The 57,671-nt window shown below is 55.8% G+C and carries 51 protein-coding genes and 3 tRNA genes (1 of these 54 running past the window's edge); 22 read left to right on the plus strand and 32 right to left on the minus strand.

Going from position 1 to position 57,671, the window contains the following annotated elements; translation table 11 throughout:
• The 5 genes from AAAX32_RS04115 to rfbA all read right to left on the minus strand — a co-directional run.
• Window positions 1-435: dTDP-4-dehydrorhamnose 3,5-epimerase family protein (locus AAAX32_RS04115; RefSeq protein ID WP_349100080.1), on the minus strand; the 435-nt coding region annotated here is incomplete at its 3' end.
• A gap of 122 nt (window positions 436-557) precedes the next feature.
• Window positions 558-1,577, minus strand: a complete 1,020-nt coding sequence (rfbB, locus tag AAAX32_RS04120; protein ID WP_349100081.1) for a dTDP-glucose 4,6-dehydratase — start codon at window positions 1,575-1,577, stop codon at window positions 558-560.
• A 75-nt stretch (window positions 1,578-1,652) separates the two neighbouring features.
• The gene (locus tag AAAX32_RS04125) at window positions 1,653-2,627 is read right to left on the minus strand and encodes a hypothetical protein (protein WP_349100082.1); all 975 of its coding nucleotides are present in this window, start codon (window positions 2,625-2,627) and stop codon (window positions 1,653-1,655) included.
• Window positions 2,628-2,636: 9 nt separating this feature from the next.
• Complete coding sequence (locus AAAX32_RS04130) at window positions 2,637-3,074, minus strand: DUF4869 domain-containing protein (RefSeq protein WP_349100083.1); 438 nt, start codon at window positions 3,072-3,074, stop codon at window positions 2,637-2,639.
• 95 nt (window positions 3,075-3,169) lie between these two features.
• Window positions 3,170-4,069, minus strand: coding sequence for a glucose-1-phosphate thymidylyltransferase RfbA (gene rfbA / locus AAAX32_RS04135; protein ID WP_349100084.1), 900 nt, complete (start codon window positions 4,067-4,069; stop codon window positions 3,170-3,172).
• Between the two features lie 581 nt (window positions 4,070-4,650).
• Here rfbA and AAAX32_RS04140 point away from each other — a divergent pair.
• Both AAAX32_RS04140 and AAAX32_RS04145 read left to right on the plus strand, forming a co-directional pair.
• A complete protein-coding gene (locus tag AAAX32_RS04140; protein WP_055252554.1) occupies window positions 4,651-5,076 on the plus strand; it encodes a hypothetical protein in 426 nt (141 codons plus the stop codon).
• Window positions 5,077-5,457: 381 nt separating this feature from the next.
• On the plus strand, window positions 5,458-7,929 hold the full coding sequence (locus AAAX32_RS04145) for a glycosyltransferase family 2 protein (protein ID WP_349100085.1): 2,472 nt from the start codon (window positions 5,458-5,460) through the stop codon (window positions 7,927-7,929).
• Between the two features lie 1,146 nt (window positions 7,930-9,075).
• Here the strand turns inward: AAAX32_RS04145 and AAAX32_RS04150 are convergent.
• The 7 genes from AAAX32_RS04150 to AAAX32_RS04180 form a co-directional block, all read right to left on the minus strand.
• Window positions 9,076-9,573 carry a hypothetical protein gene (locus AAAX32_RS04150; RefSeq protein ID WP_217107900.1) on the minus strand — a complete coding sequence of 166 codons (498 nt, stop codon included), beginning with the start codon at window positions 9,571-9,573 and terminating at the stop codon, window positions 9,076-9,078.
• A gap of 295 nt (window positions 9,574-9,868) precedes the next feature.
• A complete protein-coding gene (locus AAAX32_RS04155; protein WP_217107901.1) occupies window positions 9,869-10,567 on the minus strand; it encodes a hypothetical protein in 699 nt (232 codons plus the stop codon).
• 565 nt (window positions 10,568-11,132) lie between these two features.
• Window positions 11,133-13,190 carry a DUF2142 domain-containing protein gene (locus AAAX32_RS04160; protein ID WP_349100086.1) on the minus strand — a complete coding sequence of 686 codons (2,058 nt, stop codon included), beginning with the start codon at window positions 13,188-13,190 and terminating at the stop codon, window positions 11,133-11,135.
• A gap of 187 nt (window positions 13,191-13,377) precedes the next feature.
• Window positions 13,378-13,665, minus strand: a complete 288-nt coding sequence (locus tag AAAX32_RS04165; RefSeq protein ID WP_161189911.1) for a DUF2304 domain-containing protein — start codon at window positions 13,663-13,665, stop codon at window positions 13,378-13,380.
• Window positions 13,666-13,709: 44 nt separating this feature from the next.
• Window positions 13,710-14,030, minus strand: coding sequence for a DUF2304 domain-containing protein (locus AAAX32_RS04170; protein WP_117770621.1), 321 nt, complete (start codon window positions 14,028-14,030; stop codon window positions 13,710-13,712).
• A gap of 7 nt (window positions 14,031-14,037) precedes the next feature.
• Window positions 14,038-14,730: a glycosyltransferase family 2 protein gene (locus AAAX32_RS04175; RefSeq protein ID WP_204987082.1), complete on the minus strand. Its 693-nt coding sequence runs from the start codon at window positions 14,728-14,730 to the stop codon at window positions 14,038-14,040.
• A gap of 39 nt (window positions 14,731-14,769) precedes the next feature.
• The gene (locus AAAX32_RS04180) at window positions 14,770-15,606 is read right to left on the minus strand and encodes a glycosyltransferase family A protein (RefSeq protein ID WP_226790627.1); all 837 of its coding nucleotides are present in this window, start codon (window positions 15,604-15,606) and stop codon (window positions 14,770-14,772) included.
• Window positions 15,607-15,692: 86 nt separating this feature from the next.
• Here AAAX32_RS04180 and AAAX32_RS04185 point away from each other — a divergent pair, with 86 nt between their 5' ends.
• Both AAAX32_RS04185 and AAAX32_RS04190 read left to right on the plus strand, forming a co-directional pair.
• Window positions 15,693-16,919 carry a hypothetical protein gene (locus AAAX32_RS04185; RefSeq protein WP_226802962.1) on the plus strand — a complete coding sequence of 409 codons (1,227 nt, stop codon included), beginning with the start codon at window positions 15,693-15,695 and terminating at the stop codon, window positions 16,917-16,919.
• A 290-nt stretch (window positions 16,920-17,209) separates the two neighbouring features.
• Window positions 17,210-18,199 carry a glycosyltransferase family 8 protein gene (locus AAAX32_RS04190; protein WP_217107904.1) on the plus strand — a complete coding sequence of 330 codons (990 nt, stop codon included), beginning with the start codon at window positions 17,210-17,212 and terminating at the stop codon, window positions 18,197-18,199.
• A 554-nt stretch (window positions 18,200-18,753) separates the two neighbouring features.
• Here AAAX32_RS04190 and AAAX32_RS04195 read toward each other — a convergent pair.
• The 4 genes from AAAX32_RS04195 to AAAX32_RS04210 form a co-directional block, all read right to left on the minus strand.
• On the minus strand, window positions 18,754-21,570 hold the full coding sequence (locus AAAX32_RS04195; RefSeq protein WP_349100087.1) for an N-acetylmuramoyl-L-alanine amidase: 2,817 nt from the start codon (window positions 21,568-21,570) through the stop codon (window positions 18,754-18,756).
• 207 nt (window positions 21,571-21,777) lie between these two features.
• Window positions 21,778-22,881, minus strand: coding sequence for a hypothetical protein (locus AAAX32_RS04200; protein ID WP_055252476.1), 1,104 nt, complete (start codon window positions 22,879-22,881; stop codon window positions 21,778-21,780).
• Window positions 22,882-23,021: 140 nt separating this feature from the next.
• The gene (locus AAAX32_RS04205) at window positions 23,022-23,144 is read right to left on the minus strand and encodes a hypothetical protein (protein WP_255413388.1); all 123 of its coding nucleotides are present in this window, start codon (window positions 23,142-23,144) and stop codon (window positions 23,022-23,024) included.
• A gap of 49 nt (window positions 23,145-23,193) precedes the next feature.
• Window positions 23,194-23,889 (minus strand): DDE-type integrase/transposase/recombinase, encoded by a 696-nt coding sequence (locus tag AAAX32_RS04210; protein ID WP_118270799.1) that lies wholly within the window; start codon window positions 23,887-23,889, stop codon window positions 23,194-23,196.
• Between AAAX32_RS04210 and AAAX32_RS04215 the strand changes: the two genes are divergently transcribed.
• The 4 genes from AAAX32_RS04215 to AAAX32_RS04230 all read left to right on the plus strand — a co-directional run bounded on the left by AAAX32_RS04215 (window position 23,837) and on the right by AAAX32_RS04230 (window position 27,810).
• Window positions 23,837-24,064: a phage holin gene (locus tag AAAX32_RS04215; RefSeq protein WP_217107906.1), complete on the plus strand. Its 228-nt coding sequence runs from the start codon at window positions 23,837-23,839 to the stop codon at window positions 24,062-24,064. The genes AAAX32_RS04210 and AAAX32_RS04215 overlap by 53 nt on opposite strands.
• Before the next feature lie 162 nt (window positions 24,065-24,226).
• Window positions 24,227-24,718 (plus strand): hypothetical protein, encoded by a 492-nt coding sequence (locus AAAX32_RS04220; protein WP_226790515.1) that lies wholly within the window; start codon window positions 24,227-24,229, stop codon window positions 24,716-24,718.
• A complete protein-coding gene (locus AAAX32_RS04225) occupies window positions 24,711-25,985 on the plus strand; it encodes an SIR2 family protein (RefSeq protein ID WP_158571031.1) in 1,275 nt (424 codons plus the stop codon). Before AAAX32_RS04220 ends, AAAX32_RS04225 begins: the two co-directional genes overlap by 8 nt.
• A gap of 43 nt (window positions 25,986-26,028) precedes the next feature.
• Window positions 26,029-27,810, plus strand: coding sequence for an ATP-binding protein (locus AAAX32_RS04230; protein WP_226790516.1), 1,782 nt, complete (start codon window positions 26,029-26,031; stop codon window positions 27,808-27,810).
• Between the two features lie 389 nt (window positions 27,811-28,199).
• Here AAAX32_RS04230 and AAAX32_RS04235 read toward each other — a convergent pair whose 3' ends face one another.
• Window positions 28,200-28,496, minus strand: coding sequence for a hypothetical protein (locus AAAX32_RS04235; RefSeq protein ID WP_055252705.1), 297 nt, complete (start codon window positions 28,494-28,496; stop codon window positions 28,200-28,202).
• Between the two features lie 433 nt (window positions 28,497-28,929).
• Here AAAX32_RS04235 and rhuM point away from each other — a divergent pair, with 433 nt between their 5' ends.
• The 3 genes from rhuM to AAAX32_RS04250 all read left to right on the plus strand — a co-directional run bounded on the left by rhuM (window position 28,930) and on the right by AAAX32_RS04250 (window position 31,251).
• Window positions 28,930-29,874 (plus strand): RhuM family protein, encoded by a 945-nt coding sequence (gene rhuM / locus AAAX32_RS04240; RefSeq protein WP_217107908.1) that lies wholly within the window; start codon window positions 28,930-28,932, stop codon window positions 29,872-29,874.
• Between the two features lie 184 nt (window positions 29,875-30,058).
• On the plus strand, window positions 30,059-30,601 hold the full coding sequence (locus AAAX32_RS04245; RefSeq protein WP_349100088.1) for a hypothetical protein: 543 nt from the start codon (window positions 30,059-30,061) through the stop codon (window positions 30,599-30,601).
• Entirely contained in the window at window positions 30,601-31,251 is a 651-nt protein-coding gene (locus AAAX32_RS04250; protein WP_055252274.1) for a nucleotidyl transferase AbiEii/AbiGii toxin family protein, read from the plus strand. Before AAAX32_RS04245 ends, AAAX32_RS04250 begins: the two co-directional genes overlap by 1 nt.
• Before the next feature lie 23 nt (window positions 31,252-31,274).
• On the opposite strand, the gene AAAX32_RS04255 is transcribed toward AAAX32_RS04250, so the two are convergent.
• The 6 genes from AAAX32_RS04255 to AAAX32_RS04280 form a co-directional block, all read right to left on the minus strand.
• Window positions 31,275-31,841 (minus strand): hypothetical protein, encoded by a 567-nt coding sequence (locus AAAX32_RS04255; RefSeq protein WP_217107909.1) that lies wholly within the window; start codon window positions 31,839-31,841, stop codon window positions 31,275-31,277.
• Window positions 31,842-32,032: 191 nt separating this feature from the next.
• Window positions 32,033-34,519, minus strand: a complete 2,487-nt coding sequence (locus tag AAAX32_RS04260) for a glycosyltransferase family 2 protein (protein ID WP_226802741.1) — start codon at window positions 34,517-34,519, stop codon at window positions 32,033-32,035.
• Window positions 34,520-35,587 (minus strand): glycosyltransferase, encoded by a 1,068-nt coding sequence (locus AAAX32_RS04265; RefSeq protein ID WP_349100089.1) that lies wholly within the window; start codon window positions 35,585-35,587, stop codon window positions 34,520-34,522.
• Window positions 35,588-35,599: 12 nt separating this feature from the next.
• The gene (locus AAAX32_RS04270; RefSeq protein WP_226802739.1) at window positions 35,600-36,718 is read right to left on the minus strand and encodes a glycosyltransferase family 2 protein; all 1,119 of its coding nucleotides are present in this window, start codon (window positions 36,716-36,718) and stop codon (window positions 35,600-35,602) included.
• Window positions 36,719-36,792: 74 nt separating this feature from the next.
• On the minus strand, window positions 36,793-37,833 hold the full coding sequence (locus AAAX32_RS04275; RefSeq protein ID WP_217107912.1) for a glycosyltransferase: 1,041 nt from the start codon (window positions 37,831-37,833) through the stop codon (window positions 36,793-36,795).
• 6 nt (window positions 37,834-37,839) lie between these two features.
• Window positions 37,840-38,943 (minus strand): glycosyltransferase, encoded by a 1,104-nt coding sequence (locus tag AAAX32_RS04280; protein ID WP_349100090.1) that lies wholly within the window; start codon window positions 38,941-38,943, stop codon window positions 37,840-37,842.
• 256 nt (window positions 38,944-39,199) lie between these two features.
• On the opposite strand from AAAX32_RS04280, the gene AAAX32_RS04285 reads away from it, so the two are divergent.
• A complete protein-coding gene (locus AAAX32_RS04285) occupies window positions 39,200-40,222 on the plus strand; it encodes a glycosyltransferase (protein ID WP_226802737.1) in 1,023 nt (340 codons plus the stop codon).
• A 17-nt stretch (window positions 40,223-40,239) separates the two neighbouring features.
• Here AAAX32_RS04285 and AAAX32_RS04290 read toward each other — a convergent pair whose 3' ends face one another.
• The 5 genes from AAAX32_RS04290 to AAAX32_RS04310 all read right to left on the minus strand — a co-directional run bounded on the left by AAAX32_RS04290 (window position 40,240) and on the right by AAAX32_RS04310 (window position 45,318).
• Complete coding sequence (locus AAAX32_RS04290; protein WP_349100091.1) at window positions 40,240-42,036, minus strand: AAA family ATPase; 1,797 nt, start codon at window positions 42,034-42,036, stop codon at window positions 40,240-40,242.
• Window positions 42,037-42,238: 202 nt separating this feature from the next.
• Entirely contained in the window at window positions 42,239-44,056 is a 1,818-nt protein-coding gene (locus tag AAAX32_RS04295; RefSeq protein ID WP_349100092.1) for a hypothetical protein, read from the minus strand.
• Window positions 44,057-44,184: 128 nt separating this feature from the next.
• Window positions 44,185-44,604 (minus strand): HI0074 family nucleotidyltransferase substrate-binding subunit, encoded by a 420-nt coding sequence (locus AAAX32_RS04300; protein ID WP_138375172.1) that lies wholly within the window; start codon window positions 44,602-44,604, stop codon window positions 44,185-44,187.
• Window positions 44,591-44,878, minus strand: coding sequence for a nucleotidyltransferase domain-containing protein (locus tag AAAX32_RS04305; protein WP_271746573.1), 288 nt, complete (start codon window positions 44,876-44,878; stop codon window positions 44,591-44,593). Before AAAX32_RS04305 ends, AAAX32_RS04300 begins: the two co-directional genes overlap by 14 nt.
• A gap of 8 nt (window positions 44,879-44,886) precedes the next feature.
• Window positions 44,887-45,318: an Rrf2 family transcriptional regulator gene (locus AAAX32_RS04310; protein WP_055310594.1), complete on the minus strand. Its 432-nt coding sequence runs from the start codon at window positions 45,316-45,318 to the stop codon at window positions 44,887-44,889.
• 224 nt (window positions 45,319-45,542) lie between these two features.
• Here AAAX32_RS04310 and sufC point away from each other — a divergent pair, with 224 nt between their 5' ends.
• The 5 genes from sufC to sufU are packed head-to-tail and all read left to right on the plus strand — an operon-like array spanning window position 45,543 to window position 50,788.
• Entirely contained in the window at window positions 45,543-46,343 is an 801-nt protein-coding gene (sufC, locus tag AAAX32_RS04315; RefSeq protein WP_349100093.1) for a Fe-S cluster assembly ATPase SufC, read from the plus strand.
• A gap of 12 nt (window positions 46,344-46,355) precedes the next feature.
• Window positions 46,356-47,768, plus strand: coding sequence for a Fe-S cluster assembly protein SufB (sufB, locus tag AAAX32_RS04320; protein ID WP_022094821.1), 1,413 nt, complete (start codon window positions 46,356-46,358; stop codon window positions 47,766-47,768).
• Window positions 47,768-49,039, plus strand: a complete 1,272-nt coding sequence (locus tag AAAX32_RS04325) for a SufD family Fe-S cluster assembly protein (protein WP_343000587.1) — start codon at window positions 47,768-47,770, stop codon at window positions 49,037-49,039. Before sufB ends, AAAX32_RS04325 begins: the two co-directional genes overlap by 1 nt.
• Window positions 49,036-50,361, plus strand: coding sequence for a SufS family cysteine desulfurase (locus AAAX32_RS04330; protein ID WP_230318691.1), 1,326 nt, complete (start codon window positions 49,036-49,038; stop codon window positions 50,359-50,361). The genes AAAX32_RS04325 and AAAX32_RS04330 overlap by 4 nt, the downstream gene beginning before the upstream one ends.
• Window positions 50,354-50,788, plus strand: coding sequence for a Fe-S cluster assembly sulfur transfer protein SufU (gene sufU / locus AAAX32_RS04335; RefSeq protein ID WP_055286548.1), 435 nt, complete (start codon window positions 50,354-50,356; stop codon window positions 50,786-50,788). Before AAAX32_RS04330 ends, sufU begins: the two co-directional genes overlap by 8 nt.
• 65 nt (window positions 50,789-50,853) lie before the next feature.
• Here sufU and AAAX32_RS04340 read toward each other — a convergent pair whose 3' ends face one another.
• Window positions 50,854-51,663 carry a transposase gene (locus AAAX32_RS04340; RefSeq protein WP_349100094.1) on the minus strand — a complete coding sequence of 270 codons (810 nt, stop codon included), beginning with the start codon at window positions 51,661-51,663 and terminating at the stop codon, window positions 50,854-50,856.
• A gap of 403 nt (window positions 51,664-52,066) precedes the next feature.
• On the opposite strand from AAAX32_RS04340, the gene AAAX32_RS04345 reads away from it, so the two are divergent.
• The 4 genes from AAAX32_RS04345 (at window position 52,067) to dinD (ending at window position 56,629) form a co-directional block, all read left to right on the plus strand.
• Window positions 52,067-52,801, plus strand: coding sequence for a nitrogen-fixing protein NifU (locus AAAX32_RS04345; protein ID WP_006235554.1), 735 nt, complete (start codon window positions 52,067-52,069; stop codon window positions 52,799-52,801).
• Between the two features lie 18 nt (window positions 52,802-52,819).
• A complete protein-coding gene (locus tag AAAX32_RS04350) occupies window positions 52,820-53,824 on the plus strand; it encodes a GGGtGRT protein (RefSeq protein ID WP_006235553.1) in 1,005 nt (334 codons plus the stop codon).
• A gap of 256 nt (window positions 53,825-54,080) precedes the next feature.
• Window positions 54,081-55,607, plus strand: a complete 1,527-nt coding sequence (locus tag AAAX32_RS04355; RefSeq protein ID WP_349100095.1) for an FAD-binding protein — start codon at window positions 54,081-54,083, stop codon at window positions 55,605-55,607.
• A gap of 161 nt (window positions 55,608-55,768) precedes the next feature.
• A complete protein-coding gene (gene dinD / locus AAAX32_RS04360) occupies window positions 55,769-56,629 on the plus strand; it encodes a DNA damage-inducible protein D (RefSeq protein ID WP_138112793.1) in 861 nt (286 codons plus the stop codon).
• 260 nt (window positions 56,630-56,889) lie between these two features.
• Here the strand turns inward: dinD and AAAX32_RS04365 are convergent.
• The 3 genes from AAAX32_RS04365 to AAAX32_RS04375 all read right to left on the minus strand — a co-directional run bounded on the left by AAAX32_RS04365 (window position 56,890) and on the right by AAAX32_RS04375 (window position 57,183).
• Window positions 56,890-56,965: transfer RNA gene (locus AAAX32_RS04365), tRNA-Lys, on the minus strand.
• A 43-nt stretch (window positions 56,966-57,008) separates the two neighbouring features.
• Window positions 57,009-57,084 (minus strand) — tRNA-Lys (locus AAAX32_RS04370).
• A 22-nt stretch (window positions 57,085-57,106) separates the two neighbouring features.
• Window positions 57,107-57,183 (minus strand) — tRNA-His (locus AAAX32_RS04375).
• Between the two features lie 166 nt (window positions 57,184-57,349).
• Here AAAX32_RS04375 and AAAX32_RS04380 point away from each other — a divergent pair.
• Window positions 57,350-57,671, plus strand: partial view of an aminotransferase class I/II-fold pyridoxal phosphate-dependent enzyme gene (locus AAAX32_RS04380; protein WP_349100096.1) — the beginning only. 860 nt of this gene lie beyond the right edge of the window; 322 of the gene's 1,182 nt are visible here — the first part of the coding sequence; it begins with the start codon at window positions 57,350-57,352; its stop codon lies beyond the right edge, outside the window.

The raw sequence follows: 57,671 nt of genomic DNA on the forward strand, positions 1-57,671 counted from the left end.
CTCCAGCGACCAGTGGGCGTCCACCAGGTAGGTGTAGGCGGTGCCGTCCTCCAGGGCCTGGAAGGAGTTGCCCACGCCGCGCGGGACGTAGATGGCCCTGGACGGGTCGAGCGTGCAGGTGAACACCTTCCCGTAGGTCTCGCTGCCCTCGCGCAGGTCCACCCAGGCGCCGAAGACGCTGCCGCGCGCCACGGAGATGAACTTGTCCCAGGGCTCGGCGTGGATGCCGCGGGTGACGCCGCGGCTGTCGTTGTAGGAGATGTTGTTCTGGACGACCCTGAGGTCGGGGATGCCCAGGGCGGTCATCTTGGCGCGCTGCCAGTTCTCCTTGAACCAGCCGCGCGAGTCGCCGTGGACGGCGAGGTCGACGACCTTGAGGCCCTCGATGCCGGTCTCGGCGACGGAGAGGTCCTTCTCGAATGCGATGTCTGCCATGTGGGAAAAGCTCCTATCGAAGAGGTTGTATAACCGGGGGCGCCCGCGCGGGGACGCAGGATCATCCCCATGCCCTGCATCCCCGCGCGGGCGCCCCGCGGTGCGGTTCGCCGGGGTCCGGCCTACTGCCCCTGGGCGCGGTAGCGCGCCTCGGTGGCCTCCTTGGCCGGGCGCCACCAGGACTCGTTGGCGACGTACCAGTCGATGGTGGCCCTGAGCCCCCCGGCGAAGTCGGTGTGGGCCGGCCTCCAGCCCAGCTCGCGCCGGAGCTTCGTGCTGTCGATGGCGTAGCGGCGGTCGTGTCCGGGGCGGTCTGCGACCCAGTCGAAGTCCTCGGGGTCGCGTCCCATCGCCTCCAGGATCATGCGCAGCACGGTGATGTTGTTCCTCTCCCCGTCGGCTCCGATGAGGTAGGTCTCCCCCATGCGGCCCTTGGTGAGGATGTCCCAGACGGCGCTGGAGTGGTCCTCGGTGTGGATCCAGTCGCGGACGTTCTCGCCGCGGCCGTAGAGCTTGGGGCGGACGCCGTCGATTATGTTCGTGATCTGCCTGGGGATGAACTTCTCCACGTGCTGGTAGGGGCCGTAGTTGTTGGAGCAGTTGGAGATCGTGGTGTGCAGGCCGTAGGTGCGGGTCCACGCTCGGACGAGCATGTCGGAGGAAGCCTTGGTCGAGCTGTACGGAGAGGACGGCTTATAGGGCGTCTCCTCAGTGAACTTGGCGGGGTCGTCGAGCGCCAGGTCGCCGTAGACCTCGTCGGTGGAGACGTGATGGTAGCGGACGCCGTACTTGCGGACGGCCTCCAGGAGGCGGAAGGTGCCCTCGACGTTGGTGCGCAGGAAGGGCTCGGGGTCGGCGATGGAGTTGTCGTTGTGGGACTCGGCGGCGTAGTGCACGATGGCGTCGTGGCCCGGGACGATGCGGTCCAGGAGCTCCGCGTCGCAGATGTCGCCCACGACGAGCTCCACGCGGTCGGAGGGCAGGCCCGCGATGTTCTCGGGGTTGCCGGCGTAGGTCAGCTTGTCCAGGACGGTGACGTGCACCTCGGGGTGGTTGTTGACCACGTAGTGCACGAAGTTGCTGCCGATGAAGCCGCAGCCGCCCGTGACGATGATATTCTTGGGTTCGAAAATCTCAGACATGAAAATCCAATCTGAAGCATGTACAGCTTCTTTAGTATGCCGCAGGAAGTGACGCCGCGACGCTATTCAACAAAACTATCGGACATTTCGGCATGCGATAAGAGCCATAACCTTCGCAGAATTACCTCCTGTACAAAACGCCTCCGGAATGCAGTCTTTGTCGTACCGGAAGACCGAATTCCCAGTTTTATCGCGTAAGTACTTATAGAAGAAGTCTTCCCAGCTTTTAAACTTCTCACTGTTTACAAAGGCTTCTGGGGTTTCCAAAACCGCCTTAACATCTAACCCTGAAATTACGCCAGAGCTCAGCAGAAGCCACTCGAATGACTCGGGAAGACAAACCGTAACAGTATCGCGATGAATGTCTTGCAGCTTAAGGACGCGGTCCGCATAGCACCCAAATGCCGCTCCGTCCGCGACAACAAACACGCGATCGTCGAAATGCTGATCCAACCAGCCCAAAATCGCGCTGTTCGTCATGGCCGAAGCACAGGTAAGCTCACTATCAGCGAAATGCCGTTCAAAGAACTGGAAACCAGACTTACTGTCCTCGCATAGAAGGATAGAAAAGTCCTGTTTTGGCGCCGACCGGGAAATAGCATAACGATGATTCCCGCGATCTTGATAAACAGGGACGAAAGAATGGTATTTTCCGCTCGTCTTAATCTTGTAAATCTCATCCACGCTATACGGAAGATTGGGGAAATCAGCCCTTGAGATCAGCACGAAATAATTCGAGGAATACAGTACATGATGAGCAAACTCATCAGAATGGATCTCTTTTAAGCCCTCATCGACAAATACAATCGAGTCATGAACGGACGAAAGCTGGTTTCGCCAATCATAATCGGTCAAAGCGACACAGGGACAATCACATTGCAAGGAAACACCCGACTGCTCGCCCGTTCGCATGTAGTCTGCGACCATGTCAAACAGTGTCGTCTTACCCGTGCCGCTATCGCCACGCACAATAGTGATGTTCCGCTTGATGGTAAATGTGTACTTAGTTCCCCTACGGCGGGAAATCTTAACGAGATGCGAACCGTTCATAAGCAGTACCTACAGATACGGAATCGACTCGTGAATCAATTCGGCCATGTTGTGAACGATTCGGCCGCTATTCACGACTTTAATTTTAAAATCCTCGCGACCAAAGTCCATCACATGATAGAGATTCACAACGAGCTTGCGGCCTTTCGCCATGTCGAGAATCCACTTGGCACAGTTGTCACCACAGGTAGAAGCGTTAAAAATATGCTTACGATCAAATCTCATAAGCAGCAGCGTTTTCACGCCACCAGAAAGCTGGAGTGGGGAGATGGATCCAAGCACAGGGCTTTCGATGACGTTTTCGGAGACAACAACCGATCGATCGACATCTTTAATTATCGAGACTGCATAGGGATCCGTAATCCAAGAAGACCGGTAAGAGTTTTTGAAATATGTCGCTGTGTTGTAAATCGCTTCTGGCATATCGCCAAAGTAGACGCTTAACACATCCACTCCCAATCATATTGTCTTTATGGTCAACGTAATCATAACGAAAGGGGCCACCAGATAAACGGTGGCCCCTAAAAGAAAACAAGCTGGCGCTAGTACTCGCGCGGGCTGTTGACGATCTCGCCGGCGGCGACCTTCTTCAGGTGCTGGCCGTAGACCGACTTGCCGTAGGCCTTCGCGGCCTCCTCAAGCTCGGCGGTCGTGATCCAGCCGTTCTCCCAGGCGATCTCCTCGGGCACGGACACGGGCAGGTCCTGGGAGTGCTCCACGGCGCGGACGAACTCAGCGGCCTCGTGCAGGCTCTCCATGGTGCCGGTGTCCAGCCACGCGTAGCCGCGGCCGAGGGTGACCACGGAAAGCGTCCCCTCCTCCAGGTACATCCGGTTGAGGTCGGTGATCTCCAGCTCGCCTCGGGCGGAGGGCTCGACCCTATGCGCCTTGGCGGCCACGTCGCCCGGGTAGAAGTACAGGCCGGTGACGGCGTAGGAGCTCTTGGGTTCGGCGGGCTTCTCCTCGATGGAGACGGCCCTGCCCTCCCCGTCGAACTCCACGACGCCGAAGCGCTCGGGGTCGTCCACGTGGTAGCCGAAGACCGTGGCGCGGCCCGACTCGGCGTTCTGGACGGCGCGCGTCAGGTGGCGCGACAGGCCGTTGCCGTAGAAGATGTTGTCGCCGAGCACCAGCGCGCACGGCTCGCCGGCGATGAAGTCCTCGCCGATGGTGAAGGCCTGCGCAAGGCCGTCCGGCGAGGGCTGCTCGGTGTAGGACAGGTTCACGCCGTAGCGCGAGCCGTCCCCGAGCAGGCGCTCGAAGTTGGGGAGGTCCGTCGGGGTGGAGATGACCAGGATGTCCCGGATGCCCGCCAGCATGAGGGTGCTAAGCGGGTAGTAGATCATGGGCTTGTCGTAGACCGGCAGCAGCTGCTTGCTGGTGACGAGCGTGAGCGGGTACAGGCGCGTGCCCGAGCCACCCGCGAGGATGATGCCTTTCATAGGTTGGACCTCCAGAGTTGGGCGTACACAGATGATATAAGTATACGCGAGGCCGAACCTAGGTTGCAGAGCTGCACAAAAGAAGGACGGAGAGAGCCAAGCATGCAGCCTCTTTGGTTCACGTCCTTACGGACCACAAGACTCCAACCATTGGACCATATTTGGTCCAATGCGCTGTTCAGTTAGCCATTGACACAAACACGCACTACAGGGTCGCGGACGAGCTGGATGAGGCGGTGGGCACATAACGGCGTGCGAGGTGACGGAGCGCCTCTACATCCACTCGTACCAAAACCTAGGAGACGGGGAGGTTGCTGGGGTCATTGAGCGAAGGGACGCCCTCTCGTCTCGAGGGACAGACCCCGAGGAGATATGGGCGAACTCGTTTGCCGCCGCGCTCCTCATGCCGGCACAGGTCGTAGCGAAACTCTGGGCGGGCAATTGTAGCATCGGTGAGATGACGGACATACTCGACGTATCCGTAACCGCCGTGGGCCATAGGGTGGAAAACCTTGGGCTGCGATAGCGCAGACCAGCGCGGAAGCAGGTCACCAAAAGGGACACAAGAGGCAATCGACCTCATGGGTTCGGCACAAAGGAGAGCAAACGTCTTCCCCATCGAAAGCGCCCATTTAGACGAGGTCAGGGTCGAATGCTCGAGCGAGGAGCGGGAACGGCGAGCCAAGGCGGCCCAGGCCGAGAGCGTGGTCAAGAGGATGGAGGCGGAGAACGACCTTCGGTCCGAACTCGGAAAGGCCGCGCTCAAGTGCGTCAAGTGGCAGCTGGTCGCATGCAACACCCTCGTCGTCGCGTACACCGCCCGTCTCATGTGGCTGCAGCGCGAAATCCCTACCGAGGTGATAATTTCCTGGATGGGCGCGACGACCGCCGAGATCATCGGAATACTCTGGGTGATAGCGAGGAGCCTGTTTCCGTTCCAGGACGAACACAGGTCCGCAGACCTGGAAAAGAGTGGCGGCGGCCGAATCGGCCACCCCAGGAGATAAGGGTCGCCCCAATGGCGGTTCTTTCTTTACGGAGGGGGCCGGGGGATTCGAACCCCCGGGCCTAGGACACACCTCGCACGTCACGTCAATCCGTTCGTTGGGCGCAGCCCCCGCCTAGGACCCTTGCAGCCCCTCCAACAAACAAGACAACTTTCATAATAACCCCCTTGAAGTCAATGGACCCGAAATGAGCAACGACTAGGAAGCAGAGCGCCACGAGGACCATAACCTGAACCACAACAGCGACAGAAAGCGTGATGTACGTAGATGTCCTTTTCGATGTTAACACAGCGGAACGGAGCGTCTGACGAACTCATAGCGACACATCTAAGAATGCCAGAAATCACGGAACTCCTCTCTGCATTTATAGCGAGACATGAAGTGAATAAGTACAATGAGCAGTGTCCAACAAACGAAAGGCAAACCATGCGAGTCGTAACAACCGGAGTATGCAGAGGAAACTGGAAAATCTACCAGCAACTTAAAATCGAAGGCGTCCATGAAGCCTCCAGCGTAACAGCTCAAGCAACTACGGACGATAATCGCCGTTTGCCTTTATCCCTTCTAAATTTCAGGGACAATAGCGACGAACCGAACTCGTACGTTCTTGTAATCCCTGATCCCGATGTTCGCACCATCATAATTGAATTAAATGAAATTGATTCAGACGGTCGCACTCTGAGCAGCGACTCTATTTCACTCAATTGCAAGAACATAAAATGGGAGTCTCGTCTTAACTACAAAATAAAACCCGAAATGTGCAGCAAACTTAGAAACTATGATGACGTTTCAGAGTTTGACATGGCAACGATTGATTTTTGGCAGTGTATTGAGGATTCAAACGAATATATCCTTAGGTGTACGGTAAGAACTCCGTACCGTAGCGACTCACAAATCAAGGTTCGCTGCCTCGATCGATCCCTCAACGAAGTCAATTTGACTACCGTCGATTTCGGCTCAAATGTAACAAGCGTTGGATTCGCTGCTGGGAAAAAACAGCTTGAAACGCAGCTCTCAGTCCGAATGCCAAAAGCGTTCGATCGTTACTACTTTATTATTGACGATCAAAATCATCCTTCATTCAGCTCATTCGACTGTCTCACACCCGATAAACTTGGCTTACTTCTAGAAGAAACTAACTTCCTTTTTACCCATGCACAGTTTGATCCTGAATACCCCGAATGGTTCACGGAGCATAAGGCAACCATTGGAGCATTGGAAAAGCAGAGAAAAATAGCCTTTACCAGCGCTCCGAAGTTCAGCATTATTGTCCCTCTTTACAACACGCCTATTCCGTTTTTTAACGATATGGCGGAATCCGTTAAGGGCCAGTCTTATGCAAACTGGGAGCTCATCCTAGTTGATGCAAGTCCAGACAATCAGGAACTAAAGGCTCGCGTTGAGCATGAGGTAGCCCGCGACAACAGAATTAAATCAATTACCCTTGCCGAGAATAAGGGCATTTCCGAAAACACAAATGCCGGAGTAGCTGCTGCTTCGGGCGATTTCGTCAGCTTCTTTGACCATGACGACATCCTTGAACCGGATTTGTTGTTCTCGTATGCCGAGGCAATTGAAAACAATGATAACGTTGATCTTCTTTATTGCGATGAAGACAAACTCATGCCCGATGGAAAGCTGGCACAGCCGTTCTTTAAACCGGATTTCAATATCGATTTACTCAGAAATAATAACTATATATGCCACATGCTTACCATCCGTAAGTCCCTTCTTGACACTCTAGAACCGAATACGAAAGAGTTCGATGGAGCCCAGGATCATAATTTGACTCTCCGGGCCGTTGAAAAGGCAAGGAATGTCCACCATGTTGCAAAAGTTCTATATCACTGGCGCCTAAGCGAAACATCAACCGCGGCTAATGCCGACAGCAAGCCGTATGCCACTATCGCAGGAATCAAAGCAGTTCAGAATCATTTGGACAGGCTTGGACTCAATGCAAAGGTCGAACAGGCACGTCGTCCCTTTACATATAAAGTAACCTATGCCGCGCCAGATTCCCATCCGCTCGTTTCGATCATCATTCCAACCAAAGATTACGCTAATATCCTCGATAACTGCATTACGTCAATTGTCGAGAAATCCACATACGACAATTACGAGCTTGTGATAATCGAAAATAACAGCACGGAAAATGCGACGTTCGAGTATTACGATAAGTTACAAGCCAAATACCCTGATATCGTTCGCCTTGTTACCTGGGAGCACGAATTTAACTTTTCCAAGCTCATGAACTTTGGAGTGGCCCGTGCCAAGGGAAATTATCTCTTGCTGCTGAATAACGACACCGAAGTGATTACGCCCAATTGGATTGAAACTATGCTTGGCATCTGCGCACGCGAGGATGTTGGCGCAGTTGGTGCAAAACTCTACTATCCCGACAACACCATTCAACACGCTGGCCTATGCGTCACGGGCGGCGTGGCAGGACATCTCTGCCAAAGCATGCCAAAAGACAACTGGGGCTATTTTGCACTCAACGATGCGCAGCAAGATTTCAGCGCCGTCACGGCGGCTTGCATCATGACCAAACGAAGCGAATACGAAAAAGTCGGAGGTTTCACCGAAGAGCTTCAAGTCGCATTTAATGATGTTGACTTTTGCCTAAAGCTTCGCGAGATTAACGATCTGATTGTATACACGCCCGAAGTCGAGCTGTATCATTACGAGTCAATTTCTAGAGGCGTTGAAAACAACACGGACAAGCAGATTCGCTTCCACAAAGAGGTCGCGTACATGAATTATCGCTGGGCAAACTACTATGTCGAAGGCGATCCATACATGAACCCGAATTTCACCGTGGGAGAACCTGGAAATCGCTATTACCACTTGTGAGATCCAAATGCAACCTCACAATAGGTATTAGCAATATCATTGCACTATAGATAAGGGGATGGGACCTCCATTCCCCCGTCCCCTTATTACGGCGACTTAATTTTGAGTTACTGATTCCTTTTTCTGTATTTAGAGAAAGAAATCTCATAGACCATTTCATTGGGGGTTGGCAAGAGGACTATTATGTAAGAAGACTCCAGCAAGCAGTTAAAGCTAATCTGAACCTCGCAACGCTAAAGTCACTGCCAGTTCCTGTTTTGAAGAATGGGAGAAGACTAGAATACGAGCGGAAGGTTATTCCATTGGAGAATGCCATGGAGAGCTACGCCGCCGAAAGCAGAACGCTAGCGAATTTGCGTGACACCTTACTTCCCAAGCTGATGTCGGGCGAGATTGATGTGTCGGGGCTTTAGATCGATTAGCATTAGTCGGGTCGGGTTAGGAATGCGGTTTTGAAGATTGCAGATATTTTATCCAATCACATTGTTCCTTTCGAGACGGAGGACATGAAGCTCAAAAGCCTCTTTAGCTTCTTTTTGCATCTTGCACCAACGATCAGCAGTTCGAGTGCGGGTGATATCCCGAAGGCTGGACTTGCTCGGACTTTGGCAAGCTTTCTTCGTGAAACGAGAATTCAGAATGACTCATTCCGATTCTATACGTCCGGAAGCATTAACAAAAAGCAACTCGAGCGTTATTCCCTATCCAGTTCTTCGACGGTGTCACGGAAAAGCAAGTGTTTCATCTGCAGCAGAAAATCTGCTGACGAATGCAAATGAGCTGTTTGCTAAGACATTTGCGCAATTCAATTGCCCACAGCAACGTGTATCTATTGAATAACAACCGAAAGTATATTCTCTTCGACGACTTCAATACCAAGCAGAATCGTTCAGCGAGAATATTGCTTTCGCAAGGTGATTTAAAAGTTTTGAAGAAATATTTACGCTGAATAATCGGTCTAGAAGTAGGTGGCGTAAATGGACGATGTGGTTATAACGGCAATTGCGACAGCGGGTTCTCAACTCGCCACTCTCGCTGCAAAAGGAACAGCTATTCAAATCGACGCTGACGTCCTACGAGAAGCTTCAGAGTGAAATATGGAGCCTTTATGGAGCCATCGATATTCCCTTGCTTGACCTCGGCGAGCTAAACCCGATGACCAACCCGTCGCAGATTATCAGCAACGGGTTGAGAAAAAGTAGACCGCAAGACAGGACCGTGCCGATGCGCTCGCCGGAGTGGTAGATTTACAGCGTCGACTCGCCGACCCTGAGGTCGACCTTGCGGCCCGCAGAACCTGGTGTACCCCATCGCCGCCTTGTGCTCGCGGGCGCACTGGACTTTGTACTCGTCGTGCAGCAGTCGCAGGTTGACCCCGACCTTGGCCATTTCCGTATGGACGTACGACCAGTCGAGCTCCTCGAACACGCTCTCGCGCACGTTCCTTTCCGGGTGGAACAGGCTGTAGACCTGCTCTTCGCCCAGGTCCTTGACCTGGATCCACGTGATTCCCCGCTCGTCTGCGATGTCGAACACCTGGAAGACGCTGCCCATGGACATATGCCTGGTCTTGGCGATCGACCTCCTCGCCATGCCCTGGTCGCGGAGCTCCATGATGAGCTTCACCTTTATCATCCTTGCCATGTGGTTTCTCCTTCCGTCGATCGGTTGCATGGCAAGCAGATTCTACGGAAGGGACAAAGAGACACGGAAACGGCGGAACGGGTGATACGGAGGCAGCGAATCCGTGAAATGATAGGCGATACGGAAAACGCGAAACGGGTGCTATCCAGAGCGCGCAATACTCAATTTGACCACAAGAAAGCGATAAGCGACCCTTTGACTGAGGTATGCGCGGATGCAATCCGGATGAACCTGAGCCAAAAACAAACGACCGCTAACCGCAATAACCAGAAGAACCGCAACTAAGTTAAAATCATTAACTTGCGGATTCAAATGGCCTGCGCGCAGATTGTATGCCGCTTTTCAGAGATGAATAATTCCAACGGTATGCAAAATAGCTCTCGTAGGCGATTCTTTGAGATTTCCACCATTCGTCGTACTCTTCCCATTTCGTTTGCTTTATTAGATCAGATAGCTTGCCGTACGCATCGTGAAGAAAATGCTTCGAGAATCTTATGCCTGACTTATGGTGAAACACTGCAGGATGTGTAATAACTTGCTCGTAAGAATACTGCGTTGTGTTGTTTCGTGATTCTTTTGGATCGAAATAATCAACGAACTGAGGGACTTCTCTGCAGTCATCGAGAATATGGAGCAAATCACCATGGCAAATCTTGTTTCGAATATGCTCACAGTAAGCATCCCACCACTTTTTTGTATCGCCTGATAAAAGCCCTTTACCTTTTGCACAATTGATGACTGGCCTCAAGGTTTGTTTTCCGAACATCTCATCGTGGTCTTCTCGAATTGATGGCACATCTTCAAGATTCGAAACGACCATTCTTAAAGCAAATTCAAGAAGAACAGACGTGCTAATGATTGCAGCTTGGTAGTTTCCGCATAAATGAGAATTACACGCCTCGAACCATAGGTTATTGAGGGAGGGCTGGCGGCAAATCTGAGCCGTTGCTATTAACGCTTTGTGCGAACATGCCAGCTGCATTCCCTTTTTCAATATACCAAACCTCTATCATGGGCAAACCTTTACATGTGATGGAAGAATAGGAGTTTAACGGCACGGACTCGGAACCTATTAAGCATTAGGTACAAGATAATATATCGCGCAGCTGATAAATCAGGCAAATCTCGTTATCCCGCGCCTGTACGACCTGGCGCAGGCGAGTGCCCGGTCCTCTACAGCGACCGGGGCGCCCGCTACCGCTGGCCCGACTTGATCGAGATATGCGGGCGGCACGGCGTCTCCCGCACGATGTCGAGGAAGGCAAGGACGCCGGACACGCGCGGATGGAGGGGTTCTTTGGCACGCTTAAGCAGGAGTTCTTCCATACAGGGACTGGTCGGGCGTGAGGGTAGAGCGGTTCATGGAAAAGCTGGACGCGTGGTTGGTCGACTATAACGAGTAGCAGATCAAACTCTCGCTCTTCTGGAAGAGCCCGAGCCAGTACAGAAAGGCGCTAGGCCTGGCAGCCTAACGCCCCAAGATTCCTACCGCACCCCCGTTGCTTGACCCCTATCTTTTTTAGACACTGAAAAATGAACTGTAATAAGAAACGGTATCGCTACCGACCAATCACACAACACAGGCACGCAAAGAAAGACATCAGAATCATGACTACAGGAGGAATGACGGAAGAAAAATTAAACCGCTGCGACACGCAATCGATTCGGGCCCGAGGTGCACACAAAGAAATGAACGCCGGAACAAGTACCGGTATCAAATATCTCGGTTGTACACCTGCTACCGAAGTGTCACCAACGGGCGTGTAACCGACATAAAGCGCCATGCACACCAAAGAGACACTTGCGACAACAAGCGCAAGGATCCACATACGGAGGGCAGGGGTTACAGGGTTTTTAGAGGAATCACCTTCGACATTAAAGGCGCTCGTATAAATACAGAGAAAGGGCAGAGTGGAAAGAAATGGGAGCGATACAACAACATTGCCCATATATGCATACGAAAGAGAGTAGTCATTCGATGAAGCGGGCGCGAGCAGATTGACCATAAAACCGAATAATGTACCGAGGAATTCCATCGGATTATTCAGAATGTAGCGTATTTGTCCTATTCCACTGACCCCCTCGCCTCCCCTCACATCTCCCGCCTGCACAGCGGGGGAAAACAGCATCGGTAAGGTAAAGCTACACACCATTAGGATGCCGAACAAAATCACCAAAGCCACATATAACTTCCGTTGCTTCGAATTCCTAAATTTCGAAGCAGGCATGAACAGCATCATTCCAATTAACGGAAAATAAACAGCTTTTGCAGACAAGCCCAAAAAGAAACACGCTGTAATTGCGAAAACGCTTAATGGCGCCAGCCTCTCATCAGGCTTCGACAACTCCCTTAGAACCAAAGCAACTGCAAGCAATAAGAAGCTAGTCACCCACGGATCATAGGAATAGTTCGATGCAAGATAGACAGCATAAGGAAGTAGGGCAACCGTCGCAATCAAAGATTTCCATTTCGGAATATAGAGGATTGCAACGGCGGTCACGACAACATAAGAGAAAAGGTTGAACAGCCTTCCCAAGGCAAAGCCCGTAAGTAATGGAAGGGACAACAACCTCCCCAACCAAAGACCGAGAGCGCAAGGAATATAGGAAATGGTCGAAATGTTCCTCAACGATTCACCGGTCACCGCAGCTACAAAACCAGGGGAACTATAAACTTCCCCTGAAGCCAACTGGGACAAATGGAGGTCATTCAGATCCATCTCCGCGTCATGCACCTCATCAAACTGAAGACTGTTATTTTCCACCCATGGAACCGCAACTAATTCAATTTCAGACCCGGTGAAGACAGGATCTCCCATATAGGACAGGCCCAGAGAACGAGCGTAATGGATCTGATCGTCCGGAGAAACAGCAGTGAGGTTCGGTAAAGCTGAAATCAAAAAACAACCTAGTGAAAGCGCGGCGATGGAGAAGGAGACTACGGTCTTGTATAGACCCGGTTTCACAATAAACCAAGGAGCGACACCTAGAATAATCACAATGCAGAGGTGAACAGTACGCACAAATGATGCTCCAAGAAACGGCATCAGTACAGTGGACGCAACCGCCAACAGACCATTTACGGATAGAACGACTATGCACAAAACAACGATGCCCAGAACAGGGTTTGCAGCAAAAAATGCACGCGCCCTTCCCTTGTTGGCCAACGCGGCCTTTTTCACAGCTAGCAAGATAAAGGAGCTGCTGATAAATATAGCAAAGAAAAAGAGTACTATTTCTTTTTTACTCCAATCCATTATAGATAGCACGGACCTCTCTGGCGTACCCACCACGGTTCCGGCTTCAAGTAATATAGAAAAAAGAGCCGAGAATGCACAGACACTCAAGGCAAGACGAGGAGAAGCCTTTCCGAACAGGGTGCTTCGCTCGGAGGCAAGATAAAACCAAGCAAGAACCGCTAAACAAGCAAATAACGCAAGCTCCATGCACCAATAAAAGATTGCCGCCGTGACGTCATAGCGAACAAACAGCACTGCACCCGAGATAGCAAGCAGTACAAAGCACACAAGCGGAAGCGCGCTCAACCGATACCCATCGGAACATCTCCGTATTTGCGTCTTAGCCATATGAGCATGGCCGTGAACAATCGGAATCATCAAATCGTCTCCTGTCTGAATCTACACTATGACCGTACGGTGAACATCAAAGAACACGACGGCGGAACCGTTAGCGATACCATTTTTCAACAAGGCGGTCATCCCTCCCGCAACCCAAGCCGAACACCGTCTATTGTCTGTCCGCTCAGCAGTCTCTTACTATTTCTTTCTCGATAATCGCAAGCCGCTAAGTCAGATCCTTTATGCTTGCTGCTTGCTTCGTCACGATTACGCTAAGCATCAGCGAAAACGCAAGGAGAAGAAACAGATCAAGGAAGAACACGAAGTTAGTGTTCAACACGAAACCAAACAATTCGCCAATTGCTCCAATGGAACCAGGGAAAATAGCAGCGATGAGGATTATCACCGACAAGGACAGCCAGAAAAAGGAAAAGCGTAAGGGCAACTTGCCCTTGGATACGAGACAGATCGCGCAAACGAAGAACACAATCGCAACAAAGTGAGGAAGAGACACAGTCTCTCCTTTCGAGGGGCGAACGAATAATAGATATGACAAATTTAACGAAGCGCTTGCTCCTCAACAAGTTGATTAATCCTCCTGCGCAGCTTCGAGATGCTCACCGTGTTACTGAACTCTCGATACAGGAGCAATACAATCACGTAGAGGAACACGAAGTTTGCCGGGCTTTCAAATCCCAAAAGTGAAGACAGCCAAAAGGCAACTTGTGGGAAAGCAGCCAGCACAACGAAACTGAAGGCGAAGAAAAGCCAGAACACAGAATCCAGCACTTCAATCTGCGCCTTCCTTAGCTTCCTGATGACAAAATACAAAACCAAAAGAGCCCCGAGCAGGAGGACGGCCCTAAGCACAATAGACATTATTCAATCACCTAAACCACTGAACGAAGAGAATGGAGATGCAAGCGCGAGCCATATAGGCAATCGATTTAGGGATGTTCAAATAGCTCTCCCCTGCCTGCCTCTCACGCATCTCAACCTGAACTTCACGAACCTTAGCACCCTTCTTAATCAGGTACGAAATAGACTCGGGCTCTGGGTTCAAAGAGTCGTCGTTTGCAAAAAGCTCGATCATCTTCCTGTTAAACATACGCATGCCAGAAGTCGGATCTGCAACTCGCTTGCCGGTAGTGAGCTTGATCGCAACCGTAATGATGCGCGAGCCGAGCATGCGTGCAGAAACCTCTTTACACTTGTTTACAAAGCGCGAGCCGATAACGATGTCGGCGTCCTCGGCGATCGCAAGGTCGAGCATCTTGGACATATACTCCGGGCAATGTTGGCCGTCTGCATCAAACTGCAAAGCATAGTCATACCCATTGCGCAGCGCGTACTTCATCCCCGTCTGGAATCCAACTGTAAGACCAGAATTGACCGGAAGAGTGACATGATTGAAGCCACGGTCGAGACAAATTTGCTCAGTTGCATCCTTGGAACCGTCGTTTACCACGAGATAATCGATATCGGGCACAACAGAAACAAGCTCGTCAACTGTTCTCTCTAGAGATTCTTCCTCGTTATACGCTGGCACAATTACCAACACTTTTTTACTATTCAACATCCGCCAATCTCTCATAGACAACTCAACAAGAACTCGCCGCTACAATTGGTTGCTCTCCTGACCTCGGCGATAGAATTTAAACAACAGCTTCGCAATAAAAGAAGGCCAAAACCGCTCGAGCATCGCGAGGTCCTCCTTTTCTCGCGTGTCATCCTTAATTAAGGCAGATGTCTCAGATTCTTGATGAATACGGTGGTGCATCATCACCTTGGAATCATAGTAAAAAGCACCAGGCAGCTTTGAAAAGCGCTCCCATGCCGCCCAATCGAGATTCGAGCGGAATTCTGCAATAAACGGAGGCCTAGGCAACTTGCTCATATTCAACGTTACGGACGGGCAACAAATTGCAGATCCGCAAGACAGAATTCTCCTACGCATCCATCTGGACGTAGCAAATCTTCCGTCCCTAACGGGAGTAAGCATCAGGCGTTTGATTCGAAGTAGCTGGTTATCGTCAACCTTGGCACCATTCCTCAACTCACCATAGTTGGTAAAGAAGATGAGCAGATTGTCCATCTTATTCGCAGCAGTTAGAAGATGAGCCGCGTACTCAGGCTCATAGGTATCGTCCTGGTGCGCAACGGTGACAAGAGAAGTGTCAGCGCAACTTACTGCGTAATTCCAATCATCAGCGATCCCAGGATTTCCATCCCGAACGTACAACTTAACGGAGTATCGCTTAGCAAGCTCACGCGTTGCATCGCACGGAGTCGAAGTGGCAATCAACACGTTGGTCTTTACAGTCTGCGCAAGCAAGGATTGAAGGCACTCTTCAAGAAAGGGGCTCTCTTTGTACGCGCAGAGCACAAAGGTATGGTCAGAGGGACCAAATGTCATGAATCGCTCCCGTTTAATCGTATAGGCATGCCTGTTCATTATACGTTCACCTTTGCACTCGTTGAAAAGGGCACTAAAATTACTAAGGTCTTTCGAACGAACGCTTCGCACGAGAAGGGAGCTGCATGCCCAACGTCCCCGTACCCTTGAGCACGAAAAAGAACACGCTCTGGAACGCCGCTGGTTGCATTTTTTACCTTGGATGCCAGTGGCTTACAACCGTCCTGGTCGTTGTTCTGTCGACCGACTACAGCAATTCCGGAGCGCTTGCATTTGCCATGTCCGTTGGCAGCATGTTTGCCTCCGTCAGCCTATATAAAATGAGGACCTACCAGGTTTCCGACATTTCCTGCGAGCATTCCGCAAATGACTATATTGGCTTTCGCTTAGTATCGATTTTATTCAGCTTGATCATGAGCTGCATCTACGTCGCTGCGATCAGCGACAACGTTTCCTTCCTGATCGCCACTTTTGTATTCCTCGTTTTTAAAATCGATGAGACCTTTGTCGACGTGCTCTACGGAGTCGACCAAAAGGGACAGCGCATGGACTACATCGGCAAATCCCAGTTCATGCGCGGAGTGCTATCCCTCGTCGGCTTCGTCGCCCCACTCGTAACGATCAACTCGCTGCCCGCTGCGATCATCGGTATGGCGTTTTGCTGCATGCTCGTGACCCTCTTCTACGATCTCCCCCACGCAAGACGATTTGGGGATATCAAGCCCAGCTTCGCTCACGAACATCTTGTCGAACTCGGAAAAGCATGTCTTATGCCGACAATCGCCAATTTCTTAGCAACGTCCATCGTTTCTATTGTCCGTCAACGCTACGGCGTTCTTGCCGGACAAGAACTCCTAGGAATTTACGCCAGCATCGCGACTCCCGCAGTTCTTATACAGGCAGGCGCGACGTATCTCTACAGTCCGCTTATTGGCACCCTAGCACACTCTTTGCAAAATGGAGGCGCAACAGCTTTCAAGAAGAGCTTCTTCAAGGTATTCGGCTTGCTCTTTGCATGCATGGCAATAGTTACGATTGGATTCTCATTCGTTGGTGGCCCCCTGCTCGAACTCGTTTACGGAAGCAAGATCGAGCCCTACCTGTGGATATTCCCATATGTTCTTGGAGCCACAACGTCAATCGCCATCCTGCTCTACGTAAACGACTCCCTCCTCATCATGCGCGACGGGATCACCCAAATTATCATCAACGCTCTTTCATTCGCCGTTATCGTCCTTGCGGCGGATTACCTTATTACCGCCTTCGGCATGAACGGCATCAACGTGGCCATTATTGCCGCATGCGTTCCCGCGGCGGTTGCGGGTACCATCAGGATTGCCACGAGCAAATAGGCTTCGCCATCCGCCCCTCCCAGCATACCGCAAGCCGCTCCCGTAGACACACAGGCGCTTCACTCGAAACGCACCTAAACGCTGGAAGCATTTGATTACATTGGAGACGCCGCACACGTATGCCTTCGGGAGTGGTAGCGTGAAGTGCGCGAGTGGGTTGACGTTGGCCTGACTGTGACGACGCAGGTTTGTTGTGTTCGGAGTTTGGTGGGTGGTCCTCCGAGTCCGTGGTGACTATATTCCCTTTCTTTGTTAGAATCATGGCTTGTTGATAATGCTTTGGAGAACAGATGAATCTTCTATATACGGTCAATGAGGCATTTGTGCCGCAGCTTGCAGCTTCAGTCGCTTCTGTTTGTGAGAACTCGTCTCCCGATGACGCAATTCACTTTTTCGTATTCTGCGACAAGGTGTCACAGACGTCGAAAGAGACGCTGCGTTCTTTTTTGAATAAGTATTGTGTCGAGATCGATTTTATTGATATCGATGGTTTCATGGAAGCTGGCTGCATTGACTTTGATACGCAGGGTTGGAATGAGATCGTACTCTCTAGGCTGCTGTTGGCAAGGTTTTTGGCCAGCGATATTCAACGCGTTCTCTATCTTGACGCAGACACAATGGTCAGGGGGAGCCTCAAGGAGCTCTGGGACGCTCCGCTGAACGAGCACGGCTGCATAATTGGTGCATGTCCTGAGCCAACTGTATCGTCGAAACGCATGAAGGCCCTTGGACATGGAGGAAAGCCGTACTTTAATGCTGGAGTCCTTTTGATTGACCTTGAATCCTGGCGTAGAAATGAGATTGAAAAGCAGCTACTAGAGTGTCTGAAAGAGCGGGGAGCCGAGCTTTTTGCGAACGATCAGGATGCGATAAATCTTGTCCTTGATGAGCGAATCATGCCTCTTCCAGTAAAGTATAATTATTGCAACTCTTTCTATTATTATCCGCTTTCGATGCTGAAGCGGGTCTCCCCTTGGTTCGATCCCGACCCACGCCGGTATTCTGAGTGGGTAAGCAACCCCGTTATCGTGCATTTCCTTGGTGAGGACCGTCCTTGGAGATTGGGCAATACGCATAGGTATTCAAATGAGTATCTCCAAAACCTCTCTTTGACTCCATGGAAGGGACAAGGCATGGAAGATGGCTGGCATTTCTACTATGCTGCTTGGTCTCTTTTCAATATGCTGACCGGTCCTTTCCCAATGCTTAGATACCGCCTTATTACAAATATGATTCCCTCTGTTATGAGATTACGTGCAAGAGGTAAGAGGAATCGCTGATGGCGGGATATTTGGGCCGCACTTCTGGGCCGCACTTCTGAGCCAGCTCTTGTTAAGAAAGAGTTGTCAATTAAACAGAATATGGTTTAATATTCAAGGTGCAAATTCGTAGATTCGCGTCACATATAGTTGGGAACAAATGTTCAGGGCAAGCCACGGTTGATGTATACTAAAGTGGAACACGGAGTGCATCCGGTATTGCCCTTCACCGTTTATCTTTTTGTTGCGCTTTCGCGCCATACGACAGCCGTCTCGACAGGGAAGGCTGTCGTTATATTACAAGCCTAGAGCCCGCTACTTACTCAGGATGGCTTCTGTCTATCTCATACGTTTTGTTTACTATTATTTTCAGCCGATAATTCTGATCCCAAAGTATTCTGTGCTTATATTTATTTGGTCATTGCTGTAATCTTTAGCGATATCAGCACTTCTTGACATCTCCTATGAAAGACTGTCAGAAATTCTCAACAATATAAGATTACATATATAGCCGAAAAACTAGAGCCGATATGCAACTAGATTTGCATATCGGCTCTAGAACGTCTGTAGACCCATTACATGCACAAAACGTCAAGGACAATTGCATTTAAGCCTTCGCCGTAACCTTTACCGGGAACGGCCCAACGTCCATTTAGGTCCGTTGTCTTGGGAGCACACCCACGGGAAACAAGATTAAAGCGTGGGTCAATACACGGATTATTCAAAGGTTCAGTTGTTGCGTACGCTTTTAAATGCTGCGCTTGAACTCTAAGCCCTTCTCTAACGGAAGAAAAAGTATATCCGGGATTTCCAGGACCGGTGGCTCCAACGCCTCCAAAATTGCACTGATTTGCCTGGACCAAATTTCCAAATCTTAAATAGCCCGTCTCTTTCATGACTTGAGCATATAAAACTTCAGGACATACTCCCTCAAATGAGGCTTCTTCGTAAAGAATCTTACAAAACTCATCAATAGATGCGCTGCCTTTGCTTTTATACACGCTTGTTGGATAAGTTTGCCTCCCAACAGTCCTGCTGTAATGAGCGGCAGCATCCTCGTAAGAAGTGAAAGGCGGGGACATTATATAGCCCTCAAATCCAGTCATGCTCGAACCATTACGATGCTCTTTCATCCCATATTCGAGATAGTGGAGATAATACCCTTTTAAATTACTTCCGTAAGCCTTCCTAAGATCGAGATATCTCGTTTTATAACTATAAACGTCGAACGCCTCGGAGCCGCGGCGGCCCTCCGACATGCCGTAGTTGATGAAGTGCCGCAGGACGGCTGAGTCGTCGACCACAGTCACGCCGCCGTAGGTCGACTTAGTGAAGGCCTTCTCGACGTCGCGGTTGCGGGAGAGGTAGAACTCGGGGTCGTAGACGGGAGCGTAGTCCACGCCGCCTGCCTTGGTTGCGGCGCCCTTGAGCTTCGAGCAGCCGGTGGCGTGGCGCCCCTCCTTCTTGCCGTACATAAGGTAGTGCGAGTAGTAGCTGGCGAGGTCGGTGCCAAAGGCGGCGCGGAGATCGGGGTACTCATTGTAGTAGCTCTGCACGTCGAACGCCTCGGAGCCGCGGCGGCCCTCCGACATGCCGTAGTTGATGAAGTGCCGCAGGACGGCTGAGTCGTCGACCACAGTCACGCCGCCGTAGGTCGACTTAGTGAAGGCCTTCTCGACGTCGCGGTTGCGGGAGAGGTAGAACTCGGGGTCGTAGACGGGAGCGTAGTCCACGCCGCCTGCCTTGGTTGCGGCGCCCTTGAGCTTCGAGCAGCCGGTGGCGTGGCGCCCCTCCTTCTTGCCGTACATAAGGTAGTGCGAGTAGTAGCTGGCGAGGTCGGTGCCAAAGGCGGCGCGGAGATCGGGGTACTCATTGTAGTAGCTCTGCACGTCGAACGCCTCGGAGCCGCGGCGGCCCTCCGACATGCCGTAGTTGATGAAGTGATCCAGGGCCTTATCTTTGCTTCCGTTTGCCCATTCGTTAACATCTGGATACTTATTGAGATAGTAGTCGGCATCGAAAACAGACGAATAATCAAGCCAAGAGGATTTGGGGAACTGCGCGATGATGGCATCCGCATCAGCTTCTCCAAGACGTTTGCACCCGGCATCACTAAAGTACTTGTTCGCATCGCCCCAATTGGAGATAAATCCGTGTTCAATCAAAATACCGGGGATTCCAGCTTCACGAGCACAACGAATAACGGCGAATTCGTCGCCTACCTGCATCTGAAAGACACCACGGTTTGTAAGTCCGAGAGCAACAAGATTGTTCTGAACCTTCTGGGCCAGTTCGTACGAAACCTGGGTATAGTCAGCCCCGTTCACGGTAGGCGAATATACCTCGGCACCATGAGCTGCGGACGAACCCGAATTGATATGGAAACTGATATAGGCCTGAGCGCCCTGTTTGACGCAACGCTGAACGCGGTAAAGGAAGTCGTTGTTTCCGTAACTGCCCGACTGCTCACGAGCGAGAATTACCTTAAATCCGTAATTCTCAAGCTTGGTCTTACACGCGCTAACAATCTTCCAAGTTAAGTCGGCTTCGCTCTTCCCATTGCCCTGAGCGCCAGAATCGGATCCACCGTGACCGGCATCAAGTGCAATCACACGAACGTTTTTACGAGCTGAACGGGAATCGATGCTATAAGCCGCAATGCCGTCATCATCTTCAGAACCGGAAAGCGCCTCTTCAATAGAGAAAGCCTCGACAGGATTGCCGTTCTCATCGGCATAGTAGACCGACATATCATCGGAATTGTCAACGCGATCAGATGAAGAAGACGAACTGACTACGTCAAAGCTGTAATCCTCAGACGAGAGGTCCACTGAATAGACTGCGTTCGAATCCTTCACCTGATACGTAATACCGGTTAAAAAATACCGCGCTACCAACAAATCTTGTCCGAATGTAAAGCCCGCAGCATTCCCAGAGAAAGCCGAAGCTTCAACGGAGCGCTCTTCGCCAAAATTGCTGACGAATGATAGGGACGCAGAGGTCAAAACATCAGAATCAGATGCAGTTGCGAACGCCGCCTCTTGCATAGCACCCAAAGAAAGAGAGGGCTGCGCAATGTACAAGTATTGGAAAGAGGCATCGACAGAAGAGGAATCGGGAGATTGGGCCGGCTGAGCGGCCGATTCGACTTCCGAATTACAAGAGTCGGCTTCGGCGGTCTCCTCAGTATCCTCACAAGAGTCGGCTTCGGCGGTCTTCTCAGTATCCTCGGAAACGAAATCCGAAAGTGAAGAGGAGCTAGAGGTCTCGGCTTCATTATTTGAGAGCGAGGAAAACTCAAGTGCATAGGCCGACGAAACGGGAGCAAGGAAGGAAGAGGAAACCAGAACAGCGGTAACCAAATTAGCAACTGTGCAACGAACCTTTTTCATATATGCACTCCCAATAAATTACGTAAATCTAAATAGTAGACTTTAACCAAAACAAAATAGAGCTCAAGCAATTCTAACTGAATTACTTGACCTACTGTTAACCCAATTTCGCCCTTACACCATTATCGGAACCGAGCTGAGGAAGGCAGCGTAGGAGAAACGCGATTACGAATTTGTGCACAGCTTGGGACTTGGCCCAACAATGGCCTACCTTGGCAAAGAGACCCCTGCAATCTTGTCCCACAAAACATCAAACACCCTACCCGGATGCTTGAACAGCGCCCGATACAGAACCTGTCGAATCGCCTCGACGCAGGACGCCACAACATACACGCCGGTCACTACAAGCATTACGGACAGCAGCCCCCACGCTGGGTGGCAGTGGGAGAACACAAGCAAGTTCTTCCACAGCAGCTCCTGCATGTACGCGCTGTCCGTGGCAAGGTACACGCCAAACGACAACGTGGCCAAGTAATTGACAGCAGGCCAATGCGCAGGTTGAGCATTAAAGACAAACAAGCACACCGGAAGTGCGATCGCAAGCGACAAAAGGCTTCCAGGATTAGTCACCACCGATCCGTACACGCTGGAAGCGAAAGCGCTCAAAAGGAGCACGTCCTTTTGAGCCACAAAGTAGCAAACGTACACAGCAACGTACGAAAGAACGGGCAGCACCAAAACCCTCGGACCCGCCCCACCGCAATAATGCCACTTAAACCAACATGTCACGCACGCGATCACGACCGTCTGACCCGTCAGGGAGGAAACAAAGCCACCAATTGTCGAATACGGCACAACGGGCAAGACCCCATATAGCACGACCAGTAGCATACAGAGCTCGCCCAGCCGCCGGCTCGTCAACGCACGCAACCCGTCGAACAGATAGGGTGCCACAAGAATCAGCAGAATATACACCGTAGGAAACCACCACAGCGAGGCGAGCGGAGCAAAGACGGCAGCCATCAGCTCTCCAGCTTGCAGCCCATCCCCCGCATTAAACACGCCAAAGTACAGGACGAGCGGCACACTGTAAAAGAGCATCTGCCCCAGCAGGGTCCAAGCCCTTCGCAGCTGACCCTTAAGTGTCAGTTGCGCGTCGGCCAGATACCACACCGTAATGATAAAAAACACGGCAACGGCAATACGCCCCGAAGGGTACAACACGCCGTGCAGTACCATGCGTGCAACGGTCCCGGGGAAAACGGAAATAGGCTCAGCATTATGAATCACGAAATGATGAGCCACTATGAACCACATCGAGATGATGCGCAGAAGCTCAACCTTTGAATTGCGCCCTTTTGAACGTCCCAAACTCTCCCCCATCAACCGTGCAACTTTTATGAGTCGCTAACGTATCCCGCATACCAACAATTTAGCCAATTACACCTGGAGGGCAAGTTGTGTCACGAAAAGTGGTGTAAGCCCCTCCAGGGCCGTTGTCGGCCGATATCCTACGCGACCTTACCGAGCTTGTCCATGAAGGCGGCCTTCAGCGCGGCAACGGTGGCGCCCCCGACGCGCTTGTGGCGGCACCACTCCGCGACGTTGCGCTCCAGGTGGACTGCTTCTGTCAAGGGCTAAACTGAACACCGGGGACTGCAGTGGAAACCCCGGACTGTGTTCCTACGCTACAGGACCTAGGCTTCTTCGGAACTGCATCGGGCTCATATAGCCCAGGTCGCTCTTGCGGCGCTTGTCGCGGTACCAGAACAGATAGGCGTCCGGCATCTCCATGAACTCCCCCATGCCAGCATCGTCCCAGCCCCTTCCGTGGAAGGACTCCACCTTCAGCCTGCCGAAGAAGCCCTCCGCCCTTGAATTGTCGGGTGAGCACCCCTTCCTCGTCATCGAGCGCACGATGCCGTGCCCATCGCAGATGGCGATCCAACCGGGCCACCGGTAATGGCTGCCGCGGTCGGAGTGCACCCAGTGGTGCTCACCATACGCAAGCTGCGAGCAGGCCCGCAGGAGCGATGAGTTGGCAAGCACCGCGTTCGGGGGCGTGCCGATGGACCAGCCGACGGGCATTCCGTTGAAGCAATTGATCGCCGGCGAGAGGTGCACTTGCCGGCGGGGATGCGGAATTCCGTGATGCCTGTGACCCACAGCCCGTTTGGCTGGCCGCGAAGCGGTGTCTGCCCCTCTCGTCCAGGCAGGTGTTCCCAGGCGCCACGTAGACCTCGCCCACGTACGGGCTGTACCTGCGCCTCCTCCGCGGCGCGCAGGCGACCAGCCCCTTTGAATTGCCCATGGAAGGAGAAGACCTATGGGCATCAACTGGAGGGTCCGCACGAAGCCGCTGGCGTTCTGGCTGGGCATCGCGGGCGCGGCGGCGACACCGGTGCTCGCGTACCTGGGACTCGGCTACGAGGCCATTCCACGCGCATGGGCGGCCCGCGGCGCGACCGACCCAGCTCGGCACCCGGAGCGAACGCAAGTTCGGCGCGGGCGGCCCCCGACGGGCGAGCACGTGGCAGTGGTTGCTCCGCTGTAATGGGCATAATAATGAACGGTTGGCCTGCGTCCCGTGGCGGTTGCTGCAAAGGCTCCGCTTGGGAACAGATGCAATATTGCGTCCGCACCTTCTGTTAGAATTGTTCACTAGTGTTTTATGCTGCGGTTTTCTGATCCGCCGGCATGGGCTAAGGGGTGTTTTTTGGCTGTACAGGGTAAATCAAAGGAGCGCGTTCAGGACGTTGGCGAGGTCTTCACCAACGAGTGCGAGGTGAACGCCATGCTTGACATGGTGAAATCCGAGACGGAGCGCATCGACTCCCGGTTCCTGGAGCCGCCGTACGACAACGGCAACTTCCTCGCTGAGGTGCTGCGACGCAAGCTTTCCGTGGTGGCCTCGCGCTACCGCAAGAGCGCGACCGACTGCATACACGGTGCCGTCGCGGCGAGAAAGGCTGGCGCAGAGAAGCCGAAAACCGCGGCCGACAGCGGCGCGGCCGGCGTCGAACAAGGCCCAGTTGAACGCACTGGGAGCCGGGTGCAAGGTGCGCCACAAGGCATGGGGCGCCGGCACCGTGACGAGGATAGACGGCGGCTCGATCTACGTGAGCATCGGGGGCAAGGAGCGGATGTTTCAGTTCCCGGGCGCGTTCGAGCAGGAGTTCTTGAGTTTATTGGGAGCATGCATGTCTGACAACGCAATAAACATACCGGGCAACGTGTCCTCCGATATGCAGAAAGAATCCTCCAAACCCCTTTTTACCTTGCAGAGGGGTGCAACAAGGCGTGAGGTAAACGCGGTAGAAGCCAGACATTTTGTTCAAGGCATTCTTTCCAGGTCGATTAACCTAGCCACGCTTATCGGCTCTGGCGCATCTACTCCGGCCATTCCCCTGATGGGTGAAACCTTCAGGAACTTGCGAGCGGACCTCAAGCTCAACGATCCCGATCTATCTATCCTTCTGGAAAGTCGGATAACTAAAATTGCCTGTCGAGATAACGAAGACCCTGCGAAGTACTCGAACATAGAGAACCTCCTCTCGTGGCTGAGTCAGCGCATCGAGGGCTCTCTAGATAGCGCCGATGACGACAAGAGGGTTTCCGATGCAGTTCGCAAGGCCTTTCTCGAGTCCGTCGACATCAAATACAGCGCGGAGCACTCCGACGTCCTTGATAGCTATCGTAAGTTTGTTCAGGGACTTGGCGTATCGCGACAGATCCTTGCGCGCGGTGGTCAAGCTGCCTTCGACGTCGTTAATCTCTTCACAACAAACTACGACCTATTTCATGAGATGGCCCTTGAATCGAGCGGCTACGCCTATGTGGACGGGTTCTCGAACGGGCTGATACCCACATTCAACCCGCGGGAATACCATCGCAGGCCGATTGACCTCGACGAGAGATTCAGGGATCACTACGAACCGGTGAACCCCTTCTTTCGCCTTTACAAGATGCACGGGTCCATCAACTGGAGGATTTATGACGGAAACGTCGTAAGGGTCCCCAGGTTTCCCGACATCACCGACGAGTACCAAGGCGACAGACAACTTATCGCCCCGATGACTTCCAAATACGCCTTGACCCAGGGCTCCCCCTATAGCGATATGTTCCGCGAGTTCGTAAATGCCCTCGCCGTCCCCAACACAGTCCTTCTGACTTGTGGATTCAGCTTCGCGGACTCTCACATATCAAACCTTATCAGCCAGGCTCTTGCGAGGCCCGATTTCACGCTCCTCGCCTTTATCGGCAACCCGGCAGAAGCAGATGTCGGTTCCCCTACACGTGTGTTCTACGATAAGGCAGGTGGCGCGAACACCTATTTCGTATATCCAAGTGAAAGGGAACTGGACCGCAAGCGCCCGCTATACTTCTCGGAATTTGCTGACTTTATCGGGCCCGAGATCACCTTCGGAGACGATGTGGCATCTGGATCTTTGGGGCTTGGTGACAAGAATGACTAATGAGGTTCCCAATCCGGGTTGGCTCATCGGCACCATCTGCTATATGGATCAGGAGAAGATAAGACTACGCGCATCACGTTCCGACTTTTCAGACCGGATGCTCGATGGCGAGCCAAGGCATCTAAACGGGCTCAATCAATATCTCTTTTCCTATCTCTCTATCTCGACAAAGATCATTTTTCGCGTGACTTCCGTAGAAGAGGCCGAGAGGCCGTATTCCGACCAGCCTTCGTCGAGGTTTAGCACGAGCTATATCTTCACCGCCGTCCCCATTGGAGAGATTGAAGGATCTTCCTACGTGCCCGGCGTAGTAGACCTCCCCATGGTCGGCTCCAATGTCTATGCCTGCGATGAATCAATCCTCAAGAGGGTCTTTTGCGTGCGGGAAGGAGTCGAGATTGGGTCCCTCGCTGGGTACGATTCAGTAAGACCCACTTTTGATATCGATTCCCTGTTCTCTGGTCATCTCGCTATTCTCGGTAATACCGGCTCGGGAAAGTCCTCAACCGCGCGGCTCCTGCTTGATAGGGCGGCATCGCTCTTAGATGCCGAGGACGCGCTCGATGCAGAGCCCCGATTCTTCGTCTTCGATCTGCACGGCGATTATGACTTTCTCACGCGCGGCGGTTACGGCTGCACGAGACGAATCGGCGCTGATGAGTACCACCTCGCGCCCGGAGAGTTGTCGATGGATGACTGGTCAGCTATTCTCGACCCCTCGCGACGCATCCAGAAACCTCTGTTTGAGAGGGCCGTGAGATACTCCCACCTCAACGAGGAGGGCAAGAAGAAGCTATTTGCTGCCTTTGCATATACCGCAATTCGGGACACGAGCATCGATAGCCACGCAGCGAGGAAGTTTCAGGTCTCAAAGTATTACCAGCCGATTGAGGGAGAACTTAACAAGATTCTCGAACGCGAGTCCGGACCCTTCTCTCGCCCTCAGACCGCTCATAACCTGTTAGTGTCTTTCAACCTGGAATACGGAAACATATCGAAAGATGTCGTCGAAGGGCTTGAGTCCCTTTTGAAGGAGTTCATCGAGGACGAATACATGTCCGATGGACTTCCCAATATCGAACGCATCTTATGTGAGTACGAAAAACCTAAAAGCGAGGTCTCAATCTCTGACGTCGTTGATGCGCTTGACTTCGTGTTCGACGAAGAAGAAGTGCGGGGCAACCGTCAGATAAGGTCGTATTCAGAGGGGCTGGTTACTCAGCTTAGAAACCTTAGGGAAAGGTATTCGCAAGACCTCTTCTCACTTGAGCGGGGCGAGTCAATTGCTGCCCTCTTAAACAAGGGGCATGGCATTCTTGTGCTAGACGTATCTCAGATAATCGACGAGTCAGGATTGAAGTTGTTTTCCCACTACGTTGCGCGCACCCTCTTTCAGGCTAGCCTAGATGCAGGAAGAGGCTCCTCGACACCCATCTATCTCATTTTTGACGAGGCGCATCGCTATATCAGGGATGCAGACCTGACAGACGACTCAGTGTTCAATCGAATTGCACGGGAGGGCCGTAAGTTTGGCATTTACCTTACCGCCATCAGCCAAATCCCCAGTGAGCTTTCCCGCGTCGTGCTCTCTCAGACGGGAACCTTCATAATCCACCGCATTCAGAACTCTTACGACCTCGATTACGTTCGCCGCAATATCCCTTCCATATCAAATGGCCAGGTCATGCGCCTTCCCGCATTCGCCCCGGGAACCGCGACCGCGCTGGGAAGCTCCATTACGGTGCCCCTTGAACTACAGATAGACGATGACTTTGCCGACGAGACGCCAACGATCCGGATGATGAAGAGCAATCGGATTCGATAAAGCTATTTGTGGCCGGCCCGGAGAATGCCCGCAACGGAGACGTTGTGGGCATTTCCTTTTGCCCGCTCGGGGCATGGGAGTCATACGTGGGTGAGTAGGATGGTAAGCCGCAGGAGCAGGCGCCGCAGGTAGAGGCGGTGTCGAACTACTGCGAGCTTCTCAACCGGCGGGACGCGCGCTACGCCTAGCAACAAGCCAGAACAAGCACAGTAATTTTCAGCGCACCATACACGCACTCGCTGCTAAGGTTCGGCCCCAGCCACGGATCACCCGTCAAGAAGAACTCCAGCCAGTGCTGCATAAACAGTGCCTGCTCGCGCTTCCAACGGCGCAGCTTTTCCTCGCTGGCCTCTTCCCTGCTGCGCGAAGTGAACTCGTAGTGGTGCAGCTCAGCATAAGGTGTAAAGATGGTGCGGTAGCCCCCATACGCGCAGGCAAAAATCCGCATCGTTAAAACCGACGGCAAACTTCTCGTCGCAGCCTTCAACCCGTTCATAAACGTCGCGACGGACCATCTGGCAGGCGCCCGTAACGGCGCTGAAGTTGCCCGGGTGCACGGCACGGGCAAGATATCCCTCGCGCTTTGCCGAAAAGTCCCAGTTGGCATGGGCAAGGGCGCCGCGCACGCCGACCACAATGCCAGCTAGCTGAACCAGATGGCCAGCAAAGTAGAGCTTGGCACCCACTAAAGCCCATTACTTGCTCAGGATGACCAGGAAGGTCAAGAGAAGTAGGAGAAGGATAATCCTATCCATCTGACTACCCCCTGCCTTGTAGAACCGCGGCCCGGAATACAGCTGGCTTCGGAGAACAAGGTAGAGGACGACACACCGCCGCGTCCAGCTAAAATTTAAACAGAAATACGTACGCATGTTCGCGTTTCGTGGTACACTGTATCTACCAGAATAAGACAGAGTGAAAGTCGCTTCGGAGGCCCCCAATGGTACGAAGCGCCGGCGCCGCGGATCCCCGCTGCCCCGACCCTGGCTTAGCCGGCGCACGCGACGCCGACTGACCGGCGGGATGCCGGTTGAAGCTACGCAATACCGGCATGTTGAAACCACTCGTCCTCCGGCGTGCGGATCATAGCATGTCGACTAAACCGAAGGGGCATACATCATGGACAATTCCAACGCAAGCCAGCAGATCGCTTTGTACGAGGACCCCGACCACGCAGTCCACCTTGACGTGCGCGTCGACGGCGATACGGTCTGGCTAACCCAGCAGCAGATGGCGACGTTGTTCGGGCGCGGAGTGCCGACTATCTCCAAGCACATTCATTCCGCAGCAAAGGAAGAGCTTGCCGGAATTCGAACTATTTCATTTTTTGAAATAGTTCGCTTAGAGGGAACAAGAACGGTCAAACGTCAGGTCGAGCACTACAACCTCGACATGATCATCTCGGTTGGCTACCGCGTGAAGTCTCAGCAGGGCGTGTACTTCCGCCGGTGGGCAAATGGCGTGCTCAAGCAGCATCTACTCCAGGGATACTCCATCAACCAAAAGAGACTCGAGGCGCTCGGAACGGTCTTCAAGGTCCTCGAGAGGTCGAGTACTCCGGAACTCTCCGGTGCGGCAGAAATTCTACAGAAGTACCTTCCGAGCCTGACTCTGCTCGATGAATACGACACGGGAAGGATGAAGGCGCCCCAGGGCAACGAGCCCAACTGGGAGCTCGGTTACACCGAAGCCCTCGAAGTCGTCCGCAGTCTACCGTTCTACTCGTCGTCCACCCTGTTCGGACGAGAGCGGGACAACCAGTTCGCCGGAATCATCAGCGCCCTCTATCAGGGCTTTGGCGACCAAGACCTATATCCCTCCGTTCAAGCAAAGGCCGCCAACCTTCTCTACCTCGTAGTGAAGGACCATCCATTCTTGGATGGCAACAAGCGCTCTGCAGCGGCGCTCTTCATTCACTTCCTCGACAAGAACGGGATACTGCGCAACGGCGAAAGACTCCACGTGGAGGGCAACGCGCTCGCGGCCATGACGCTCATGATTGCCCTCTCTGACCCAAGCGAGAAGGACTCCATGGTTACGCTGGTGGAGAATTTCATCGCGTAGCGCCTTCGCCCGAGCACCAGAATCGACGTTCCTTCATATAGCAGATGCAAACGAGGAAAGGGCCATCAAAGTAAGGCACCGTCATGGCGAGGGAGGTGCCGCAATGAGTCGTTCCATGAAAAGCCATATAAGCCTACAATTGTCATCAGATGTAGGCTTATATGGCTTTCGAGGGGAGGTCGGCATGGTGATCACCTACCGGGAGGCGCTGGCTGAACTCGGGAGCAGGTACCGCGTTCGCAAGGCGGTGTCGGAAGGGACGCTCCACCCCGTCGGCCGAGGGATGTACTCGACCAACCGGGACGAGGACGCCCTCGCCGTGATCGCGAAGCGCTACCCCGGGGGCATCCTGACCGGGCAGACCGCGCTCTACGCCCACGGGCTCGTGACCGCGCCCCCCGAACGGATCGACCTGGCCACGAAGCGCGGTGGGACCAAGATACGCGACGCCGCCGTGCGCCAGCACTTCATCCCGGAGGGATGGCTGGGCGTCGGGAGGTCGACCGTCTCGGTGGACGGGACCGAGCTTGCCGCTTACGACCCCGAGCGCATGCTCCTCGAGCTCATGCGCTCGCGCAACAAGCTGCCCTACGACCTCTACCGGGAGGCCGTCGCCTCGTTCCGCAGGCGGTCGGAGCGGCTGGACATATACAGGCTGCAGGACTACGCGGAGGCAATCCCGCACGGCGAGGCACACCTCGAGCGCGCCATGGAGGAGGTATTCTGATGGACCTGAACGAGATGAGGGCGCGCTACGAGCGCGAGGAGGGCTACTCCTGCCTCAACGCGACCGCGCGCGTCTGCCAGGACGTGATCCTCTCAAAGCTGGCGGCATCCGGCATGCGCGACCGAGTGACGGTCAAGGGAGGGGTCCTGATGTGCGCGCTGTCGGGGAGCGGGCGCCGCGCAACCCAGGACATAGACCTCGACTTCGTGCGGTACCCGATGACCGACGCCTCCATTCGCTCCTTTGTGTCCGCCCTCTCGAACCTCGGCGACGGCGTAACCGTCCGCATCGCCGGCGAGATAGAGGAGCTGTCGCAGCAGGACTACAAGGGCAGGCGCGTCAACCTCAAGGTCAGCGACGGGCGCAGCACGTTCGACACGAAGCTCGACCTGGGGGTCCACGCGAGCGCTGCGATGGAGCAGGACGAGCTGTGGTTCGACGTGGCACACCGGCAGGAGGGCGTCTGCCTGCTTGCGAACTCGAAAGAGCAGGTGTTCGCCGAGAAGCTCAAGTCCCTGCTGCGCCACGGCATCCGAACGGCCCCGGAAACTCGTTTCATGGAGCGTTTCATGGAAAATCCCCCCAATCTAGCAACGGTTCAGAGTCTACTAGATTGGGGGGACGCGAGCCAAGTCGACAAGGGCAGTTAACCGGCGGCTATTCATGCCTCGATTTAGAACCGCTCGAGAATCTCCGCGGCGTTCTCTCGCAGATAGATATCTAGGTCCGGCACGGCAAACTGCACGTAGCCCCTCTGCGGAGCTTGAATAACCTCTCTTTGAAGCAGCTTAGCCCTAATAGAGCTGACCTCATTGGTCTTTTTACCCATGCGTTTAGCAATCTCAGATGATTTGGACTGCTGCTTATCCTCGCACATGGCCAAAAGGTATTTGATATCGTTGAGTCCAAGTCCAGAAATCGCGGGCTCGTGAACAACATCGTGAAAACGAGCCTCTGCCAGCGCAATGCCTTCGGTGACGTCGCCCTCGCTCACAATGGCACTTTTGGCACGATGCAAGTTGGCGCGTTGCCAAATGGAGTAACCGACCAGTTGCACCAGATAGGCATAGCCCTTAGTGGCCTTAGCGGCTCTCGACAGAAGATTGTCCTCTATGGTCAAACCAGTCGCGACAAAGCTATCGCCCATAGAGAGCGCTACCTCCACCTGGTTGATAGGTGCCAGATCTTCGGGGAGGGCATGACGCAAGAACGTAAGCGCCTTGCCGTTAATAAGATCCATAACGCCGGCGGGTAAGCCGGCAAAGGCAAGTGCGATATCTACTTATATCGGATAATATCGAGTTATATAAGCCTGTATAAACTTATCGCGAAAGTATCGAGCTTTCGTAATTTATCTTAGCAAGTAGTCCAACGTTGCTTTATTCCAAGCTCATATCGTAAGTAAGTTGAGGACTTCCTAAAATCCATTTTCTAAAGCGAGAAATACTCGCTTTCAGCGGATAAGTTCGGCCCCAACCACGGATCGCCCGTCAAGAAGAACTCCGGCCAGCGCTGAATAAACAGTGCTTGCTCGCGCTTCCAGCGGCGCAGCTTTTCCTCGTTGGCCTCTTCCCTGCCGCGCGAGGTGAACTCGTAGTGGTACAGCTCTGCATAGGGCGTAAAGATGGTGCGGTAGCCGGCCTCCCACACGCGCAGGCAAAAGTCAGCGTCGTTAAAACCGACGGCGAATTCCTCGTTGTAGCCGCCGACCCGCTCAAATACGTCGCGTCGGACCATCTGGCAGGCACCCGTTACGGCGCTGAAGTTACCGGGGCGCACAGCGCGGGCAAGATAGCCCTCGCGCTTTGCCGAGAAGTCCTGGCTGGCATGGGCAAGTGCGCCACGCACGCCAACCAAAATGCCGGCATGTTGCACCAGATGATCGGCAAAGTAGAGTTTGGCGCCCACCACGCCCGCATCGGGACGCTGCAGATAGCCCATCATCTCTTCGATAAAGTCCGGGCTTATGACCTCGGTATCGTTGTTCAGCAACAGAAGGTAATCACCCTTGGCATGCTCCACGCCAAAGTTAATGATCTGGGAGTAATTGAACTCACCCGGCCAATACGCAACGCGCGCGATGCCCTTGCCTTCGGATGCTGCAGCCACGCGCTCTGGCAGGGTTTCGTAATACGCAAACGTCTCCGGGGCTTCGCTGTTGTTCTCCACCAAGACGATCTCGTAGTTGGCATACGTGGCCTTCAGGGCGATCGACATCACACAGGCATCGAGCGTCTCAACGTGGTCCTTGGTGGGAATCACAATGCTCACCAGCGGCGCAGACTCCGGCAGCGCATAGCGCATGCGGTAGACAAACGGCGTCTCGGTCTCCTCGGCCGTTCCGTGAATGCCCAGCGCGTCAAAGTGACGCTGAAGCGCAAGGCGCCCGGCTTCAATAGCATACGGCTTGCTATCGGCAGAGCCATCGGCGGTCGATCCCGGATGAACGCGCCAGTGATACAGCACGTGCGCGACATGCTCAAACCGCGCGCCCGCCGCAAGGCAGCGAAGCGTAAGGTCGTAATCTTGGGCGCCCGCGACGTCTTCCGGCGACATGCCAATACGGTCGATGAGCGCCTTCTCCACCATCAGGAAATGCGTCACGCAGTTATGGCTATAGAGCAGGTCAACGTTGAGTTTGGTCTTAAAGACCGGCTGGCCCCACTCCCCCGTTTTCTGGAACATGTCCTCGTCGCAGAACAGGACCTGGGGACGCTCGTCCTCGGCAGCCTTGTTCAGCGCGGCAACATAGCGGAATAACGCGTCCGGTTCCAGAATGTCGTCATGGTCCAAGAACGCGATGTAGTCGCCCGTCGCTTGCTCAATACCAGCGTTGGTGTTGACCACAATGCCGCCGTTGCCGGGCAGCTCAATGCGACGGATGCGCTCGTCATTGGCATCCGCCGCAATGTCGGCCACCGCATCCCATTCAGGCGAGGCATCCATAAGGAGCAGCTCCCAGTTGTCATAGCTCTGGGCTAGCACCGATTCCAGCAGCTCGCGCAGGTAGACCCGATCAGTCTTGTAGCACGGCACCACAATGCTCACGAGCGGCCTATAGGCAAAGGTCGCCGAAGCGACACGCTGGCACGCCAGATCGCCCGGCTTTGCGCGATGCTGTTCAAACCAACGTCGATAAGCCGCGTCGTCTGCACGCGCGTCTTTCATGCGGTTCCAGCTGTCGTCGACCATGCCGTTGTACAGGCGGCCATCCATAGCGCAAAAACCACTCTGAATCTGCTCCGTGGGATCGCTCACAATCGCGACAAAATCTCGTATATCCTGGGGCATCTCAACACTCAGATACGTTTTATTGACGCGGCATCCGTCCTGCTGCGGCACATCGACCTGCGACTCAAACACATGCACGGTGGCATCGATCGCATTCATATGCGTATCGAAGATCTGGATCTCAGGGGCGCACTGAGGATCTCCCGCCCACGTAACCTCATAGCGCCACACCGCGCCGGCGTCTGCCGGCAAATAGCGAATGGCATCGATCTCGTAGAGGCCGCAGTGTTCGCCACGCTGCGCATCGCGGATAAGCGCACACAGCGCAGGCTTTGCTTTGTAGTTAATCTTGGATTCCAACTTGGCCACGCGGCTATCGAGGCGAATGGAGCCCAACCTTTGGCCACCGGATGCAAAAACGACATCCATCGACGAGCCATCCAAAAACGGAAGCACCAAGACGGCGAGCTCGCGCTCGTAATCGGAAACGGAAGGGCAAAGCGCCAGCACACGGCCACGATCGACCGGGAGCACCAGCGACGGCACACAAGAACCGCTCGTCGTCGCATGGACAAACGCTTGAGAACCCTCCCGCTCGATAAGCGCGGCGACATCCTGACCGGCAAAACGAAGCAGCACAAACAGACGGCCCTGACTGCGGCAAAGTGCCAAACGCTTGATACTCATCTACACTTCTCGCTTTCCCAGGGCGTTCGCTGCCATGCGTTTGCAGGCACCCAGGCGCCCAAACCTCAAGACGTCGTAATCGAACATGAGCTTTTTGCACCCACGGGCATTGGGGGCCTTGCTGGTAAGCGCCGCACGCACCATAGCAGCAACAGAAGAAGCGCATTGTGCGAGCGCAGCATCGCTGCCCACGGCAGAACCGGCAAGCGCCGTGGCAACGGCAGCAAACACCTTGCCGCAGTCCGAACCCAGCAACCTGAGCGCATCGTACAGCACCAGATCGCATAGGAAGTACGCCAGGTCATCGGCATGCAGGACATCGAGACCGTCGCGCTGCCAGTCAGCCAGCACCGCAGAGTAAATCTTCACGTGCTCCAGCAGACGTGTCTCGTCGTCGTAGCGCATGGTGTCCATAAGCGAGCCCTTGCGCGCCACGCGGTAGTCATACAGCTTGTTCGAGATAAGCGCGGTCTTACGCGAACGACCGTACACGGCGAAATCGAAGACCTGGTCCTCGCCATACTTAACGGTTTCATCGAACACGATCCCGTTGCCCAGCAAAAACTCACGCCCACAGGCGGTGCGCCATGCAAAGGGGCGAGATGCTTCCCTAAACAGCAGTTCAGAGCTATAGCCTTTAAACGACACATCGCGCGGACTCAGCACATAGTTAAGCCACGGATACCCCGCCTCCAGCGGATACGGATTCGCGCCAAAGGTCAAAACGTCGCAGTCCTCGCGCTCAAATGCATCGACGATCACACGGCATGCATCGGGCGTAAATCGGTCGTCGGAATCCAAAAACGCGACGATAGACGCCGTGGACGCGGCGATGCCTGCATTACGTGCACTCGACAGGCCGCCATTGGGCTTATCGACCAGCGTGAAGCGCGCGTCCTTTTCGCAATAGGCGGCCGCAATATCGCGCGAGCCATCCGGCGAGCCATCGTTGACCAGCACGCCCTCCCAATCGGGCATGTCCTGCGCAAGCAGGGAGTCCAGGCACCAGGCCAGGCACTCCTCCACTTTATAGATGGGAACGACAACGGAAATCTTGGGGTTAGCCATAGTCACTCGCTCCTACTGTGCGGCCGGAACGTCATCGGGGTGCGGGTTGTCGCCGTAGGTGCGCTGATACGTCAGCACGCGCCAGACCAGCGACAGGCCGCCAATCTTAAAGTAATGCTTAAACGTATTGAGCTTGCCCGGCTTCTTAAAGTCAAAGCGCGAATCGATATAGGCGCGGGGCGACTTGACCATCAGACGCAAGTCGGTCTCGCCACGCGGATCAAACAGCGACAGGTCAAAGCGACCGGCATCCCAATCGGCCTTGAGCTCGGACGAGGCTTTCTTCCAAAACTTCTCGCGCAGTTCATCGACCAGACGCTCATCATTCCAACGGTACGTATCGACCTTCATGCGCATTAAAATGCCCTGGAGCTGAGCCTTGAGCTCGGGACGCTCGCCCAAAAAGCGCTGCATCTCGGCATATTCATCGCACACGCAAAACACCTTGTTGGGCGAATTAACGGAGCTCTTCTCATTATCCTGGCGATAGCACAAAATTGGGTCAGTAATAAACGCGGCACGCTCGGCGCAAGCCCAAACCTTAAAGTTAAAGCCTGCGTCCTGATACGAGGCGCCCGGCGTGGGAAGGAACCGAATCTGATTGTCGTTGAGGAACTCGCGCCGATAGATAGCCGACCAAATGGAAGGTTTGCGGTAGAAGATGCCCGGACGATCGACGGGGCGATACGCGGCGCCCGTCATATGCTCGTCGATGATCCCAAACAGCTCACGGCGCTCGCTGGGCGTGGACCAATACAGGTAAAAGTCGCCCTTTACCACATCGGCATGCTCAGCATCGGCCTTGGCGACCAGCTTTTGGAGCGAATCCTCAAACATAAAGTCGTCGGACTCAAGGATGCCCACGTACTCACCGCGCGCCATCTCCAGGCCGCGGTTCATCGAGTCGCCGTAGCCGCTGTTGGCTTTGTCGATCATCTTTACACGGGAATCGCGCTCCATGTACTCGCGGATGATATCTGGCGAACTATCGGTGGAGCCGTCGTTGATACAGATAATCTCGATGTCTTTGAGCGTCTGCGCCACGGCGGAATCAAGGCACTCGCGCAGGTAGCGTTCGACATTGCAGATGGGGACAAGCAGCGAAACTTTAGGGGTATCAGAGTTCTGCAAGAGAACCTCCTGTTGAATAGCGTGTAACAGGGTTATTTTAGCAGCCGAGTTGCGGCGGGCGGCAGCGCTTGGAATTAGATAAAGTGCTCCAAGCAGGCTTTGAGACCGCGAGTCGAAAGATAGAACAGCGTGGCGTCTGCCATCGTAACGCCCGAGGTCGCCGCAACGAGCTTGCGGGCAACACGGCGAACGGCGCCCTTAGCAGGCACATCCGCCCACGCCGTTCCCAAAAACGTCGTGAGGTCCATGTTGACGCGAGCCGCCACGCGATGGAAGTCATCGGCATCCAAGCGCGCCAGGTCGAACACAGTTAGGTCCAAAAACCAAGTTATCAGCTCGCCGGGGCACAGGTCTAAAAGACCGTAGGCCGCCCAGTCCTCCAAGACCTCCTCGAGCATCCTCATGTGGGCGTCAAGCTTTTTAGCGCGAGCCTCGACACTGTTGAACTCGTGCGTCGCCGATTCGCTCTCCATCACGTAGTGGTAGAACTTGTCCGGCATGACGACGGTCTTGCGGGCAAGCGCATAAGCCGCAAATTGGAAGACGACGTCCTCGCCCAAAGCCAAACCGGGGGCGAAGCGAATGCCTTCGCGATTGAGCAGCTCGCGCGAAAAAGCCGCACGGCAGGCATATGGCTGCGCATTCGAATGGAACAGCAGCTGAGGATCGCGGGCGCCGAAGGTACCAGCTTTGGGGCTCATGAGTTGCTGGACGCGTTTGGGGGCAGCATCGGCAGGTTCACAGACGCCGCCAAAAACGGCGGCCTCGGCATCTGATGACTCCATGGCATGCAGCACGCGCTCGACCGTCTGGGCATCGATGTAATCGTCGGCGTCCACAAAAAAGACGGTCTCGCCCTCGGCGACATCGATACCGGCATTTCGAGCACACGAGACACCCGCGTTTTCCTGGTCAATCACCAGCACGCGATCGTCGGCCTGCGCGATCTGGCGCAACACGTTCAACGAATCATCAGTCGAACCGTCGTTGACGCAGACAACCTGAATCGAGCGCTCGGACTGGGCCAACAGCGAATCGAGGCATCGCTGAATGGAGCGCGACGAATTGTAGACGGGAACGACAATGGTCGCTTTGGGAATCAAAGTCTCTTCCATGTCGACCTACCCCCTCAGCGATTCGATGAGGAAGGCAGCAACCACGCCTGGACCTCCAACCGAGGCGTAATACTTAGCACGCCCCAAGGCACCATCCGTCGCAAAACTCGGATGCTCGTCAACCCAGCCCTCAGGATCTTTGAGGATGACAGCGAGATTTGCGCGCTTCCACGGCTTGAGGTCGTCAAGCGAAAAGTCCCCGGCGTCCAAGGCCGCTTGGAACTCCTTGGCCATCTGAACCAGGAACTCCTTATAGAACTTAGGCGCCAGGCGCACGTAGTTCCACATGTACGAATCGTACTTAATGAGCTGATTGAACTTGAGCATGCGCAAGACGTCATCACTTGCGTGGTCGCGGGCATAATCCTCTCGAATCCAACGCTCAATCTCGGCATACTCGGTATTGACGCAAAAGACCTTAGCCGAAGAATTGACCGAGGAATTCTCGTTGTCCTGGCGATACGACAACACGGCATCATGCAGGTAAATAGCCTTATCGGCGCACGCGATCACCTTAAAGGCGAATGACGTGTCCTGAAAGGATGCTCCCGGAGTCGGCAGGAACGTAATGCCGTTGCGCTCAAGAAAATCGCGACGGTACACGGCCGACCAAATCGACGGCTTTTGCTTAAAGAACTGCGTCGTATCGCTCGGGTGCACCGGCTTGCCACAGTCCTTGACTTTAAACATCTCGTGCAGCGAACGGCGCTCCTCGGGCTTAGACCAGTAGAAATCAAAGTTCGCCTTCGCAAAGTCGGCATTATTGCTATCGGCAGCCGAGACAAGCATTTCGAGTGCGTCGGGCGCCATAAAGTCATCGGACTCCAAGATGCCAACGTACTTGCCACGCGCCATCTCCAGGCCGTGGTTCATCGAGTCGCCGTAGCCGCTGTTGGCCTTGTCAATCATCTTGACGCGCCCATCGCGCTCCATATACTCGCGGATAATCGCCGGCGAGTTGTCGGTCGACCCGTCGTTAATGCAGATGATCTCAATATCCTTGAGCGTCTGCGCCAGGGCGGAATCGAGGCACTCGCGCAGGTAGCGCTGAACATTGTAAATGGGAATAAGCAGCGACAGAACAGGGCTGCCAGAGGCGTTAGTAGACAAATGTGCTCCTTAGGAAATACCTGTCATTTCATGGTATCAAAGGGTCAGCGCGCCAGCGGGCGTTTATATAATCTATGGAGCCTCTTGCGGGCAAAGCAGCCCCACGTCATGCGGCGGGCCCATGGCAGGTTCCTGCGTTTTATTCAAAGCTTGCCGCTAAGGTGCGCCGAGCCTTTACAATAGGACAGTCCCAAGGACGTATTCGATAGCTTCCGCGCAGCACTCGCCCGCCGCGCGTGAAAGGATATATTGCCCCATGCCTTCAACCCTCCCCGCTCCCATCGACAAGCTTGCCATCGTCGTCGTTACGTACAAGCGCCAGGAACTCCTGGCCAACTTGTTCGACTCCATGACCGAGCTCACGGCAACGCCCTGGCGCATCGTGATTGTCGATAACGAGAATTCACGCAAGACCGAGGCCATGTGCACCGCATTCAACGAGCGCCTGGCCAACCTGTGGGGCATCGACACCGAGCAACCTGACGCGCAGGGCGGCACCGACCGCGTTATCTACGCGCCGCAGCTTGAAAACGGTGGCGGCGCGGGCGGCTTCTCCGCCGGCACCAAGTGCGCCTACGACCTGGGCGCCCAGTGGTTCTGGGTGATGGACGACGACGTGCTCGTCATCCCCGAAGGCATCGAGCGTCTTGCCAAGTGGACCGACCGCTACGATGTCATCCAGGGTTCGCGCCTGGACTTTGACGGCGGCGCCTTCTTTTGGCAATACCAACTCATCCTTTCGCTCGGCATTCCCAACCCAGTCGCCAAGTGGGACTTGGGTCCAGAGGGTTATCGCGCCATGAACCAGCTGTGCTTTGAGGGCGGCATGTTCTCGCGCCGCGTGGTCGACAAGATTGGCCTGCCCGACGCGCGCTTCTTTATCTACGGCGACGATGCCTGCTACGGCTACGTAGCCAGCCAGCACTTCCCCGCCGCCGTGGTCGCCGACGTGGTGCTCAAGCGCGCCCGCGCCGTCTCCAACTGGGATATCGCCGGCAAGCGCCAGCTCAACTCCACGAGCGACACCAACCGCTACTACATCATGCGCAACCGCGGTTATCTGGCCCGCTACATGCAGATCTATGGCGACTATCACCCCATGCTGTTCCGTCTGGGCAACGCCGCGACCTTCTGCAAGGAGTTCATTCGCCTGGCCGCCGTTGACAAGTGCTTTAAGACCGGTATTCCGGCGCTGCGCCGTGGCATGAAAGACGCGCGCAAGATCATCAAGGATCCCAACTGGAAGCCCATGCCGCCCATGAAGGACGCGGAACAGTAAAGGGCTTTCGCCCGCCGCTACAGACGTTGGCACACCACGGACGCACGCCGCCCATCAAAACCGAACCCCCAGCGCATGCGACCCACGCCGGGGCGCGGCACACGGATATCGTCGATGCCGTCGCGCTCTATGTCGAGTAGCGACTGCACGGCCAGCAATTCCAACCCCAGCGCATCCACATCGGGGTCATACATCATATTGATCGTTATAAGCGGGCGCTCGTCCAGCATGCCAATCGTGTCTGCTACGTCGAGCACAGTGCCCGTAGGGAAAACCTGGATGTCCCAGCGACTCGCGCCACACTTTCGCCTCGAGGCAGGATTGGCATAGCCCGGCAAGCCAAAGCAGAGCCCCTGCAAGAGCAGATGATATGGCAGCGGCGTATCTGGGTCGGTCTCACCGATTCCCGCATCCCCCAGGATGCGACTTAGCGCCCGCCTCACGGTATCCTCGTTCCCACGGCACAGCCCGTCGCGAAACGCATCGACGTCTCGAATGTCTTCGGCAGCGCACTCAAACCACTCAACAATCACTAGACGCAAGGCCTGGCGTAGCTCGTTATTGGGCAATCGCAAAGCACGGAGCCGATCGCCATGCTCTGGCTCCTCAGTCATATCCGTCGTGAGAAAACCGGACAGATACAGCGCTGTCCACATGCCATCGTCAGGCGAGACATCTGGCTCTGCAGTGCCCAAACAAAGCGGGACCTCAGCACACCCATGGGCCTCGAGCAAATCAAACAAGACCGAAAGGCGGTCGAGATTCCACCCGGCAACTACCCTACTCAGGCAATCCGCATACCCATACAGATCGGCGCGCACAGGCGCCGTGCAACCTCGGTCCAGAAAACCGATCACACGCGCTGGACTCGAGCAATAGGCCCTACCAAACCGATATCCCTCGAGCCATTCACGCGCATCATCAAGGTATTCCTCGCGCCCAGCATGATTCAACAGAGCCTGGACCTCGGCATCCGAAAAGCCGAACCAACGGTCACACCACGTCGAAAGCGGCGTCGACAGACAATACGAACAACTGCGCGAAGAAAGCGCCGCTTCGGCAGGACCGGGACACTCCCCCATCAGACACGTCAGCCGCAACGAATCGCGCGCAGTGGCAATGGCGTCGAACAGCACGCGATCGAATAGCCCTGCCGGATCGGCGTCGGAAGCGTCCCTCGCGCTCGCACGGCGAGACCACGCCGCATCGTACCCATCAACGAGCAATACAACCTGCTCATCGCAGGCCATCTCCAGCAGCTCAATGAGCACACCGAGCACCGAGTCAACCTCGTCCGCGCTCGCCACGCCACGCGCAACACGTTCGATGTGACGCACCTTTTCTCGAGCTAAATCAGGAGCCTCCAAGAGCGCCAACAAGCGAGCGCACTCGCCCGAAAGGGCATCGCGCACGACGTCGGCAATAGCGGCACCACGCCTCGCAGCGCCAGAAAAGTCCAGCGATATCACCGGATAGCAAGCATATTCATCCCGATAGCGCCCACCGTCTGCATCCCAAATCTGAGCATTGGCAAACAAACGCTGATCAGCGCGACCAACCGCTGGACGCTCCAGAAAAGCCCTGAGCGTCGACAAGTTCATGCTTTTGCCAAAACCCTCGGGTCGACAGCACACCACAACGGACGCGTCGCAGTCCAACACATCGGCAATAAACATGGTCTTGTCGACCAGCGTGCAGCAACCAAGAGCCTCCGCATAGTCGTGCATGCCAATGGGCAAAGCCGCATCGTCGGCACAGCCGATCAAACGCACGCCAAAGCCAGCAGCACAATCAACATTTGCCTGTTCAGACACCAAAACGTTCCCCCTAAATCGCAGCACGATGCCAATTGTAATGACCGCATCGCATGTACCGATGTCGCCGCGCAAACATATCGGGCAACGGTAGTAACAAGAGGTGTGAGGGGGCACAATTAATCGTTGCACAACAAAACGGGGCCCGATACATTCGCACCGGACCCCGTCCCGACTATTTAGTTATCTGGCAACTGAGAGCCTACTCCCCCGAGTCGTCCTCCCCAGAAGCCTTCTTCTGCTGATCGAGCTTATGCTTACCACTTACGATAGACGTAGCGCCCAGCGTGGCCAAGCTCGCGCTGGCAAGGCTCGCCATAACGATAAGGTCGCCCGTCTTGGGCATGTTACCGCCCGAAGTCTTAGTCGTTGTAGTGGTGGTTGTAGTGGTCACCGTCTTGGAGTCATTTTGCTCTTGGTTCTGGTTGTCGGTGTTGCCCTTACTGCTGTCCTCGCCCTGCTGCTTTCCGTCCTCGGTCTTGTCCTTGTTCTTGTCCTTCTCCTCAGATTCAGACTTCTTGTCCTCGTCCTTCTTCTGAGCGGACTTGTCGTCCTTCTCATCAGAGCTAGAACCCTTATCGGATTCAACCTTCTCGGAAGCCTTATCCTTGGAGTCGCCCTTTGCGGCTTCGGTCTTTTCCGTGGAAGCCTGATCAGAGTTGTCCTTGTTCTGGGCCGAGCCGTTATTGACGCCAGCCATCAGCGAAGAACCCAGCGTAGAACCAAGCTGCTCGGAGAAAGAAGGCTTCTTGTCCGGCGAAGCAACGGGAGCGTCCGGCGCCTTATTCGAGTCGTCCTTGGAAGCATCGGAATCAGGGGTTGCGTCAGAGCCAGAGCCGTTGTTAGAGCCGGTGTCAACGGACGAATCGCTCGAGCCGGTGGATGAGTTAGAGGTGTCAGCGTCGGTCGAACCAGAAGCGTCGCTGTCCGTATTGCCGGCAGAGCTTGAAGACGAATCGCCCGCAGCAGAGCCGTTCGAATTGGAGCCGTTCGAGGTAGAGCCGTCGTTGGTAGTGCCACCAGCAGAGCCATTACCGTCAGCATCGGTCGAGGGCGCATCCATCCTGTCATCGTTGGCATCGTCACTCGAGTCGTCATTCGAATCAGGTGTCGGCGAGGGCGCCGGTGTAGGCTCGGGCTGCACGGGCGTCGCAGCGGCAGCGGCCTCGTCCTCGGCGATATAAGCCAAGCAGTCCTTCAGCTCATTCTTATAACGGTTCTTCCAGCCCTCATGATACTGGGGCTGGCTCGAATACTTGGTGGCGACATTGTTGACCACGCTATTGGAGAGCGCCGTCACAAACTCACGGTCAGTCATATCATTAGAAAGATTCGCCCAGCGGAAGAAGTCCCTGCAGCCACCGGTGCCGCACATGTTGGTAATGCTCCACACCATGCCCTTGACGCAATCGGCACGGCCCGAAATATCAATACCAAGGCCGCTCTTGAGCCACGCCTCGGTCACCGCATAGTACGAGTTGTACGCACAGGCATCTTGAAGTGCTGAGAACTCAACAGGATCGGTGTTGTACGCACCTTGGAAGGCATCCTGAGCGATACGGCCCAACTCGGTGAGCTGGCCGTTCTCGTACATGGCATTGCTCGTGTTGGAAATCTCGCTGCCGCGATCAATCGCATCCTTGAGCATGCTGTATTTTTCAGGGTTGTAGTTGTAGGCCTGCTTCATAAACGGGATGAGCGACCAACGGCGGTCGAACTGGTAATAGCCCAGCGCGTTATAACCGTCGCCATACGAAAAGCCCTGGTTATAGTTGCCATGGCTCTCATATTTGGTGAAGTACTTCATCTCGGGAGTCACGTTGACAAACGAGACACCCTGGACCGACCTCAGCACGCCCGAGAAAGACTGCTGGGTGTAGAGACCCTTATCGATATCGGTGGCATCCGAGGCAACGCCTGGCGTGGGCTCCTCGGCAGCGGCGGGTGCCGGCGCGGAAACGGCGCCAAACGAAAGCGCCAGCGTCAGGCCCGCGACAATCGCAGAATGCTTGGGCTGCATAAGATCCTCCCTGCATTGGTGTAGTTAAAGTTCAGTTTGCAAAGATAAAAATAAGTATTGCAGCTCGCCCGTTGTTGCACAACAACCCCTCGGTAAACGGCAACAACCCTCCGCGAAATCTTAAGGAATTAAACAAACTGGTCGTCGGGCGCCATCAGAAGCTCGCCGTATCGCTCCATCAGCCCGTCCCTCAACTGACAGAAAGCGGGAATATAGACGTTCAAGATGCGCTGAATCAAATCTTGAGCGAGCTTGTTGTCATAGATATGGACGTTCGTATTGCGGTCTCTGAGCATATCTAGCCAGGCCGCCTCATCAATAAAGTCATAGAATCGGTACGACTCCTTCAAGATGGCACGAGGAGACCCCGACGCGGCAAGCGTGGCACCCTCATACTCGAGCAGACGCTTAAGGAGCTTCCAGCTCAGTTCAAATTGAAGATTGAACTTATTAATCAATCCACTCTGAACAAAATCATTGTTGAGATCCTGATTGGGCGCATCCTCAAGATTCGCCAAGGCACTGGCAAAGTTCTCATATTTTTTCATACAGAATCACACCATCCCTGGCAATTTCATCGAGCAATTGCTGCGACAAGGACTCGTCGAGATTGACGACATCTACATCTAAAAGAGTATCAAGACGCTCCTCGATCAAATATGAGAAACGGCCGAAATCCCGACAACCTGCTACGGCGATGTCAATATCGCTCTTGGGTAAGTTGTCGCCTCGAGCACGAGAACCAAACAGCACAACCTTCTCGGCGTCACATTCCCGAGCAAAAACTTCGATTTGTTTGCACACCTTGTCGAGAGATGCCATTTGCAGCCCTACAGCTTAATGTCAAAGTTGATTTCGGGAACGGCGGCCAGGTCGGCCAACGTCACGCCGTCGACGTACTTTTCGATCACGTCGTCCAGGCCGCGCCAGAACTTGACGGTCGAGCACAAATCGCTACGGGTGCAGCTGTTGTCGATGCCATCGCACGCCACCGGAGCCGTGCTGCCCTCGACGGCGCGCAGGATGTCGCCGGCACGCACCTCGGCTGGATCCTTGGCCATCATGTAGCCACCGCCCTTGCCGCGCACGCTCTTAAGCAGGCCCGCCTTCATAAGCGGACGAACCAGCTGCTCCAAATACTTTTGTGAGATATGCTCGCGGTCGGCAACCTCGCGCAGGGCAATCTTGCCCTCGGCGTCGCCCAGCGCCGCGATATAGATCATCAGCCGGAGGGCATAGCGGCCCTTGGAAGAAATGAGCATACCTACCCTCCCATCGCATCTGGGACAATATAACCAGCTTTGTTTGTCCCAAATCTTAAGTAAATGAGACAAACACAACAGGTTATTTTGTCCCAGAATTTGAAAAGTCGAGTGGATTAGTCGGGTTTTCCCTTGACTAACGCCGAACCCATAGTAACTTTATTCCGAGAAGATTCCTAGGGTTTAGTACGCCTATGAGTACACCATATACAGAGAGGGACAGCATGAGCGCAAATCCGCTGCTTTCCATCGAAGGTCTGACCGCCTCCGTGGACGAGAAGACCATCCTCCACAACGTCAACCTCAACGTCGCCGCCGGCGAGACCCACGTGCTGATGGGACCCAACGGCGCCGGCAAGTCCACCCTCGGCCACCTGATCATGGGCGACCCCATCTACACGGTCAACGACGGCCGCATCATCTTTGATGGCCAGGACATCACCGAGCTCACCACCGACAAGCGCTCGCGCGCCGGCCTGTTCCTGAGCTTCCAGGCCCCGGTCGAGATTCCGGGCGTGCCGCTGTCGAGCTTTTTGCGCGCCAGCATCGCCGGCCGCCCCGGCCTGGAGATGAAGGGTAAGGAGTTCCGCCGCCGCGTGAAGGAGCTCGCGGCCGAGCTCAACATGGATACCGCCTATCTCAACCGCGAGCTGGGCGTGGGCTTCTCGGGCGGCGAGAAGAAGAAGGTCGAGATGCTCCAGCTTTTGCTGTTGCAGCCCAAGCTCGCCATCCTGGACGAAACCGACTCCGGCCTGGACGTCGACGCCCTTTCCACCGTCAGCCATGGCATGGACGCCTACCGCAAGAGCTGCGACGGCTCCATGCTCATCATCACGCACAACACGCGCATCCTGGAGCACCTGGATGTCGACCGCGTCCACGTTATGGTCAAGGGCCACATCGTGCGCGAGGACGACGCCTCGCTGATCCCCTGGATCGACAAGAACGGCTTTGAGACCTTCGAGCGCGAGGCCGCCGAGCAGCGCGCCCAGGCCGAGGCCGCCGCTGCCGAGCAGCAGGCGTAAAGGGGCAACGCAATGACCAAGAACCGCACCGAGGTCGCGGACATCGACCGCAGCCTCTACGACTTCACCTATGGCGAGGAGGGATTCGAGCGCCTCGACGCCGGCATCACGCCCGACATCGTGCGCGAGATCAGCGCCAAGAAGGACGAGCCGCAGTGGATGCTCGACCTGCGCCTCAAGTCCCTCGAGATCTTCAACCGCTTCCCCGACCCGACGTGGGGTCCCTCCATCGAGGGCCTGGACATGGACAACATCGTCACCTACGTCAAGCCCAACACCGACCAAAAGCACGACTGGGAGTCGGTGCCCGACGACATCAAGAACACCTTTGAGCGCCTGGGCATCCCCGAGGCCGAGCGCAGCTACCTGGCGGGCGTTGGCGCGCAGTACGACTCCGAGCTGGTCTACCACAACATGCAGGACACGGCGTCCAAGATGGGCATCGTCTACTCCGGCATCGAGGAGGCCCTGCACGATCCGCAGTGGGAGCCGCTCATCCACGAGAAGTTTATGACGCTCATCCCGCCCACCGACCACAAGTTTGCGGCCCTGCACGGCGCCGTGTGGTCGGGCGGCTCTTTTGTCTACGTGCCCAAGGGCACCAAGCTCGATTTTCCGCTGCAGAGCTACTTCCGCCTCAACGCCAAGGGCGCCGGCCAGTTTGAGCACACGCTCATCATTGTCGAAGACGACGCCGACCTGCACTTTATCGAGGGCTGCTCCGCGCCCAAGTACAACGTGGCCAACCTCCACGCCGGCGCCGTCGAACTCTTTGTGGGCAAGCGTGCGCACCTGCGCTACTCGACCATCGAAAACTGGTCCAAGAACATGTACAACCTCAACACCAAGCGTGCGCGCGTGGACGAGGACGGCGACATCGAGTGGATCAGTGGCTCCTTCGGCAGCCACGTGGGCTACCTCTACCCCATGAGCGTGCTCAATGGCCGCCGCGCCCGCTCGAGCTTTACCGGCATCACCTTTGCCGGCGCCGGTCAGAACCTCGACACCGGCTGCAAGGTCGTGCTCAACGCGCCCGAGACCTCGGCAACGGTCGAGACCAAGGGCATCTCCAAGAGCGGCGGCATTCAGACGTTCCGCAGCTCCATCGTGGCCACGCCCAAGGCCGAGGGCTCCAAGGCAACCGTGAGCTGCCAGTCACTGATGCTCGACGACCAGAGCCGCTCCGACACTATCCCCGCCATGGACATCCGCGCCAAGAACGTCGACATCGGCCACGAGGCCACCATCGGCCGCATCGGCGACGACAAGGTGTTCTACCTGATGAGCCGCGGCATCTCGGAGGAAGAGGCCCGCACCATGATCGTCAACGGCTTTGCCAACCCGGTCTCCAAGGAGTTGCCGCTGGAGTACGCCGTCGAGATGAACAACCTGATCAAGCTCGAGATGGAAGGAGCGATCGGATAATGAATCAGACCACGAACACCGCTGCTACCACCCTTGAGCAGGTCAATGCGATGCCGGCTGCCACATGGGGCTGGCTGAAGATGAATCAGACCAAGCTCGAGCTCTCTGACGAGCTTGCTGCCGCTCCCGCCGAGACCATTGAGGTTGAGGGCTTGGACGAGCAGTTTGCTGGCGTGGCAGACGCGTTCGACGCCGCCATGGACGCCATGGCCGAGCGCTTCCCCGAGCGGCGCGCCTCCGCCCCCGGCGACGCCGCCGACCGCGCCCGCATCACGCCCGAGACCGAGCTTGACGTGCCCGCCACCTCTGTCTACCAGGCCGGTGCCATCAAGCTCGAGGAGGAGCTCTCCCCTGCTGAAGCCTTCGAGACCGGCATGGGCGAGGCTGCCTACGCCTACTTGGCCGAGCACGCCACCAAGCGCATCGTCATCGATGTGCCCGCATACAAGCACGCCACGGTTACCGTGCGCGTGAGCGGTGTCGATGCAGCCGCGGCCATCGCCGCCATCGACGTCGTCGCCCGTCCCCAGTCGACGTTCGATCTGCTTATTGCCCTGGACTCCCCCGTTGCCGGCCAAGGCGTCGTGGGATCCGTGCTACGCGTGTGCGCCCATGAGTACGCCACCGTCAACGTGACCTGCACGCAGACGCTCGACGATAGCTGGATCGCGCTCGACGACACCGGCCTGTTCCTGGACGAGGGCGCGCGCGTCAACGTGCAGCACACCGTCCTGGGTGCCGGCGCCAGCGCCACCGGCCTTGCCGGCGACCTGCTGGGCGATACCGCCAAGGTCACCATCGATACTGACTACCTGGGCGCCCGCGAGCAGGTGCGCGACTTTAACTACGAGCTGCGCCACCGCGGTCGCAAGACCGAGTGCGAGATCGACGCCAACGGCGTGCTGACCGGCACGTCCAAGAAGGTCTACCGCGGCACCATCGACCTCGTGCACGGTTGCAAGGGTGCAACCGGCACCGAGCGCGAGACGGTGCTTTTGGCCAACAAGGGCGTCGACAACAAGACCGTTCCCGTCATTCTCTGCGACGAGGACGACGTCGCCGGCAACCACGGAGCCACCATCGGCCACGTCCGCGACGAGCAGCTGTTCTATCTCGCCTGCCGCGGCCTTGACCAAAATGCCGCCGAGGACCTGTTCATCCGCGCCAAGCTGGAGGACGCCGCGCTTTCCGCGACCGACGAGCGCACCCGCGCCGCCGTCGTCCGCTTGGGCAACAACCTGATCGACAACTTTGAAGAGGAGCTCGCATGATCGACACCGAGCACGTTAAATGCGATACCTGCACTGCCCCCGAGCCCATGGAGCTCGACGCCAGCGACGAGGCTTCGCGCGGCTGGCCCACCGTAGACATCGAGACCAACCCCTACAAGGCGCAGTTCCCGCTCTTCCAGCAGCACCCCGAGATCGCCTTCCTCGATAGCGCCGCCACCGCGCAGCGCCCTGCCTGTGTGCTCGACGCCGAGCGCGACTTCTATCAGCGCATGAACGCCAACCCCCTGCGCGGCCTGTACTCGCTGTCCGTCGAGGCAACCGACGCCATCGCGAAGGTCCGCCAGCAGATCGCCGACCTCATCGGCGCCTCACAGGCCAACGAGGTCGTCTTCACCCGCAACACGAGCGAGTCGCTCAACCTGGTCGCCAAGAGCTTTGCACCCACGGTGCTCGAGCCCGGTGACGAGGTCGTCATCACCATCATGGAGCACCACTCCAACCTGATTCCGTGGCAGCAGGTCTGCCGCGAGACCGGCGCCAAGCTCGTCTACCTCTACCCCACCAAGACCGGTCAACTCACCACCGAGGAGGTTCTGTCCAAGGTGGGCCCCAAGACCAAAATCTTGGCCGTGGGTCAGGTGTCTAACGTGCTGGGCGTCGAGAACCCGGTCAAGAATCTCGGCAAGCTCGTGCACAAGTACGGCGGCTATCTGGTCGTCGACGGCGCGCAGTCGCTGCCGCACATGCCGGTCGATGTGGCCGATCTGGGCGCCGATTTCTTTGCCTTTAGCGCGCACAAGGCCATGGGCCCCATGGGCATCGGCGTGCTGTGGGGCAAGATGGACCTGCTCAACGCCATGCCGCCCATGCTCACCGGCGGCGAAATGATCGACTCTGTCACCGAGCAGGAAGCCGTCTGGGCGCCCGTCCCCGAGAAGTTCGAGGCCGGCACGCAGGACGCCGCCGGCATCTTCGCCACGGGCGCCGCCCTTGATTACCTGGTCAACACGGTGGGTTACGAGAACATCCAGGCCCGCGAGCAGGCACTCGTCCACTACCTGATGGGCGAGCTCATGCAGCTCGACTTTGTCCAGATCATCGGCTCCATCTATTGGGACAACCACCACGGCGTTGTAAGCTTTAACGTCAAGGGCATCCACCCGCACGACGTCGCGAGCATCATGGACATGGACGGCGTCTGCATTCGCGCCGGCCACCACTGTGCACAGCCGCTGCTCACCTGGCTGGGCGTCGAGAACCTCGCCTGCTGCCGCGCCAGCGTGGCCTTCTACAACGACAAGGCCGACATCGACAAGTTCATCGCCGGCCTACATCACGTTTGGAGCACGTTCAATGGGTAATCTGTACACCTCCACCACATTTATGGAGCACAACTCGCACCCCGACTATAAGTACGAGATGGATGCTCCCACGCACGAGCACGACGGCATCAACCCCAGCTGCGGCGACGAGCTCACCTTGCAGCTGCGCGTCGAGAACGGCGTGATCGAGGAGGCCTCCTTTACCGGCCACGGCTGCGCCATCAGTCAGGCCAGTGCCGACATCATGGCCGACCTCATCACCGGCGAGACCGTCGAGGAAGCTCACCGCCTGGCAGAGCTCTTCCTCGCCATGATCCGCGGCGAGCAGCTCTCCGAGGAGGACCTGGAAGACCTGGACGAGGCCGCCCAGCTCCAGGACATCTCGCACATGCCCGCCCGCGTCAAATGCGCCGAGCTCGCCTGGCGCACCCTCGACGGCATGCTCGAGGGGCAAAATAATCAGTAGTACTTGTCCCAAATCTTAAGATTTTTGTTGGCCGAATCGCTTGACAAGAGTGGTTCGGCCATTTTCTATTCCGAGAGCTCAGTCTGTGCCTTCACCCGCGCATAAGCGCGCACGATACGAGAGACGGTACTTTTGCCAATCCCGGTATACCGCTCAATCTGGCGCACCGTAAAACCGGCATCGTGCAATCCAAAAATAACGGTATCGCGCTGCGCAGGCGGTGCGTCTTTAACCCCATGGAGCGGAGCCCCGAGGCTCTTCGCCAACTTGTCGGCAAAGGCGTGGCGTTCCCACTCTGTCTCTTTCATATCGCGCAGCGCCGGTTCGCCGCCGTCGGGCGTCGAAAGCGAATAGGCAATAAAGCCCTCGGCAGAACCAAAAAGCTCAAGCACGCAAGAAGGATCAGAAAATCCCCTCGCGACATCGGCCGCGTCACCGTCGTAAGCGCACAAATGCTCCGGAAAGCTGCTCCAGGGATAACGCTCAATGAGACTGATGCCCGCCTCCTGCGGATCGGCGTGAACGGAGCGAATAGCCTCCATCACCTGCCAGTCGGTATCGAGCGAGCGCCGGTCAAAACGGTTCTGGAACAGATGCCCTGTGCGCCCCGTGCGTTTATTGAACCGCCGCGCGTACGTCAAAAGCAGCCGGTGCATCGCCGCGCTCATCGCGTCCTCGTAATCTGCAAGCACCAGACGCACGTGATTGCCCATAAGGCACCAGGCGATAACCGTCACGCCCGCCTTGCGGCAGCACTCACGCATCAGCTCCAAGAACTCCCACCGGTCTTCATCGCCCTCAAAGATGAGCTGCTTGCCCGTACCGCGGGCACAGACATGGTAAAAGCCGGTAACCGTTCTCCAAACGCGCTGCATGGCGCTCCCTTCGCCGGGATCTGCTTGCCATCCAATACAGCACGATTGAAGCGTGCCATCAAAACATTCACGCAAAACAATTCGCTCGCGCGGCCAAAGGCAGTAAACAGGCGGCGAACGGCACCGTTGCAACAGGTCAACCCCTGCAACGCTTACAAAAGCTGACCAAAAGCTTGCCCAAGACGGACCCCCTCTACGGAAGTGCACGACCACAGAATATAGAGTTAAACCGTTTCAATTGAAAGTTCCGCGCATCTCGCTACGAAAACTGAGCCGTTCGCCGAATATTCCGTGCATTTCGCGGTATTATAGGGGCTGCATGTCATGTCCCTTTCGAAGGGTCGCCCGGCAATCGCCAGCCACGGCCCCCAGACGGGACGCCAACACGATAGAGAGGAGAGGCATGCAGTACTCACAGGAAGTGGAGAACATGTGCCCCGTTGCCAAGGGTGCATACCACGGCCCCGCACCCATCCCCGAGGAGGGCAAGTGGGTCCAGGCTAAGGAGATTTCCGACATCTCCGGTCTTACGCACGGTGTGGGTTGGTGCGCACCTCAGCAGGGCGCCTGCAAGCTCACGCTGAACGTCAAGGACGGCATCATCGAGGAGGCCCTCGTTGAGACCATCGGCTGCTCGGGTATGACCCACTCTGCCGCCATGGCTTCCGAGATCCTTCCCGGTAAGACCATCCTCGAGGCCCTCAACACCGACCTCGTCTGCGACGCCATCAACGTTGCTATGCGCGAGATCTTCCTGCAGATCGTTTACGGCCGCAGCCAGACCGCGTTCTCCGAGGGCGGCCTGCCCGTGGGCGCCTCCCTCGACGACCTCGGCAAGGGCCTTCGCTCTCAGGTCGGCACCATGTTCGGCACCAAGGCCAAGGGCGCTCGTTACCTCGAGCTCGCTCAGGGCTACGTCACCCGCATGGCTCTCAACGACAAGAACGAGATCATCGCATTCGAGTTCCTGAACCTCGGCAAGTTCACCGACGCCGTCAAGGCCGGCAAGACCCCCGAGGAGGCCATCGCTGGCGCTATGGGCCACTATGGTCAGTGGGAGAACGCTGCCAAGTACATCGACCCGCGCACCGACGAGGAGACTCACTCCGTCGCCAGCGTGTTCCCGGTTCACGAGTAGAAAGGGAGGGAAATAACTATGACTGTTACGTTCGAAGGTTACGAGCGCCGCGCTGACAAGATCAACAAGTGCCTCGCCGACAACGGCATCGCCTCCCTCGAGGAAGCTCTGCAGATCTGCACCGACAAGGGCTTCAACCCGCGTGAGATCGTCAACAACACCCAGTCCATCGCCTTCCAGAACGCCGAGTGGGCCTACACCCTCGGTTGCGCTCTCGCTGTCAAGCGTGGCGCCAAGTCCGCTTCTGAGGCTGCCGCCATCATCGGCGAGGGCATCCAGGCCTTCACCGTTCCCGGCTCCGTCGCCGAGGACCGCAAGGTCGGTCTGGGCCACGGCAACCTGGGCGCTATGCTGCTCTCCGACGACACCGAGTGCTTCGCCTTCCTGGCCGGTCACGAGTCCTTCGCTGCCGCTGAGGGTGCTATCGGCCTGGCTCTAAACGCCAACAAGGCTCGCAAGAAGCCGCTGCGCGTCATCCTCAACGGTCTGGGCAAGGACGCTGCTCAGATCATCGCCCGCATCAACGGCTTCACCTACGTGAAGACCCAGTTCGACTACTTCACGGGCGAGCTCAAGGTCGTCGAGACCATCCCCTACTCCGATGGTCCCCGCGCCGCCGTCAACTGCTACGGCGCCGACGACGTCCGCGAGGGCGTTGCCATCATGTGGCACGAGAACGTCGACATCTCGATCACCGGTAACTCCACCAACCCCACGCGCTTCCAGCACCCCGTCGCTGGCACCTACAAGAAGGAGCGCCTCGAGGCTGGCAAGAAGTACTTCTCCGTCGCTTCTGGTGGCGGCACTGGTCGTACCCTGCACCCGGACAACATGGGCGCCGGCCCTGCCTCTTACGGCATGACCGACACCATGGGCCGTATGCACTCCGACGCCCAGTTCGCCGGTTCTTCCTCCGTGCCTGCGCACGTTGACATGATGGGTCTCATCGGCATGGGCAACAACCCCATGGTCGGTGCCACCGTCGCCTGCGCTGTCGCCGTCGAGGAGGCCCTCAAGGCCTAATCGCGCCCGCGCGATGCTCATATAGTTGAGCTTTGGAGCCGCTACCCACCCAGGTAGCGGCTCTTTTTGTTTGCGCTGTCGCAGGGTAGCTAATGCCGATATATCAGTTGGGGCGAAATACAAGATGTGATGAGATGGAGCGTCAGAGCGTCCATGACGCCCACCTGCCATATTTGCCCTTTACCGATTTGCCGAGTCTTTGCGGCCCCATTGCCGATCACCCGTGCGACAATGCGCCGGACGAGAAAGGAATCCGATGGAATTGACTGATGTACTGGTAATTGGATCTGGCATTGCGGGCCTTTGCGCCGCCATCGAAGCGGCACGCACGGGTGCAACCGTCACTGTGGCAAGCGCCGGCAAGACTATGAGTGGATCGAGCTTCTTCCCCGGAACCTGGGGCCTAGGGCTTATCGGACCCGTTAACGAAGACGACGAGCAGGACCTCATCGACACCATCCTGGCCGTCGGCGGCGGCGTTGCCGACCCCGAACTCGTCCAAGCGTTCGTCCACGGCATTCCCCAAGCGATTGACTGGCTCGAGCAAGACCTGGGCGTTGAGCTCCAGCGTCCGCAAAGCGCCAAGAGTGCTCAACAAAAGCAATTTATCCCCTGCTTTGACCACAAGACGCGCATGTGGCGCGGCCTCACCCGCAAGCCCCTTGAGGACGCTCTGACGACCTGGATCGAGTCGCTCGGCATTCGCCTGCTCCCCCGCCATGAGCTTATCGACCTTGTTGAGGACACGAACGGCAGAATAACCGGAACCGTACTCTACGACCTTACCGAAAATCGAATCGTGCCCTTTGCTGCCAAGGCCACGGTCATCGCAGCCGGTGGCACAGGCGGCCTGTTCGAGCGCAGCCTTACGTCGGCTGATGTGCTCAGTTCCTCGCAGGCCATCGCGCTGGCGCACGGCGCAACACTTACTAATATAGAGTTCATGCAGATGATGCCCGGCTTCATCGAGCCCAGGCGTAACTTGGTCTTCAATGAGAAAACCTGGCGCTACGTGCACGTAGACCAGCCGGTAGATATTGCCGACGACAAGCTGGACGACCTGCTCGAGCAGCGCTCTGGATATGGTCCCTTCACGTCACGCTTGGCCTCCCGCGCTATCGATCTCGTCATCGATCAGGCAGGTGTCGAAGGCCTGGCACTCCACTACGACTTCCCCCGCGAGGATGTCCCAGAGTTTGTGCAGACCTTTGCCACCTGGCTGCAAGACGAGCACGGCATCGCGCCGACCGACGAGATGCGCGTTGCGATGTATGCCCACGCCGCTAACGGCGGCATCAAGATCGATAAGACCGCGCACACGGGCGTTGAGGGCCTCTACGCTTGCGGCGAGGCGACAGGCGGCATGCACGGCGCCGACCGCATTGGTGGCTTGTCAAGCGCCAACGGCATCGTATTCGGACGTATCGCGGGCGCATCGGCAGCCCTTGCAGCGCAGAAAGAGCCTGAGGCGGCCCTGAAGGCGGATATCACCCTCCCCCAGTACGGCATTGCCGCAACAGATGCCGAACGCCTGACACACAGCCTTAGGCACACGATGAGCACCTTTTGCATGATCAACAGGACCGAAACAGGCCTATCCGAGGCCCTGCAACAGCTTGAAAGCCTGCAAGACGAAGCCACGGCTCTAAATAAGCCACATGCCAACGACAGCGAAATCGCTGCCCTCGCCCGCCTGCAATCGCAGATTCAACTAGCACAGGAAATGGTCAAAGCCATGCGCAAGCGGACCGAAAGCCTGGGTTCGCACTATCGAGCGGACTAAGCCGAGCACCCCTCCAGAGCAGAACACAACTTCTCGATATTAATGGGTCCCGTGAACTCAAAGCGACACAGGGCCCATTCGTGTCCGCACGGGCAAATATACTCATTCTGAATACGGAGTCGACATAGTCCACGTAGACAAACGAACAGAAAGGAAGAGATATGGACAGCAGGGATATCGAGAAATGGCGTGTCGAACTTGACAGCTACGCCCATGTAGAAGACGGCGTTGAGTATTGGCTCGCACGCGATTTAATGGAACCCCTCGGATACACCCAATGGCGTAATTTTGAGACTGCAGTTAAGAGATCCATGGCATCGTGTGACACCAATAAAATGCCTGTTGCCGCCCATTTTGCTGAGGCCAGCAAAATGGTAGATGCCGGCATCGCCAAACGAGCCGTAAAAGACTACAAGCTGACGCGCTACGCATGCTATTTAATCGCCCAAAACGGAGACCCAAACAAGCCCGAAATCGCACTCGCACAGGCGTACTTCGCCGTGCAGACACGCCGTCAGGAGCTCATAGAGCAGCGCTTCGCAGAGATTCAGCGCTTGCAGGCGTGCCACTCGCTATCCGATTCAGAGAAACAGCTCTCGGGCATTGCGTTCAAACGAGGCGTGGACTCCAAAGGATTCGCGATCATCAAGTCGAAGGGCGATGAGGCGTTATTCGGCGGCAGAAGCACGGCGGACATGAAGCGGCAGCTTGGTGTGTCCAAGAGTGCTGCATTGGCGGACAAGCTAGCCGATGTTCTCATCAAAGCAAAGGACCTCACGAACTCGATGACGGCCTTCAACGCCGAGGAACACGACTTGTACGGTCTGGACCAGATCAAACAAGAACACGTCGAGAACAACACGAGCGTGCGTGGCAGCCTCATCGACCGCGGAATTGTTCCCGAGAACCTACCGCCTGCCGAGGATACAAAAAAGCTCGAGCGTCGCGTGAAGGCAGACGAGAAGAAACTCAAGGAGGGTACTGACGGTTTCACCGATCCCCAGGGTAGACTCAATCTGTGAAAGCGGCCGCGCCCTTTCGGGTTCGACCCCATGCGAGGTTAACAAAAAAACGACCAGCCTAAGCCAGTCGCTTTAACGATCTTTGGGTGGGCCGTCAGGGGGTCAGCCTGCTTTGCAGGCGGCCGCTACGGCGCTTTGCGCCTTGCGCGCTGCGCTGGTAAATGCTTACGCATTTCCTCAGCTCCGCGCCCCGACGGGTTCGACCCCATGCAAGGTCAACAAAAAAGCGACCAGCCGAAGCTAGTCGCTTTACAATGCTTTGGTGGGCCGTCAGGGGTTCGAACCCTGGACCTTGGGATTAAGAGTCCCCTGCTCTACCAACTGAGCTAACGACCCAAAGCTAAAGTCCGTTGTGGCGGACTTTAGAGGAGATATCGTGTGGTGGGCCGTCAGGGGGTCGAACCCTGGACCTTGGGATTAAGAGTCCCCTGCTCTACCAACTGAGCTAACGACCCGATATCAACACGAAGCAAGAACTGGGGTGGGTAAAGGGACTCGAACCCTCGACCTACGGGACCACAACCCGTCGCTCTAGCCAACTGAGCTACACCCACCGTGTCCTGTGCGCTTCGCGCTCGACTATTATTGCAAGGAACGCCACGCGATGCAAGCCCCAATTTTCAAGAATTTTGAAAAGAGTTTTTCGAGCGCGTTTCGAGCAATTCCCACCGGTTCCATAGGAGTAAACTTGCCCCACTGCAAATCCTCGAAAGGACCGGCATGAAAGAACTCTCCAACCGCACGGCAACATTTACCGATTCGGTCATCCGCCGCATGACACGCATCTCCAATAAGTACGATGCCGTCAATCTCTCGCAGGGCTTCCCCGACTTCGATCCTCCGGCGCAGCTGCTCAACAGCCTGAGCACCATCGCCGCCGACCCCAAGCCGCTCTACCACCAGTACTCCATTACCTGGGGCTCCCAGGCCATGCGCGAGGCGCTCGCCGCCAAACAGGAGCACTTTATGGGCATGCCGATCGACCCCAACCAGAATATCGTGGTCACCTGCGGCTCCACCGAGGCCATGATGGCCGCCATGA

This window comes from Collinsella sp. CLA-ER-H3 (assembly GCF_040092425.1).
In the GTDB taxonomy this organism is placed as follows: Bacteria; Actinomycetota; Coriobacteriia; order Coriobacteriales; family Coriobacteriaceae; genus Collinsella.

What these genes read in the sequence shown, in the direction of transcription:
- AAAX32_RS04255 (WP_217107909.1), bottom strand. Translation starts at nt 31,841, where the DNA reads ATGGATCTTATTAACGGCAAGGCGCTTACGTTCTTGCGTCATGCCCTC.
- AAAX32_RS04275 (WP_217107912.1), bottom strand. Translation starts at nt 37,833, where the DNA reads ATGGAAGAGACTTTGATTCCCAAAGCGACCATTGTCGTTCCCGTCTAC.
- AAAX32_RS04260 (WP_226802741.1), bottom strand. Translation starts at nt 34,519, where the DNA reads ATGAGTATCAAGCGTTTGGCACTTTGCCGCAGTCAGGGCCGTCTGTTT.
- AAAX32_RS04160 (WP_349100086.1), bottom strand. Translation starts at nt 13,190, where the DNA reads ATGATTCCGATTGTTCACGGCCATGCTCATATGGCTAAGACGCAAATA.
- AAAX32_RS04350 (WP_006235553.1), top strand. Translation starts at nt 52,820, where the DNA reads ATGACTGTTACGTTCGAAGGTTACGAGCGCCGCGCTGACAAGATCAAC.
- sufU (WP_055286548.1), top strand. Translation starts at nt 50,354, where the DNA reads ATGGGTAATCTGTACACCTCCACCACATTTATGGAGCACAACTCGCAC.
- AAAX32_RS04300 (WP_138375172.1), bottom strand. Translation starts at nt 44,604, where the DNA reads ATGAAAAAATATGAGAACTTTGCCAGTGCCTTGGCGAATCTTGAGGAT.
- AAAX32_RS04295 (WP_349100092.1), bottom strand. Translation starts at nt 44,056, where the DNA reads ATGCAGCCCAAGCATTCTGCGATTGTCGCGGGCCTGACGCTGGCGCTT.
- AAAX32_RS04230 (WP_226790516.1), top strand. Translation starts at nt 26,029, where the DNA reads ATGGATCAGGAGAAGATAAGACTACGCGCATCACGTTCCGACTTTTCA.
- AAAX32_RS04210 (WP_118270799.1), bottom strand. Translation starts at nt 23,889, where the DNA reads ATGCCCAGCCAGAACGCCAGCGGCTTCGTGCGGACCCTCCAGTTGATG.
- AAAX32_RS04340 (WP_349100094.1), bottom strand. Translation starts at nt 51,663, where the DNA reads ATGCAGCGCGTTTGGAGAACGGTTACCGGCTTTTACCATGTCTGTGCC.
- AAAX32_RS04265 (WP_349100089.1), bottom strand. Translation starts at nt 35,587, where the DNA reads ATGGCTAACCCCAAGATTTCCGTTGTCGTTCCCATCTATAAAGTGGAG.
- AAAX32_RS04355 (WP_349100095.1), top strand. Translation starts at nt 54,081, where the DNA reads ATGGAATTGACTGATGTACTGGTAATTGGATCTGGCATTGCGGGCCTT.
- AAAX32_RS04125 (WP_349100082.1), bottom strand. Translation starts at nt 2,627, where the DNA reads ATGAACGGTTCGCATCTCGTTAAGATTTCCCGCCGTAGGGGAACTAAG.
- AAAX32_RS04325 (WP_343000587.1), top strand. Translation starts at nt 47,768, where the DNA reads ATGAATCAGACCACGAACACCGCTGCTACCACCCTTGAGCAGGTCAAT.
- AAAX32_RS04180 (WP_226790627.1), bottom strand. Translation starts at nt 15,606, where the DNA reads ATGAACAGGCATGCCTATACGATTAAACGGGAGCGATTCATGACATTT.
- AAAX32_RS04175 (WP_204987082.1), bottom strand. Translation starts at nt 14,730, where the DNA reads ATGTTGAATAGTAAAAAAGTGTTGGTAATTGTGCCAGCGTATAACGAG.
- AAAX32_RS04305 (WP_271746573.1), bottom strand. Translation starts at nt 44,878, where the DNA reads ATGGCATCTCTCGACAAGGTGTGCAAACAAATCGAAGTTTTTGCTCGG.
- dinD (WP_138112793.1), top strand. Translation starts at nt 55,769, where the DNA reads ATGGACAGCAGGGATATCGAGAAATGGCGTGTCGAACTTGACAGCTAC.
- AAAX32_RS04140 (WP_055252554.1), top strand. Translation starts at nt 4,651, where the DNA reads ATGGGTTCGGCACAAAGGAGAGCAAACGTCTTCCCCATCGAAAGCGCC.
- AAAX32_RS04250 (WP_055252274.1), top strand. Translation starts at nt 30,601, where the DNA reads ATGGACCTGAACGAGATGAGGGCGCGCTACGAGCGCGAGGAGGGCTAC.
- AAAX32_RS04310 (WP_055310594.1), bottom strand. Translation starts at nt 45,318, where the DNA reads ATGCTCATTTCTTCCAAGGGCCGCTATGCCCTCCGGCTGATGATCTAT.
- AAAX32_RS04285 (WP_226802737.1), top strand. Translation starts at nt 39,200, where the DNA reads ATGCCTTCAACCCTCCCCGCTCCCATCGACAAGCTTGCCATCGTCGTC.
- AAAX32_RS04225 (WP_158571031.1), top strand. Translation starts at nt 24,711, where the DNA reads ATGTCTGACAACGCAATAAACATACCGGGCAACGTGTCCTCCGATATG.
- AAAX32_RS04185 (WP_226802962.1), top strand. Translation starts at nt 15,693, where the DNA reads ATGCCCAACGTCCCCGTACCCTTGAGCACGAAAAAGAACACGCTCTGG.
- sufB (WP_022094821.1), top strand. Translation starts at nt 46,356, where the DNA reads ATGACCAAGAACCGCACCGAGGTCGCGGACATCGACCGCAGCCTCTAC.
- rhuM (WP_217107908.1), top strand. Translation starts at nt 28,930, where the DNA reads ATGGACAATTCCAACGCAAGCCAGCAGATCGCTTTGTACGAGGACCCC.
- AAAX32_RS04330 (WP_230318691.1), top strand. Translation starts at nt 49,036, where the DNA reads ATGATCGACACCGAGCACGTTAAATGCGATACCTGCACTGCCCCCGAG.
- AAAX32_RS04215 (WP_217107906.1), top strand. Translation starts at nt 23,837, where the DNA reads ATGGGCATCAACTGGAGGGTCCGCACGAAGCCGCTGGCGTTCTGGCTG.
- AAAX32_RS04195 (WP_349100087.1), bottom strand. Translation starts at nt 21,570, where the DNA reads ATGAAAAAGGTTCGTTGCACAGTTGCTAATTTGGTTACCGCTGTTCTG.
- AAAX32_RS04245 (WP_349100088.1), top strand. Translation starts at nt 30,059, where the DNA reads ATGGTGATCACCTACCGGGAGGCGCTGGCTGAACTCGGGAGCAGGTAC.
- rfbB (WP_349100081.1), bottom strand. Translation starts at nt 1,577, where the DNA reads ATGTCTGAGATTTTCGAACCCAAGAATATCATCGTCACGGGCGGCTGC.
- AAAX32_RS04345 (WP_006235554.1), top strand. Translation starts at nt 52,067, where the DNA reads ATGCAGTACTCACAGGAAGTGGAGAACATGTGCCCCGTTGCCAAGGGT.
- rfbA (WP_349100084.1), bottom strand. Translation starts at nt 4,069, where the DNA reads ATGAAAGGCATCATCCTCGCGGGTGGCTCGGGCACGCGCCTGTACCCG.
- sufC (WP_349100093.1), top strand. Translation starts at nt 45,543, where the DNA reads ATGAGCGCAAATCCGCTGCTTTCCATCGAAGGTCTGACCGCCTCCGTG.
- AAAX32_RS04150 (WP_217107900.1), bottom strand. Translation starts at nt 9,573, where the DNA reads ATGGCAAGGATGATAAAGGTGAAGCTCATCATGGAGCTCCGCGACCAG.
- AAAX32_RS04190 (WP_217107904.1), top strand. Translation starts at nt 17,210, where the DNA reads ATGAATCTTCTATATACGGTCAATGAGGCATTTGTGCCGCAGCTTGCA.
- AAAX32_RS04170 (WP_117770621.1), bottom strand. Translation starts at nt 14,030, where the DNA reads ATGTCTATTGTGCTTAGGGCCGTCCTCCTGCTCGGGGCTCTTTTGGTT.